The sequence below is a fragment of the Bacteroides sp. 1001136B_160425_E2 genome, assembly GCF_015559655.1.
GTDB classification, from domain to species: Bacteria; Bacteroidota; Bacteroidia; order Bacteroidales; family Bacteroidaceae; genus Bacteroides; species Bacteroides luhongzhouii.
In genome coordinates this window covers 314,519-372,189 of the sequence record NZ_JADMQH010000002.1, presented here as the reverse complement: position 1 = coordinate 372,189, position 57,671 = coordinate 314,519, and the positions used below count along the sequence as shown (strand labels likewise).

At 44.5% G+C, this 57,671-nt stretch carries 38 protein-coding genes (2 of these 38 running past the window's edge); 27 read left to right on the top strand and 11 right to left on the bottom strand.

Going from position 1 to position 57,671, the window contains the following annotated elements:
• The 6 genes from I2I04_RS03315 to I2I04_RS03290 all read left to right on the top strand — a co-directional run.
• On the top strand, nt 1-944 hold the end of the coding sequence (locus I2I04_RS03315) for a glycoside hydrolase family 127 protein (protein WP_195654284.1). 1,459 nt of this gene lie to the left of the window's left edge; only the last 944 of its 2,403 coding nucleotides appear in the window; its start codon lies off the left edge, out of view; it ends in the stop codon at nt 942-944.
• Between the two features lie 64 nt (nt 945-1,008).
• Nucleotides 1,009-2,553 carry an alpha-N-arabinofuranosidase gene (locus I2I04_RS03310; RefSeq protein WP_143257388.1) on the top strand — a complete coding sequence of 515 codons (1,545 nt, stop codon included), beginning with the start codon at nt 1,009-1,011 and terminating at the stop codon, nt 2,551-2,553.
• Between the two features lie 142 nt (nt 2,554-2,695).
• The gene (locus I2I04_RS03305; protein WP_195654283.1) at nt 2,696-4,705 is read left to right on the top strand and encodes a transketolase family protein; all 2,010 of its coding nucleotides are present in this window, start codon (nt 2,696-2,698) and stop codon (nt 4,703-4,705) included.
• Complete coding sequence (gene rpiB, locus I2I04_RS03300) at nt 4,705-5,139, top strand: ribose 5-phosphate isomerase B (protein ID WP_004297448.1); 435 nt, start codon at nt 4,705-4,707, stop codon at nt 5,137-5,139. The genes I2I04_RS03305 and rpiB overlap by 1 nt, the downstream gene beginning before the upstream one ends.
• 150 nt (nt 5,140-5,289) lie before the next feature.
• The gene (locus I2I04_RS03295) at nt 5,290-6,300 is read left to right on the top strand and encodes a uroporphyrinogen decarboxylase family protein (protein WP_195654282.1); all 1,011 of its coding nucleotides are present in this window, start codon (nt 5,290-5,292) and stop codon (nt 6,298-6,300) included.
• The gene (locus I2I04_RS03290) at nt 6,293-6,970 is read left to right on the top strand and encodes a vitamin B12 dependent-methionine synthase activation domain-containing protein (RefSeq protein WP_143257385.1); all 678 of its coding nucleotides are present in this window, start codon (nt 6,293-6,295) and stop codon (nt 6,968-6,970) included. The genes I2I04_RS03295 and I2I04_RS03290 overlap by 8 nt, the downstream gene beginning before the upstream one ends.
• Nucleotides 6,971-7,051: 81 nt before the next feature.
• Here I2I04_RS03290 and I2I04_RS03285 read toward each other — a convergent pair whose 3' ends face one another.
• The 5 genes from I2I04_RS03285 to I2I04_RS03265 all read right to left on the bottom strand — a co-directional run bounded on the left by I2I04_RS03285 (nt 7,052) and on the right by I2I04_RS03265 (nt 15,455).
• Complete coding sequence (locus I2I04_RS03285; protein WP_195654281.1) at nt 7,052-8,623, bottom strand: sodium:solute symporter; 1,572 nt, start codon at nt 8,621-8,623, stop codon at nt 7,052-7,054.
• A 46-nt stretch (nt 8,624-8,669) separates the two neighbouring features.
• Nucleotides 8,670-10,478: a corrinoid protein gene (locus tag I2I04_RS03280; protein WP_143257383.1), complete on the bottom strand. Its 1,809-nt coding sequence runs from the start codon at nt 10,476-10,478 to the stop codon at nt 8,670-8,672.
• A gap of 145 nt (nt 10,479-10,623) precedes the next feature.
• Nucleotides 10,624-12,870 carry an alpha-xylosidase gene (locus tag I2I04_RS03275; RefSeq protein WP_195654280.1) on the bottom strand — a complete coding sequence of 749 codons (2,247 nt, stop codon included), beginning with the start codon at nt 12,868-12,870 and terminating at the stop codon, nt 10,624-10,626.
• Nucleotides 12,871-13,004: 134 nt separating this feature from the next.
• Entirely contained in the window at nt 13,005-14,864 is a 1,860-nt protein-coding gene (locus I2I04_RS03270) for a right-handed parallel beta-helix repeat-containing protein (RefSeq protein ID WP_195654279.1), read from the bottom strand.
• 111 nt (nt 14,865-14,975) lie between these two features.
• Nucleotides 14,976-15,455 (bottom strand): DUF456 domain-containing protein, encoded by a 480-nt coding sequence (locus I2I04_RS03265; RefSeq protein ID WP_195654278.1) that lies wholly within the window; start codon nt 15,453-15,455, stop codon nt 14,976-14,978.
• A 248-nt stretch (nt 15,456-15,703) separates the two neighbouring features.
• On the opposite strand from I2I04_RS03265, the gene I2I04_RS03260 reads away from it, so the two are divergent.
• The 3 genes from I2I04_RS03260 to I2I04_RS23385 all read left to right on the top strand — a co-directional run bounded on the left by I2I04_RS03260 (nt 15,704) and on the right by I2I04_RS23385 (nt 18,357).
• The gene (locus tag I2I04_RS03260; protein ID WP_410489756.1) at nt 15,704-17,461 is read left to right on the top strand and encodes an AAA family ATPase; all 1,758 of its coding nucleotides are present in this window, start codon (nt 15,704-15,706) and stop codon (nt 17,459-17,461) included.
• Nucleotides 17,462-17,632: 171 nt separating this feature from the next.
• Nucleotides 17,633-18,070 (top strand): DUF6078 family protein, encoded by a 438-nt coding sequence (locus I2I04_RS03255; RefSeq protein ID WP_143257380.1) that lies wholly within the window; start codon nt 17,633-17,635, stop codon nt 18,068-18,070.
• A 161-nt stretch (nt 18,071-18,231) separates the two neighbouring features.
• Nucleotides 18,232-18,357: a hypothetical protein gene (locus I2I04_RS23385; protein ID WP_255435829.1), complete on the top strand. Its 126-nt coding sequence runs from the start codon at nt 18,232-18,234 to the stop codon at nt 18,355-18,357.
• A gap of 126 nt (nt 18,358-18,483) precedes the next feature.
• Here the strand turns inward: I2I04_RS23385 and I2I04_RS23470 are convergent, their stop codons facing one another.
• The 6 genes from I2I04_RS23470 to I2I04_RS03225 all read right to left on the bottom strand — a co-directional run bounded on the left by I2I04_RS23470 (nt 18,484) and on the right by I2I04_RS03225 (nt 31,654).
• Complete coding sequence (locus I2I04_RS23470) at nt 18,484-22,854, bottom strand: GH92 family glycosyl hydrolase (RefSeq protein WP_195654276.1); 4,371 nt, start codon at nt 22,852-22,854, stop codon at nt 18,484-18,486.
• A gap of 110 nt (nt 22,855-22,964) precedes the next feature.
• On the bottom strand, nt 22,965-24,665 hold the full coding sequence (locus tag I2I04_RS03245) for a DUF4979 domain-containing protein (RefSeq protein ID WP_195654275.1): 1,701 nt from the start codon (nt 24,663-24,665) through the stop codon (nt 22,965-22,967).
• A 31-nt stretch (nt 24,666-24,696) separates the two neighbouring features.
• The gene (locus tag I2I04_RS03240) at nt 24,697-26,511 is read right to left on the bottom strand and encodes a RagB/SusD family nutrient uptake outer membrane protein (protein ID WP_195654274.1); all 1,815 of its coding nucleotides are present in this window, start codon (nt 26,509-26,511) and stop codon (nt 24,697-24,699) included.
• A gap of 12 nt (nt 26,512-26,523) precedes the next feature.
• Entirely contained in the window at nt 26,524-29,850 is a 3,327-nt protein-coding gene (locus tag I2I04_RS03235) for a TonB-dependent receptor (protein ID WP_195654273.1), read from the bottom strand.
• 158 nt (nt 29,851-30,008) lie between these two features.
• Entirely contained in the window at nt 30,009-30,980 is a 972-nt protein-coding gene (locus I2I04_RS03230; protein ID WP_143257375.1) for a FecR family protein, read from the bottom strand.
• A gap of 125 nt (nt 30,981-31,105) precedes the next feature.
• Nucleotides 31,106-31,654 carry an RNA polymerase sigma-70 factor gene (locus tag I2I04_RS03225; RefSeq protein WP_143257374.1) on the bottom strand — a complete coding sequence of 183 codons (549 nt, stop codon included), beginning with the start codon at nt 31,652-31,654 and terminating at the stop codon, nt 31,106-31,108.
• A 253-nt stretch (nt 31,655-31,907) separates the two neighbouring features.
• Here I2I04_RS03225 and I2I04_RS03220 point away from each other — a divergent pair, with 253 nt between their 5' ends.
• The 18 genes from I2I04_RS03220 to I2I04_RS03135 all read left to right on the top strand — a co-directional run.
• Complete coding sequence (locus tag I2I04_RS03220) at nt 31,908-32,189, top strand: tetratricopeptide repeat protein (protein WP_008021855.1); 282 nt, start codon at nt 31,908-31,910, stop codon at nt 32,187-32,189.
• Between the two features lie 54 nt (nt 32,190-32,243).
• The gene (locus tag I2I04_RS03215; protein WP_004297419.1) at nt 32,244-32,471 is read left to right on the top strand and encodes a ferredoxin family protein; all 228 of its coding nucleotides are present in this window, start codon (nt 32,244-32,246) and stop codon (nt 32,469-32,471) included.
• 11 nt (nt 32,472-32,482) lie between these two features.
• The gene (locus I2I04_RS03210) at nt 32,483-33,562 is read left to right on the top strand and encodes a 3-methyl-2-oxobutanoate dehydrogenase subunit VorB (protein WP_143257373.1); all 1,080 of its coding nucleotides are present in this window, start codon (nt 32,483-32,485) and stop codon (nt 33,560-33,562) included.
• Between the two features lie 103 nt (nt 33,563-33,665).
• Entirely contained in the window at nt 33,666-33,839 is a 174-nt protein-coding gene (locus I2I04_RS03205) for a hypothetical protein (protein WP_143257372.1), read from the top strand.
• Between the two features lie 12 nt (nt 33,840-33,851).
• A complete protein-coding gene (locus tag I2I04_RS03200; RefSeq protein ID WP_004297416.1) occupies nt 33,852-34,616 on the top strand; it encodes a thiamine pyrophosphate-dependent enzyme in 765 nt (254 codons plus the stop codon).
• Between the two features lie 20 nt (nt 34,617-34,636).
• The gene (locus I2I04_RS03195) at nt 34,637-35,179 is read left to right on the top strand and encodes a 2-oxoacid:acceptor oxidoreductase family protein (RefSeq protein ID WP_143257371.1); all 543 of its coding nucleotides are present in this window, start codon (nt 34,637-34,639) and stop codon (nt 35,177-35,179) included.
• A gap of 121 nt (nt 35,180-35,300) precedes the next feature.
• Entirely contained in the window at nt 35,301-37,352 is a 2,052-nt protein-coding gene (locus I2I04_RS03190) for a putative porin (RefSeq protein ID WP_143257370.1), read from the top strand.
• Between the two features lie 17 nt (nt 37,353-37,369).
• Nucleotides 37,370-38,209, top strand: coding sequence for a transporter substrate-binding domain-containing protein (locus I2I04_RS03185; RefSeq protein WP_195654272.1), 840 nt, complete (start codon nt 37,370-37,372; stop codon nt 38,207-38,209).
• Nucleotides 38,196-42,386 (top strand): hybrid sensor histidine kinase/response regulator transcription factor, encoded by a 4,191-nt coding sequence (locus I2I04_RS03180; protein WP_195654271.1) that lies wholly within the window; start codon nt 38,196-38,198, stop codon nt 42,384-42,386. Before I2I04_RS03185 ends, I2I04_RS03180 begins: the two co-directional genes overlap by 14 nt.
• Nucleotides 42,387-42,693: 307 nt before the next feature.
• A complete protein-coding gene (locus I2I04_RS03175; RefSeq protein WP_143257367.1) occupies nt 42,694-43,950 on the top strand; it encodes a glycoside hydrolase family 88 protein in 1,257 nt (418 codons plus the stop codon).
• A 21-nt stretch (nt 43,951-43,971) separates the two neighbouring features.
• Entirely contained in the window at nt 43,972-46,449 is a 2,478-nt protein-coding gene (locus I2I04_RS03170; protein WP_195654270.1) for a glycoside hydrolase family 2 TIM barrel-domain containing protein, read from the top strand.
• A complete protein-coding gene (locus I2I04_RS03165; RefSeq protein ID WP_195654269.1) occupies nt 46,446-47,618 on the top strand; it encodes an alginate lyase family protein in 1,173 nt (390 codons plus the stop codon). The genes I2I04_RS03170 and I2I04_RS03165 overlap by 4 nt, the downstream gene beginning before the upstream one ends.
• A 21-nt stretch (nt 47,619-47,639) precedes the next feature.
• A complete protein-coding gene (locus I2I04_RS03160) occupies nt 47,640-48,842 on the top strand; it encodes an alginate lyase family protein (RefSeq protein WP_143257364.1) in 1,203 nt (400 codons plus the stop codon).
• A gap of 23 nt (nt 48,843-48,865) precedes the next feature.
• Nucleotides 48,866-51,973 (top strand): SusC/RagA family TonB-linked outer membrane protein, encoded by a 3,108-nt coding sequence (locus I2I04_RS03155; RefSeq protein ID WP_143257363.1) that lies wholly within the window; start codon nt 48,866-48,868, stop codon nt 51,971-51,973.
• Between the two features lie 20 nt (nt 51,974-51,993).
• The gene (locus I2I04_RS03150) at nt 51,994-53,484 is read left to right on the top strand and encodes a RagB/SusD family nutrient uptake outer membrane protein (RefSeq protein ID WP_143257362.1); all 1,491 of its coding nucleotides are present in this window, start codon (nt 51,994-51,996) and stop codon (nt 53,482-53,484) included.
• Nucleotides 53,485-53,503: 19 nt separating this feature from the next.
• Nucleotides 53,504-55,075: an IPT/TIG domain-containing protein gene (locus I2I04_RS03145; RefSeq protein WP_195654268.1), complete on the top strand. Its 1,572-nt coding sequence runs from the start codon at nt 53,504-53,506 to the stop codon at nt 55,073-55,075.
• Between the two features lie 12 nt (nt 55,076-55,087).
• Complete coding sequence (locus I2I04_RS03140) at nt 55,088-56,554, top strand: IPT/TIG domain-containing protein (protein ID WP_195654267.1); 1,467 nt, start codon at nt 55,088-55,090, stop codon at nt 56,552-56,554.
• A gap of 430 nt (nt 56,555-56,984) precedes the next feature.
• Nucleotides 56,985-57,671, top strand: the 5' portion of a protein-coding gene (locus tag I2I04_RS03135; RefSeq protein WP_143257359.1) for a Gfo/Idh/MocA family protein. 300 nt of this gene lie beyond the right edge of the window; 687 of the gene's 987 nt are visible here — the first part of the coding sequence; its start codon is at nt 56,985-56,987; its stop codon lies off the right edge, out of view.

Below are 57,671 nucleotides of genomic sequence, written 5' to 3'. Positions count from 1 at the left end.
TTCCGGAATGGGCGAACCAATCCAAAGGATATAGCGTCAGCATCAATGGAAAAAGAAAAATATTCGTTATGGCAAAAGGTAACCAGTATCTTCCTCTCTCCCGCAAATGGAGAAAAGGAGATGTCATTACTTTCAACTTGCCGATGAAAGTCAGCGTGGAACAAATTCCCGACAAGAAAGATTATTATGCTTTCTTATATGGCCCGATCGTCCTTGCAGCTTCCACGAGCACAGAACATCTTGACGGTCTATATGCCGACGACAGCCGTGGCGGACATATCGCTCATGGCAAACAAATTCCTTTGCAAGAAGTTCCGATGCTGATAGGAAATCCCGATTCAATCTGCAAGTCTCTTCAGAAAGAACAGAATAGCCGGATTACTTTCAGCTATAACGGAGAGGTTTATCCTGCACAAGGCAAAGCATTGGAACTCGTTCCGTTCTTCCGCCTGCATAATTCCCGTTATGCCGTTTATTTCCGGCAGGCAAGTGAAGAGCAATTTAAAGCGATTCAGGAAGAGATGGCAACGGCTGAACGAAAAGCAACAGAATTGGCTAATCAAACCATTGACCTTATCTTCCCCGGCGAACAGCAGCCGGAGTCTGACCATGACATCCAGTATGAGCGGGCAGAAACAGGAACGAATAAAGACCGGCATTTCCGACGTGCCAAAGGTTGGTTCGGCTATCAGCTGAAAGTGAAAGAGGAAGCAAGCCGCCTCCAGATTACAGTACGGAAAGATGACCGTAACAAAGTGGCTATTCTTCTGAATGACGAAAAGTTGGCTGTTCATCCTACTATCAGTGAAGCGGATAAAGACGATTTCATAACCCTTTCTTATGTTCTGCCTCAAAAACTGAATACAGGTAGTTGTCCGATACGTTTTATCCCTGACGGAACGGAATGGACCTCTGCCATTTATGAAGTGCGTTTACTAAAATAAATGCCCCTCAAAGTAATCATCATCAAAATCAAACATCTATATAATCATTAAACAAATACCATTTATGAAAGCAAAACTATTAGTCAGCACGGCTTTTCTGGCAGCATCCGTATCTCTTTCTGCACAAAAGAGTGCTACCATAACCGTACATGCCGATCAAGGCAAAGAAATCATACCGAAGGAAATTTACGGCCAGTTTGCCGAACATCTGGGTTCATGTATCTACGGTGGTCTTTGGGTAGGCGAAAACTCGGATATTCCCAACATCAAGGGATATCGCACAGATGTATTCAATGCACTAAAAGACTTGTCCGTTCCCGTTCTTCGCTGGCCGGGCGGATGCTTTGCCGATGAATACCACTGGATGGACGGCATTGGTCCGAAAGAGAACCGTCCGAAGATGGTGAATAACAACTGGGGCGGAACCATTGAAGATAACAGTTTCGGAACACACGAGTTTTTGAATCTTTGCGAGATGCTGGGTTGCGAACCATACGTGAGCGGAAATGTAGGTAGCGGCACAGTGGAAGAGCTTGCCAAATGGGTAGAATATATAACTTCTGACGGAGACTCCCCTATGGCCAACCTTCGCCGTAAGAATGGTCGAGACAAAGCATGGAAACTGAAATATCTCGGTGTAGGAAATGAAAGCTGGGGATGCGGCGGCAGCATGCGTCCGGAATATTACGCAGACTTATATCGCCGTTATTCTACTTATTGCCGTAATTATGACGGCAACCGTTTGTTCAAGATTGCCAGTGGCGCAAGCGACTATGATTACAAATGGACAGATGTATTGATGAATCGTGTAGGACATCGGATGGACGGTCTTTCTCTGCACTATTATACCGTAACCGGATGGAGTGGCAGCAAAGGATCAGCCACTCAATTCAACAAGGATGATTATTACTGGACGATGGGCAAATGTCTGGAAGTGGAAGATGTACTAAAAAAACATTGTGCCATCATGGACAAATATGACAAGGACAAGAAAATCGCTCTCTTACTGGACGAATGGGGAACCTGGTGGGATGAGGAACCGGGAACCATCAAAGGACATCTGTATCAGCAGAACACATTGCGTGATGCTTTCGTGGCTTCTTTAAGTCTTGATGTATTCCACAAATATACCGACCGTCTGAAGATGGCAAATATCGCACAGATTGTCAATGTACTTCAATCGATGATCCTGACAAAAGACAAAGAAATGGTGTTGACTCCTACTTATTATGTCTTCAAAATGTATAAAGTACACCAGGATGCCACGTATCTTCCTATCGACCTGACCTGCGAAAAGATAAGTGTACGTGATAACCGCACGGTACCAATGGTGAGCGCCACAGCTTCCAAAAACAAAGATGGAGTGATTCACCTTTCTCTTTCCAATGTAGATACTGACGAAGCACAGGAAATCACCATCAATCTGGGTGATACGAAAGCAAAGAAAGCTGTCGGAGAGATTCTGACCTCTGCCAAACTGACCGATTACAATTCTTTTGAAAAACCTGATATTGTAAAACCGGCGCCTTTCAAAGAGGTAAAAATCAATAAAGGTACAATGAAGGTAAAACTTCCTGCTAAATCCATTGTTACTTTAGAGTTACAGTAGTTTTAGGACAATTACTTATTGTATCACAAACAAGAAGGCCGTAAAATTGTCGATAAAAAAGATAGCTCTTTTGGATTGTTAAATCCACATAAAGAGTTATCTTTGCGAACAATCTGACAGAAATCAATTAAATTTTAATGATATGAACGATAACAAACTTATGAATCGTGCAGCGGATAACATCCGTATTCTTGCTGCTTCAATGGTTGAGAAAGCCAATTCCGGTCACCCGGGTGGCGCCATGGGTGGTGCTGATTTTGTAAATGTACTCTTCTCTGAGTTTCTAGTATACGATCCTGAAAATCCCCGTTGGGAAGGACGTGACCGCTTTTTCCTCGACCCGGGCCACATGTCTCCGATGCTTTATTCTACGCTGGCATTGACAGGAAAATTCACTTTGGACGAACTGAAAGAATTCCGTCAATGGGGAAGCCCTACTCCGGGACATCCTGAAGTGGACATCATGCGTGGCATCGAAAATACTTCCGGTCCGCTGGGACAAGGACACACTTTTGCGGTAGGTGCTGCTATCGCTGCCAAATTCTTGAAAGCCCGTTTTGACGAGGTGATGAACCAGACCATTTACGCATACATCTCTGACGGTGGTATTCAGGAAGAAATCTCTCAAGGTTCCGGACGTATTGCCGGTGCACTGGGATTGGACAACCTGATTATGTTCTATGACTCTAACGATATTCAGCTTTCTACAGAAACAAAAGATGTAACCGTCGAAGATACTGCCATGAAATATGAAGCATGGGGATGGAACGTACTTAGTATCAACGGTAATGATCCTGACGAAATCCGTACGGCAATCAAAGAAGCACAAGCTGAAAAAGAACGTCCGACACTGATTATCGGTAAAACCGTAATGGGTAAAGGTGCACGCAAGGCAGACGGCAGCAGCTATGAAGCTAACTGCGCTACACACGGTGCTCCTCTCGGTGGCGACGCTTATGTAAATACAATCAAGAATCTGGGTGGTGATCCTACTAACCCGTTCGTTATATTCCCGGAAGTAGCCGAACTGTATGCAAAAAGAGCAGAAGAACTGAAAAAGATCGTTGCTGAAAAGTATGCAAAGAAAGCTGCATGGGCGAAAGCAAACCCGGAACTGGCTGCAAAACTGGAACTCTTCTTCTCGGGCAAAGCTCCGAAAGTGGACTGGGCTGCTATCGAACAGAAAGCAGGTAGCGCTACTCGTGCTGCATCTGCAACCGTATTGGGCGCACTTGCTACACAGGTAGAAAATATGATCGTTGCTTCGGCCGACCTTTCTAACTCTGACAAGACTGACGGTTTCCTGAAAAAGACTCATTCTTTCAAGAAAGGTGATTTCAGCGGAGCATTCTTCCAGGCAGGTGTATCTGAATTGTCAATGGCTTGTATCTGTATCGGTATGTCTTTACACGGTGGTGTGATCGCAGCTTGCGGTACATTCTTCGTATTCTCCGACTACATGAAACCTGCCGTACGCATGGCTGCTTTGATGGAACAACCGGTGAAATTCATCTGGACACACGACGCATTCCGCGTAGGTGAAGACGGTCCTACTCACGAACCGGTAGAACAGGAAGCTCAAATCCGCCTGATGGAAAAACTGAAAAACCACAAGGGACATAACTCTATGCTGGTACTTCGTCCGGCTGATGCAGAAGAGACAACCATCGCTTGGAAACTTGCTATGGAAAATATGTCTACTCCGACAGGATTGATCTTCTCCCGTCAGAATATTGCCAATTTACCGGCAGGAACAGACTATGAACAGGCAGCCAAGGGTGCTTATATCGTAGCAGGTTCCGACGAAAATCCGGATGTTATCCTGGTGGCTTCAGGTTCTGAAGTGGCTACATTGGTAGCCGGCACAGAGTTACTTCGCAAAGATGGCGTGAAAGTACGCATTGTATCCGCTCCGTCTGAAGGTCTGTTCCGCAACCAACCGAAAGAATATCAGGAAGCTATTCTTCCGGCAGATGCGAAGATTTTCGGTATGACTGCCGGTCTGCCTGTCACTCTTCAAGGTCTGGTAGGTTGCCACGGTAAAGTTTGGGGATTGGAATCTTTCGGTTTCTCCGCTCCTTATAAAGTATTGGACGAGAAACTCGGATTTACTGCCGAGAACGTATATAACCAAGTAAAAGCAATGCTCTAATGAAAACAATCGGATTAGCATGCGACCATGCCGGTTTTGAACTGAAAGAATATGTTCGCGGCTGGCTGGAAGCAAAAGGCTGGGCTTACAAGGATTTCGGAACGAACTCTACCGCAAGCGTAGACTATCCGGATTATGCTCATCCGCTGGCTCTTGCAGTGGAATCGGGAGAATGTTATCCCGGTATCGCTATCTGCGGCAGTGGAAACGGAATCAATATGACGCTGAACAAGCACCAAGGGGTACGTGCTGCTCTCTGCTGGAATGCAGAAATCGCACACCTGGCTCGTCAGCACAATGACGCCAATGTACTGGTTATGCCGGGACGCTTCATCAGCACTGAAGAAGCGGATATGATTTTGACAGAGTTTTTCTCTACCAAATTTGACGGCGGCCGTCATCAGAACCGTATTGATAAGATTCCGGTAAAATAAAGCTTGAAGATAAATCAAATAGGTGTAAAGCTGTTCTTCTTTTTGAAGGGCAGCTTTATTTTTATATTAGTATAAGATTTTATCATATACGAGATTACAAAAGAAGGGCAACTTCGTCTTTATTACAAGACGATATTAAAAACTGAAATTATGGGTAAACTGAATATGAAAGAATGGATCAGCCAAACGATCCAACGTAAGGAAACGATTGCAATTCCGATCATGACACATCCGGGTATCGAAATTATCGGGAAAACGGTGCATGATGCGGTAACAAACGGACAGGTTCATTATGAGGCTATCAAAGCTCTTTGTGACAAGTATCCGGCTGCGGCAGCAACCGTTATCATGGATCTGACGGTAGAAGCGGAAGCTTTCGGGGCAGAGATTATCTTTCCGGGAAATGAGGTGCCCAGTGTTTCCGGCCGTTTGCTGACGGATGAAGCTGCTATTGAAAAGCTGGAAGTTCCGGCATTGAATAAAGGAAGAATCCCAGAATATCTTAAAGCGAATATGCTGACAGCCAGAAATGTAACAGACTGTCCGGTTTTTGCCGGTTGCATCGGTCCTTACTCGCTGGCCGGACGTTTGTATGATATGTCGGAAATCATGATGCTGATTTATATTAATCCCGATGCAGCCAATACGTTATTAAGAAAATGCAGTGACTTCATCACCCGCTATTGCATGGCATTGAAAGCAACCGGTGTGAACGGTGTAATCATGGCTGAACCTGCTGCGGGATTGTTATCCAACGAAGATTGCCTGCAATATTCTTCTTTATTTGTGAAAGAAATAATAGAGAAGGTACAGGATGATCACTTTGCCGTAGTGCTTCATAATTGCGGAAACACAGGGAATTGCACACAAGCGATGGTTTATACCGGTGCAGCCGCTTATCATTTCGGGAATAAAATTAAGATGGAGGAAGCGTTGAAAGAGGTTCCGGCCGATGCACTGGCAATGGGAAATCTGGACCCGGTGAACCTTTTCAAGATGGCAGGTCCGGAGACTATGAAGGAAGCGGCTTTGCAACTATTGGAAGCTACCCGTGCATACCCGAATTTCGTATTGTCAAGTGGTTGTGATATTCCGCCACATACACCTTCTATTAATATAGACGCATTTTATACCGCATTGGAAGAGTTCAATAATGGTTGAACAGGAACTTACTTATCAGAAACTGCAAATCCCATCGTCTGAAATTTACGAGACGATGGGATATAAAGATTCTATGCCGGATGGAATGGTCATAGAAGAAATAAATATGTTACTTGACCGTATCACTCCCCTTCTTCGTCCCCGTTTTTTCTTTTTCATCACTGACGGACTGCTTGACACTGAAAAAGCAACACTGGCTGTAAAAGATACGATTCTCTCAATCGGTAAAACTATTGCCCGCCAACTACGGGGTTCGGAAACCTTTGCCTTTTTTACCGCAACTGCCGGAGTCGAATTTGAGGAGTTTCAACATCTGCTTCAGCAAGAGAACGACATGGTGAAAGTATATATAGCAGACTCATTGGGGAGCATCATTGCAGAGAAGGCTGCTGATTGCATGGAAGAGGAGTTGGCTGCATTTATCGAAAAGAGAGGTTGGAAGCACACTAACAGATACAGCCCTGGTTATTGCGGATGGCACGTATCGGAACAACAAAAACTATTCTCCTTATTTCCGGTCGCTTCACCCTGTGGTATTCAGTTGACAGATTCCAGCCTGATGATTCCCATCAAATCTGTAAGTGGTATTATTGGAGTGGGTTCACATGTCCGTAAGCTGGAATATACTTGCGGGCTGTGTACGTACGAAAATTGTTTTCGTAGAAAATAGTTTCACCACAGAGGACACAGAGTCTTTTATTATTAGATAATAATCTCTGTGTCCTCTGCATCCTCTGTAGTGAATAAAAAACTAGTGGCCATTGAAGAAGATGTAAAGCCCGATCATGGTCACAATAAGTAATCCCCATAGGATAAGAACAATTCGCGCAGGTTTGTCCTCTATCTTTTCCATATTCAAGGTTCCCAATTGCGGAGACTTATCCCACAAGCTAACTACTATCATACCTATTCCGATGATAACGAATAAGTAGAAGGAAAGCAGCATAAAATGAGGCCAAGTATCATATTGTTCTGCCGGAAACACCCATAAATACAAGATTCCTACTCCGATACTGAACACTGTTCCCAATGTCAGAGCCATATTAGCTGCCAGAGTAGTAGTGCGTTTCCAGAACACGCCAAAGAGGAATACGGCTGCCATTGGAGGAGCTATAAATCCCAGTACAGACTGGAAAACATTAAATAGATTCAGTCCCTTGATACTGTCGATCGCTATGGTTATTATCACAGAAATCAGTGCACCGACTACCGTAACCACTTGTCCCACTCTGATAATCTCTCTTTGTTTTGCCTGCGGTCGGATTTTCTTCACATAGATATCCATCGTGAATACCGTACTTAATGCATTCAATGCAGAACCGACAGTACTTACCAATGCTGCTGTCAATACAGCCAATACCAAGCCGACCATTCCTGTCGGGAACAGATGAGTCACCATTGTCATGTAAGCCTCATCGGGATTCTCCAATTGTGGGAATAAAGCGAGGCAGATAATGCCGGGAAGAATGTAAAGAGGTACATCCAAGATTTTCAGCCATCCGGTAAAGTTAGTTCCCATCTGTCCCTCTTTCAGATTCCTGGCAGCAAGAACCGGTTGCACCATCGACTGATCCGTACACCAAAACCAAACTCCCATAATAGGATAACCCAGGATAATAGGTAGCCAAGGAAAAGCCGGGTCATCATTTGGATGGAAAAGATTCCAGTAATCCGCCGGAACGGCGTCCACCAGTGCTCCTACACCACCCACTTGATAGATTCCCATGATAGCCAGTGTGGCTGATACTACAATCAACAGTATCATTTGATATACATTCGTGTAGGCCACAGCTTTCAGTCCGCCGAGCATCGTGAAGAAAGCGGAGATGACAAGTAACAGCAATGCCGATTGCCACATAGGAATATCGAAGACCTGACGGATCAGGACTCCACCGGCAAATAAGGTCAATGCAAGCCATGAAATAAGAATGGTAATAATGGTATACCAGGCAAGGATGTTACGGGTAGATTGCCCGAAACGTTTTCCCATAAATTCGGGCAATGTCGTGATGCGACTACCCAAATATCGGGGAGCAAAGACAAAAGCAAGCAGACATATAAAGACAAATGCATACCAAGCATAATTCCCCGAAACAATACCGGTAGTAAATCCGGCACTTGCGGAAGCAATCAACATGGAAGGTCCGACATTCGTCCCCCACATGGAAAAGCCGATATGATACCATCTCAACGAATTCTCCGCAAGGAAAAGACTACTCCCCTTTTTTCGTTTTGAACTTGCCCATATACCAATAGCTATCAAAATCAGGAAGTAGGCAATCAGAATACTCCAATCTAATGTCTCTAAGAATTTCACATGCATAATTCAAGTATTAAATAAGTAACGTAAGTTTAAATCTAATTTCCTTTTAGGCGCGGATTACACGGATCAGTTCTTTGGCAACTGCCACGGCTGTATTCGCATTGTCACTATATCCGTCCGCGCCGATTTCGTCAGCAAAACCCTGACTGACGGGTGCTCCGCCAATCATCACTTTCACCTGATTACGAATACCGGCCTCTTCCAATGCCTGGATAACCTCTTTCATATACATCATGGTAGTAGTCAGCAATGCGCTCATGCACAAGATGTCAGCATGGTTTTCCTTCACAGCTTCCACAAACTTGTCACAAGTCACATCAATACCAATATTAATGACTTCAAAGCCGCAACCCTCCAGCATGGAAGCCACCAGGTTTTTACCAATATCATGGAGATCACCTTTCACTGTACCGATGACAATCTTACCGATTGTAGTGGAAGCACTTCCTGCCAATAAAGGTTTCAGTAGTTCCAAAGCCCCTTTCATGGCACGTCCTGCCATCAACAGTTGAGGAACAAAAGCTTTTCCATCCTGGAAACGTTGTCCCACTTCACCCATTGCTTTAATCATATAATTATTGATAATCATTTGGGGAGCTACTCCTTCTGCAATGGCTTGCCGGGTGATTTCAACCGCAGGTTCCAGTTTCCCGGCAACAATGGCTTCATACAGAGGTTGCAGTTTATCCTCTTCCTCGTGTTGTTCTTCCCGTATACAAATACGTTCCTGTCCGGTAGCTGCCAAGTCTGCATCCTGTTGATGTTCATTGGTATTTACAGAGGTAGAAGAGCCGGTATATTCTTCGACAATCCGCATAGCCTGTTCCACTTCCTTTTCGTTATGGAAATCCATTTCCAAATGTACACCGTCCGCGCCGATATGATCCAATAGAGGTTTTAGTTCGTCTAATGTCACCCAGCAAGCCATCACGCTCTTTCCGCCTGCAAGAATCTTCTTATACAAATCGTACCATTTGGGAGATCCGCCCTGTGGTTCACCCACTCCGGGAGTCCATTGAATCGCATTCAATTCTTCAATTTCAAGCAAGGCAGGCAGGTGATGCATGGCTCCCACTCCATCCAGATGATAAAGGGTATAATCAATCTTCTGACATTGTTCACGAATAAAAGGTTGCACAAACCGACGATAATCATCCTGACTAATCATGGTCGAAATATCACTTTGCAGTTTACTCATCTTTCCGGGAGCCCAGGACGAGAAATAACAGAAAGCCATCTCGTCGCCTTCACGGATGATGTCGTATAGTTCATCAAATACTTTGAAGTAGATGTCATTGATTTGCTGCATCTGTTGTTCCAGGATTTCGGGCTGCATCACTGTGTCCAGTAATACCCTATCCGTTCCTTTCAGTGCGGCCAGAACATCCAGTCCTTCCATCAGGTCGGGCATACCGACAAAGTAGTGTCCGTTGGCTTTCGCTTTGCAGGCTTTCAAGAGTTCTTTATGAAGAATCCAGTTCGGGTGTTCGGGGTTAAAGACTATTTCATCGGTGAAATCCGGGTTGGGATGAATCCAGATGGTATCTTCCCCGCCTTCAAACACTCCGCCTAAGATGGCGGCTAGAGAACCGGGACCCAGTTGGGTATTCGCAACCGGAAGAATATCCGCTTTCAGACTACTGTGCGCTACGTACCAGTCCAGATATTCAGCTCTCCATTGAGGGTCGAACCATTTTTGCGACAAATCTTTTGCCGGCGCGGGAGGTACTATCTCTGCATGTGGTTGCACTCCTTCCTGGAAGTGTTCCCACATATTGAGAATGATTCCTTTATGGTTCCACCAATTTATATAACGTTGTTTTGTTTCTTCTAAATTACTCTTCCATGTTTTCATACTCTGCCATTTTTTATTTATTCTACTCAAGTTTCGGAAGTAATTTATTAGGTTGAAAGCCTCTTGGTATATAGCGTAAGGTATTACCCTACGCTATATTATGTAAGCCTTTCAGGCTACTTACAAAACTTAAGTTATTTCTATTTTATCTATTCCAAAATCCTTTATAATCATTATCTATGCGTAGAGCTATGCTCTTGCTTAAATCCATTTCATCCGTACAGTCCACGTCTTCCGGATAGATGGGTATCACGGCATTTTCACGCACATATACGGGCATTTCTTCCAATGGAACATATACGTCTTTCAACCAGCGTGCTCCTTCCAGACGTTCTCCCGTAAAGAAGTTCACCCATTTTCCTTCGGGAAGATAGATATCCCGACGGTTCTCGCTGTTCATCACCGGAGCTACCAGGAAATCATTGCCGAAATAGTATTCATCATCCACATGCCAACAAAGTTTATCTTCCGGATGATGCAGAATGAGTGCCTGCAAGAGCGGATAGCCGCTTTCTATGGCTAGTTTACTTTGTTCTATGATGTATGGAATGAGCGAATAACGCAATTTCCACCACTTTTTCACCAACGGAGCTATGGCCGGATAGTGCCAGGGTTCACGCTTGTTGGTTCCATGATAACGGATATGCGATGTGAATACGCCGAATTGGGTCCAGCGCATGTACACATCATCTGCTACTACCGAGTTCATAAAATTGGGCAATGTATGGAAGCCGGGAACATCATGGCTCCAAAAAGCAAATCCCGACAGGCCGAAATGCAGACCGCCTTTCAGAGAACCTGCCATTCCATCCCAAGAACTGCATGAATCGCCTCCCCAATGCAAAGGATAACGCTGGCATCCCGCCCATGCGGAACGTGCCCAGACAATGCCGTCACCTGTCACTTCTTTCGTAATTTCGTAAGCGGCCTTTTGATAAAGCAAGGCATACAGGTTATTCAACAATTCCGGTTTCATGCCTTTATAGAGGGCATCCATGTGGATGTTTTCACCGAAATCGGTTTTGATACAGGTTACTCCCATATCCAGGAGTTGTTTCAATAGTCCTTTGTACCATTCGGTTGCTTTCGGATAAGTAAAGTCGATTGTTCCGGCATAATCCAGGGCGGAGAAGTTGGAACCATCGGTCGCTTGTTGTTTGGTCAATGGGGCTATATAATCATTGGCTCTGGCTTCATTAATCTGCTCTGCATTTTCTGCAACGTATGGAAGTTGCCATAAAGAAACACGATAGCCGTTCTTTTTCAACCGCCCGATGAATCCTTTCGGATCGGGGAACCGCTCTTCATTGAATTTCCATTCGCAGAGCCAATCGGTACGGAACCAGCCCGTATCCAGATGAATTACATCACAGGGATAGTGTTCGGCACGCATGCGGTCGCATATTTCGTCTACTTCATCGGCACTGAAATAAGTCATACGGCTCATCCAAACGCCAAAACTCCAAAGAGGCGGCATAGACGGATAGCCGGTCAGGTCACGATAGCCACGAAGAATATCTCCCATCGTATCACCGCCTATCACAAATACATCCAACAATGCCTGGTCGCTTAGAAACTGGACGGAACGGGTGGAATGTCCGGCCAGCGAAAGCTTGCTATGAGCACATGTATGGTAGAATGTTCCATACATTCGGCTGGATAGATAGAAGGGGATATTTTTGTAGGTACGCCGGTTATTGACTCCTTGTCCGTCCTGGTTTTTCAGGAAGAAAGTCTGTCCGCTTAAGTCCATTTTAAAGAAACGCTCTCCGGTTCCGGCAAAACATTCATCGGGCTTACATTCAAAAGAAAGTGTTGCACGTTCTTTCCGACCGTCGCGTTTGCAAAAGGCAACAGGTAGCGCATCGTAACGGGGAGGCGAAAAATGGTCGTAGGCTGACAAGCGGATTTCACGTTTTCCGTCAGGGTATAAAGTGATGTCAAGCGTTTCTTGAGGGTCGGGAAGCAATTCGCTCCATCGGTCTAATAGAGGCTCTTCCATATTGATAACGGCACGCTTCGTTCCGTCTTCTGTCGAAAGAATCCATTTCCCTTTTTGTTCTTTTATAAACAGGGGCACTTTCTGAATCCGGTCACTGAATTGCAGCATTTCCGACTCATCTGTCAGTACATAATTGCCGAAGCCAAGAAACAGGCGGGTGATGCCGATGTTATACTGACGGATGATTAACGTATATTCCTCCTGGGGAACATCGGTATCCGCCATCATATCGTTAGCCAGCTTTTGCTTCTGAAAGGGAACTGTTACGTAAATATCTCCTTCCTTTTCATAAACAGCCGTTGGCTTGTATGCTTTCCAAAGCGACTCATTCCTTGATAACTCGGTATCGAAATCAAGGAAATCAAATAAGTGGTAGTTCGTTGGTTTCATCTATTTTATTGATTAAATATCGTTTATTGATTACTATAATTATCATATTAGTCGGCATGATTACCATACTAGTTTAGTTCTAATGATTATTACACTAGTTTATTGACTGCTATGCCAGTTCACTGTGTTTTGTTTCAATCTTGCTTTATTCTTCCGGCTTTGTACTTAATACTGTCCGCCACTTGAGGCCCGTTATTCTTCCACACGTTCTTTTTCCCGGGGCGGTTCGAATCAAAACGTTCAGAGGGACACCAGTTGTTCTCCATTGTATATCCGTCCGTAGCTTCATCCAGATAGATATAAAAAGCCCGGTCATTCGTAGCGTAGGGGGCTTCGATTAAATGTTCGATCCGGTTATTTCGCATGACGGAACCCGGTTGGTTGGAAAGAGTATACAGACCGCCTGCATCGTATAGCCGACGGGCAAAGTGATGTACATAGTTTGCTTCTATCCGGTTGTTGCACATTCCGCTCTCCAGCGAGGTCCATCCCCAGCCTACACAAATCCCTGAATAGTTCAGATGGCAGACTTCATTATGAGAAATATCCATGTTTCTGACATATCCGGCGCCGATACCTACACATCCCCAGTCTTCATTAGTCACATTACTTATGAAATTGTTTCTGATAATAATATGAGAACATAATTCCCGTACGTCAGCAGGAATAAAAGGAATGTGCGTCTCAAATCCTCCGTCCGGAAATGCGCCGACCAGTAAAGCCGTTCCTCCAATATCCGTAAATTGACAATCTTCGACGCTCGATGCAGTAACGGCCCATTCATAATCCAGTCCGGTGGACGATAAATGACGGAACGTGCAATGTTTGAAATCAATATGTTCGGCACCTCTTACACGTATCGCCGTTTCGGGACGGGTGATCCAGGCTTGATTCTCCAGTTCCGCTTTTTCCGGAAGCCCCGGTTCTTGTAGTTTATAGGCATCCAATAAAGGAAATCCCCCTTGCAAGGTGACGTGTCCCTGATAAGAAGGACGCATCCAGGAGGTATGCTCAAAAGTAATTCCGTCAAATTGTATATGCTCTACCGGACGGGACAATGTACCGTCTATGGTCACTAAAGTTTCCAAGGCAGGGATAATCACTTCAGCTGTTTCCATATTTTCGTCTGCCTGCGGATAGTAGTAAATCGTGCCGGAAGGATATTCCTGAAACCATTCACCGGGTTGGTCCAGCAATTCCAGTGCATTGGTCAGGCAGAAGGAAGAATTGCCTTTCTCTCCTCCGATGACGGGTTGCGGCCAGGGATGCGCAAACTCCAGGTGACTTTCGGGTTCATGGAAGCGAACTACAGCTTGTCCATCTTTCGCGTCTATACTTTTCACACGCAAAATAGCAATCGCCCAACGTTGATGAACAATCATTTCTAGTTGACCGGCACTTTGAAGTCTTTTCGGATTTACACTTTGAGAAACGGGAATTGTAATTGTTTGCTCTTCCGGATTGAAGTCAATCATTCGTTCCCATCCTCCGTCAGGAAATTGAGCAGCTCTTTGAACTTTATGACCATTCACCCACATTTGTCGGGTTTCGACTCTTCTATTTCCTATTAGGGGAGCCTCTGCCGACCATATCTTCTGCCTTAGCTTTTCAGGAATTGCCGGATGATTACATCCACGCTTCCATCCCGTAACAGCAACTCCACCACTAATCACAGGATGAGCACCATCTACTGCACAAATCACCGTTGGAGAATCGGGCGTCCCACTATCTTCCGGACGAAGAAACAGAGAATTACGCTGAGCATAAACACCCTCTTCCAAACGAATATAAATTCCTCCGGCTACTTCCGGCCGATTCAGTCTACGCCATTCACGAGCCTGTTTGATTGCCCGGTTTAATGTATTAAACGGGGCTTCCTTTGTCCCGGGATTCTTATCATTCCCCTGCAGGGATACATAAATTTCTCCCGCAAAAAGCAAGGGAAACCACCCCAAGAAGATGATAAAAGAAAGATAAGTAAAAGTCTTTTTCATGGTACTACCTCAATGTGCTACTTCAATAAAGACGAACACACATCGATTTAGTACTCTATGTAAAGGCAATAGATAGGTTATTCTTACGAATGTTTTACAACATCAAATAGGTTACCGAATAAGACCTATGATAAATTGATAGCAAAAATAACCGCAGACAACGAACTTCAGTAAAGTTCCGAATATAAATCCGAGTAAAGAGCCCACACCTGATTTGAGTGCCTGCGAGAACTCTTTATTTCCTAATAGTTCACCAATCACCGCCCCTAGAAACGGACCAAGAATAATACCCCAAGGCAAGAAAAGAAGACCGACAAGAGTTCCTACAATACATCCCCAATTCCCCCATTTACTACCGCCACTATATTTACTTCCCAGCATCGGAGTGAAATAATCCAATACCTGCAAAACAGCTACAATCAATAGCCATACGATTAATTGTATCGTAGAATATTGTACCTTATCCGTGAAGTGCAGAATGACCAACCCCACATAAGCAATAGGCGGACCGGGAAGAAACGGCAGAATACAACCTGCTAACCCGGCTATCATACAAAGGGCACTAATTACGATCAAAATAATGTCCAACATAATCTGTTTTTTTAGTTCTGCACAAAAATACAGTATCTTCCAGTAAATACAAGCTAACCCCGAGAATTATTTCCGCCCCTTCACTGCTGTTTCAGAATAGCTTTGTCAGGGCTGCAGTTCTTTGTGTGAATGAGTTTTTCCAATACTTTTTTGAGGATGCCTCGTACCCAAAAGAACTTTTACTATCTTTGTGTCGTTAACGCTAAAGAAGCAAGTTGTTAAATAAGAAATCAGCAGGAGGACATGAAATGGATCCAATGGAATATATAGTACCCAACAGAAAGCGTTTGCCTTACGGTATGATGAACTTCGCAGTCATCCGCCGCGAAGATTATTATTATGTAGACAAAACCCGCTTCATTCCTATGATAGAGCAGGCAGACCGGTTCTTCTTCTTCATCCGTCCCCGCCGCTTCGGCAAAAGCCTCACGCTGAACGTACTGCAACACTACTACGATGTGCGTACCCGCGATAAGTTCGACGACTTATTCGGCGACCTCTACATCGGGAAGCATCCCACAGCAAACCGCAACAGCTACCTGGTGCTTTACCTCAACTTTTCAGGCATCACCAGCGAACTGAACGATTATCGAAAAGGACTGGATGCACATTGCCAAATCCGTTTCGACTTCTTCTGTGAAGTCTATTCCGACCTCCTGCCACAAGGTATCAGAGAACGATTGGACGAAAAGGACGGGGCTGTCAACCAACTGGACTATTTGGTTTCGGAGTGCGAACGTGCCGGACAGAAAATGTATCTCTTCATCGACGAATACGACCACTTCACCAACGCCATCCTTTCCGATGCGGAAAGCTTGCACCGCTACACTGATGAAACGCATGGCGAAGGTTATCTGCGTGCTTTCTTCAATAAGGTGAAGGCAGGAACTTATTCCAGCATAGAGCGTTGTTTCATCACCGGCGTAAGCCCCGTAACGATGGATGACCTGACGAGTGGCTTCAACATCGGCACGAACTACTCACTTACCCCCCAATTTAACCAAATGATGGGGTTCACCGAAGAAGAAGTGCGCGAAATGCTGACTTATTATTCAACAAACAGCCCTTTCCGCCATACTGTTGACGAACTGATGGAAATAATGAAACCGTGGTACGACAATTATTGCTTCGCGCAGGATTGTTACGGTGAAACTACCATGTACAACTCCAACATGGTGCTCTACTTCGTGAAGAATTACATAGATAACGGCAAAGCACCACAAGAAATGATAGAAGATAATATACGTATCGACTATGAAAAGCTGCGTATGCTCATTCGAAAGGATAAGGAGTTTGCACACGATGCTTCCGTCATTCAGACTTTAGTGAGTCAAGGCTATATCACCGGTGAACTGAAGAAAGGTTTCCCTGCCGTCAACATCACCAGTCCGGACAATTTTATAAGCCTGCTCTACTATTTCGGAATGTTGACCATTAGCGGAATATATAAAGGAAAGACCAAACTGACCATTCCGAACCTGGTGGTTCAAGAGCAGCTCTACACTTATTTGCTGAATACCTACAACGACGCAGACTTGAATTTCAGCAGCTACGAAAAGAGCGAACTTTCAAGTCAGCTCGCCTATGATGGCAATTGGCAAGCCTATTTCGGCTACATTGCCGACTGCCTGAAACGTTATGCATCCCAGCGTGACAAGCAAAAGGGCGAATTCTTCGTTCACGGCTTCACCTTGGCCATGACCGCGCAAAACCGCTTCTACCGTCCTATCTCCGAGCAAGATACACAAGCGGGTTACGTCGATATTTTCCTTTGTCCCATGTTGGACATATATTCTGACATGAAGCACAGCTACATCGTTGAGTTGAAATACGCCAAATATCGCGATTCTGAAAACCGTGTGGAGGAATTGCGTCAGGAAGCCATCGCCCAAGCCAACCGCTATGCCGATACGGACACAGTGAAACAAGCTATTGGCTCCACGCAACTACACAAGATTGTAGTGGTATATAAAGGTATGGAAATGCGGGTATGCGAAGAGTTATAATGGACATTCTCTTCACCCTTCACTTTCCTTATATTATCCTATCTATAAGCAGTTTATAGGTGAAGGGGGGTTCCCTTCACCCATCCTTTCACGTTTTTTCTTTTTCAAATTGTACCTTTCCACAATAAAAGCACTACCTTTGTCAATCATGTATGTAATATACAATATAAAATGAACGACAATAAATTAAAAAACAAAACAGTCCCTTTCAACTACGCCCGCTGCTACAACGAGCAATGTCCGAAAAATAGCAATTGCCTGCGTCGGGTGGCTGCGCTTCTCACTACCACTGACACGTCCTACATCAGTATCGTAAACCCAATGTGTATTCCGGCCACCGGCATTGACTGTCCCCACTTCCAAAACGCAGAAAAGATACATGTGGCATGGGGTATCAGCCACCTGCTGGACAACGTACCTTATAAGGACGGAACAAACATCAAGCAACAACTGATCGGACATTTCGGAAAAACGCTTTACTATCGCTTTTATCGCGAAGAACGCTTCCTAAGCCCCGCAGATCAAAACTATATCCGCCAACTTTTTCGCCGGAAAGGTATCACCGAAGAACCGGTCTTTGACAGTTACACGGATGAGTATAATTGGTAAAGCTACGTTCTAACTAGTTTCCAGCCTACTGAAACTTTTTGTTTCAAGCGCTAGAAACCAAAAGTTTCATACGGTGAAACGATTCGTTTCACACCGAGAAACAAACAGTTTCACTACGGGAAACTATTCGTTTCAAGGTATGAAACAAAAAATGGAACTAGTTGAAAACAAAAGAAGCCCTGATGAAGAGGCAGGTGAAGCTTAGGCCTTCACCCGCTATCACCGATGAACAAAGCGATGCAGAAGATGTTAAAGAGGTGAAGGATATGTCTCATAAAGATATTTAGCTGCTAATTTCAATAAATAAACTATATTTGTAAAACGATGAGTATGTTCTATTGTACACATGAATATCATATACTCCCCATCATACATACGACCGATATATGTGCATGAGAGTTAATCAAAAACACTCAATATTTATCGGTCATCACAAAAACCAACTCCCCTCCCTTTATGATTTCCGAATGATGTATCCTGAAATTCTCAACGGGTTTGCCATTCCACGTTACCGACTTCACATACTTATTCTCATTCGACAATCCTTTTGCTTGCATCGTGAACGTTTTATCATTCGGTAATGAAATAGTAACTTCTTCCACCTGTGGTGCTCCCAATATATATTCTCCCCCAATCGGATTCACCGGATAGAACCCCATTGCAGAGAAGATATACCATGCTGACATTTGTCCGCAATCATCATTTCCGCACAATCCATCCGGTTTGGGGAGGTAAAAACGGTCAAAGATCTCACGAATGAGTTGCTGGGTTTTATAAGGTTGTCCGGCATAGTTATACAAATAAGCTACATGATGGCTGGGTTCATTGCCATGTGCATATTGTCCGATAAGTCCGGTCACGTCTTGTGTGAACCCTGTATTTTCTACGGATGATTCTAAAAAGAATAAAGAATCCAGTTTGTTAACGAACTTCTCTTTGCCTCCGAGTAAATCGATCAATCCTTCCACGTCATGTTGCACGTGCCAAGTATATTGCCAGGCGTTGCCTTCAGTATAGTCACCGCCAGAGGTCGCCGCATGAGATAATAGAAATGTATTAAAAGGTGTACGCCACTTTCCTTTCGAATCCTTTCCCCGCATCATAGTCGTAGAGGGATCCAGCAGATTCTTGTAGTAGGAAGCTCGGCGGGAGAAATAAGCATAATCTTTCTCTTTTCCTAAAGATTTCGCCATGCGGGCTACACAATAATCATCATAGGCGGACTCTAATGTACGAGAAACCGACTCTTTGGGGATGATGTCGAAAGGATAATATCCATAACGATCATAAACCTCCCAGTCCGAATGTTGATGGCTGACCGTAGAACTTCCACGGATAGCGGCATACGCCTCTTCCACATCAAATCCCCGGAAGCCTTTCAGATAGGCGTCCACGATGACAGGGATAGCATGATTGCCTATCATGCAATGTGCCTCTTTTCCCCACAATACCCAGATAGGAAGATAGCCCATCATGCGATAGTGTTCGAGCATACTCTGTATCATTCCGTCCACCCGCTCCGGGGAGAGAATGGTGTACAAGGGATGAGCTGCACGATAGGTGTCCCAAAGGGAAAGCGTGGAATAATAAGAGCCCGTCTTCGAGGTATACACTTTACCGTCAGCACCCCGATAACGTCCGTCTGTGTCCGCCATGTCGTTGGGCTGGATAAACAGGTGATAGAGCGAAGTATAGAAATTCTTTTTCTGTTCATCGCCACCTGTCACCTTTACCCGATCAAACAAGTTGTTCCATTGTTGACGGGCCTCCATACGAATCTTGTCGAAGTCCCATCCCGGATTCTCTTTCGCTAATGCCGCTTTTGCGCCTTCCGGGCAAACGGAAGAGAGCGCTATTTTCACTTGCAGCGTATCACCTTCAGCAAGGTCGAAATCAAGAATAAGCCGTTTCGCCTTCTCCTCTACTGCCGATGAAAGCACTTCACGTACAACATACGGCTTGTCAAAAGAGATCACATAATAGTATTGTCGCTTTACCCAATTTTCTACCACTTGATGACCTGTGATGGTATGATTGTCGGGCATATCCATTTCAGCGGACAAGATATGCGTCTTCAGCCGTTCTTTATCCCAAACGATCCCGCTTTGGAGGTCTACCAGTAAGCGGGCAGGAGCAGCGGAATGATAAACGTAACGATGAAAAGAGGTACGCTGTGTGGAGGTCAATTCCACATCCACAGAAGAATCCGTCAATCGGACGGCATAGTATCCGGGAGACGCCTTTTCAGATTTTTTATCAAACTTGCTTCTATAGACTCCGTCCTTCACTTCTCCACTGAAAGGCAATAGAAGAACGTCTCCTAGATCGGGACACCCCGTCCCACTCAAATGCGTCTGGGCGAAACCGATAAGTGAATCATCCGCAAAGTTATATCCGCTACAATATTTCCATTCGTCATTGCCCGTTTCAGGGCTTGCTTGAATGAAACCGAAAGGTATGCAAGCTCCGGGAAAGGTATGTCCGTTGTCGGAGGTACCAACGAATGGATCAGCATATCGAATATAATCATCATCCATGTCCGTCCGGAAGAACAATGTTCCATAGCCGGGACCATCACACCATTTGGAAGCTCCCTCTACTGACATCTTGGAGAGAACCCGGCGAGTATACGGCATATCCAATCCCTTGCGAGTGACGTAATGATTATATACGATCTCATAGATAGGCCGAAACACTCCCCGTAATTTGTCCGAGATAGTTTGCCAGTTACAATATCGGCCCGAAATATCAGTCCACGTAGTAAAGGGAACCGATTCTCCCAAGTTATATTTCGCTGTATATTCGTAACCGATTAACAGACGGTTGTCAAGAGCGGCGTACATCTTCTCATTCCCCTGGTTATAAGCGGTTTCGCAGACTTCCGCCAAATTACCCAAGCCGAACATCACGTGGTCTTGGTCGCGACCGCTCTCCTGACACTGTCCGTTCTCGCCAATATAATTCTTAATCGTTCCGTTGTCGTGCCCATTGTAATAGAAGTGAACAGCCTGATTGTAGAGAGCTTCATCTTCGAGAAAAATGCCGAAGGCCATGTATGCTTTGGTAGCAGCAGCCCCCCAGTTGCCGTTTGTATATGGTTTTGCCTTGAAGAAAGTGTCCAATACAGGAATGAATACCGTTCGCAACATCTTCTCCCAACCGGCAATCTCCGCCGGAGTGACTTTGGAATAAGTATGTTTAATTAGTTCTGCCGCGTTCGCCAACATACTGCCTTGTAGAGAAGCGCATAGTGGGTCGTCATTGTCATTCGGACCTATCAGTTTCAGCATGGCGCTATAAGCATTCAATATCTCTATCGACTTGCGGGCGTGGGCTTCATCTCCGGTGAGAGTCCACATCAAGGCATTGAGATAAGCTGCCTTATGATCGTCTTCGCTAGGGCGTTTGGTATGTTTGTTCACTCCCAAGCGAGCTATTACTTCAAAAGGGCCTTGCATCTGATAAGTGGACGAAGCACAAGAATCAGCTTCGAGCAATCGGTAAGAACTGTAAGCCGGCTCTATCCGATGATCTACGTAATATTTCATCCTCTCCAGACTCTCTTTCGTATGGAGAATACCCGGATGCATGAACTTGTTCGCTTCGGACAAAGATTGCCCGACACGTATCTTCTTCCATCTCATGAGCGCTTCAATGTAATAATAATCAGCATAGATAATAGAGGCATTTATCTCATCGTCGGCTGGATAGTGTCCGGTAGAGTGCAGCAAGAGAGCAGGATTCTTATCACGGCTCTGATACTTCTTCGTAGAAAGGTTGCGGAGTATCTTCTCCGCCAATTTATAATACTTGTCTGCCCGCTCCTTATCGTCTTCCAACGTCGACAGTTCCAACAAAGCTGAAGCGACAACAGCCGCTGCCGAAGCATCTCTGGGAGCAGTTGGGATATCGGGAGCATCGAAATCCCAATAAGGAATCAAGTCGGCAGGCAGGCGACGGATGTAAAGGTCTACCACTTTTTCGGCAAAGCGAAGATATTCTTTGTCACGTGTTTCACGATAGACCATCGTATATCCGTAGACAGCCCATGCCTGTCCGCGCGCCCACATCGAAGCATCACTATATCCTTGATGAGTGATTCTTTTGATGAGTTTTCCGGAAATGGTATCATAGATAGCTACATGGTAACAAGAACCGTCTGCACGGAAATGGTTAGCTTTCGTCACACGAGCATGAGACAAAGCGATATCATAGAGTCTCTTCCCTCCTCCATTCTTGGCAGCCCAGAAAAGAAGTTCCAGATTCATCATGTTGTCGATAATCGTGTTATGAGGCCAATTGCTTTCTTTCACTTTCCAAGGCCACGATAAGAGGGTACCTACACGGGGATTGTAAAGTTTCGCCAGTTCGTCCGCACTTTTCAGCAGGATATCTTTGTAGTAGTTATCTTTCGTAAGACGATAAGCATGACCGTAGCTACAAAACATTTGAAATCCCATATCGTGACTGGTAACTTTGCTCGACAGAGACTCCAGCAATTTCGTAAAATGAACAGCTTTTTCCTTTATTTCCGGCTCATGGCTGTATTCGTAATCATACCACAGAACTCCCGGAAAGAATCCGCTTGTCCAGTCGTGGGGAGTCACCATATCCCACGATGACTTACCGGCTTCAATGGCTCTCGGAAGTTTCGAAGAAGTTCCTACCGCTTTCAATGTTTTATATATCTGCCGATTACAATAAGCCAGTTCTTTTTCTTGAGCACCGGCTATACAGATAACGCATAAACTTATCCATAAAGAGAGTATTCTTTTCTTTATCATTTACCTATATTTTAATGGTGTGTATATAACAAGAGGGTGTATCGAAAGCCTACAGTAACTCAAGACACACCCTCCCTTTATCCTCTTTTTACCTTATAATTGGAAGGTGATTAGTTTTCTTCCAGATATTTAATCAGTTCCGCTTCGTTCCTAAAGGATTTCATCCATTTAACGGTATAAGGCGATACGCCGTCCGGATATTCTAGATCAGCAATCTTCAACTTGAGAGACATATTGAATGATTGATCCGTAGGTATCGGCTTACCTAACGTGTAACTTGCTCCCGTCACCAAATCCCAGTAATAAACGGTACCATACTCCTTCTCAACGGTAGAATAAGTGCCATGTCCGTGCTGGTTACCTTTATCATTTATTAAAGATCCATATTCGGGAGAGTCAAACGTTATCGCTTTCTTCGCCGGAAGACCTTCTATAACTACCGCTACAATAGGGTAATTACCTACGTGGAAGGTTGACTTTCTCTCTATATCACCTCGGTATTTCCCATTACCTTGTAAAGAAGGCGTCACAACCAAATTATCTCCGTCTACTGCAGTTGTTGCGTTAGCCGTAGCGATCTTCCATTCGTTTCCTTTCGCATCAATAGCTCCTTCGCTCGGTGGCATACCCGATTCCGTACGGAATAGTAGTGTGCCATATCCCGGATGGTCACACCACATAGCATCCCCTTCCGGAGAGATTCTCGAGATAACCTGCTGCGTATATGGCATTTCCAGCCCTTTGCGAGTTACGTAATGATTGTAAGCAATCTCAAATACCGGTCGGAATTTTCCTCTATCGTCATCAGAGATATTATTCCATCTCACTCCCGTCACATCCGTGAAAGGTTCAAAAGGCACATCATGTCCGAGATTATACTTAGCTGTATACTCATACCCTTTCATAAGTCTGTTTTCCGATGCGCTCCAAAGCGTCTCGTTGCCCTGATTATAAGCGATTTCGCAGGCTTCTGCCAGATGTCCTATCCCCAGCATCGTGTGGTTCTGATCACGTCCGCTTTCCTGACACTGTCCACTCTCCATAATATAGTTCGTCAAACTTCCGTTGTCGTGCCCCTCATAGAAAAACGTCACCGCTTCGTTATAGAAACTTTCGTCATCCAAAAAGATACCGAACGCCATAAAAGCCTTGATAGCAGCGGTTCCCCAGTTGCCGTTCGCATAAGGAGATTTGGCAAAGAAGTTTCTCAATACCGGAATAAATACGTTGCGGAACATATTCTCCCAAGATTTGACATCCGTATCCGATACCGAAGGATAAGTATGTCTCATCAGTTCAGCGGCATTAGCAAGAAGAAATCCCTGCAAAGCAGCACACAGGGGAGCGTCATTATCACTCATATCTATCTCACGCAATGTGCCGGCATAAGCGTTCAATATCTCAATCGACTTTTGGGCGTGCGCCGGATTCTGGGTAATACACCACATGATAGCGTTCAGATAAGCAGCTTCGTGATCTTCTTCGCTCGGAGTCTTGGTCGACGAAGTGTTCTGTCCGAAACGTGAAATAACCGTAAAAGGACCTTGAATCTTATAAGAAGATAAAGACAAAGGACTCTGCTGCAACAGTCTGTAACAATCTATAGCAGGAGAAACATTACCATTCACAAAGTTCTGCATTCGGGTAATGGAAGCTGTCGTGTGTAGAATACCGGGATGAACGAACTCCATAGAAGGCCCCACTTCAGTATAGTTGGGATTCGGATTGGGCGGCGGAGGCGTATTATCTTCCTGACACGAAACAAACGTAAACAACAAGCATAATATCGGTAGTATATATTTCATTTTCATATGAATATCATTTTAAAGGTTCAACATTCGATTACCAACCCGGATTGTTACCCAATTCGTGACCATTGGACAAAGAGTTCAGCCACTGCAAAGGAATCGGACGCAATTTAAACTTACTCTCAAATGACTCTTGTGTCAAAGTAGTCTTAATTGTCCCACCATAAATATTGGATACATCCCAGTTATACTTCAATACACGTTCAGCCAATTTGCCGGTGCGTTGCAAGTCATTCCAACGTGATCCTTCACCAAGGAGTTCTTTGGCCCTTTCATCCAAAATATTATCTATCGTGACATTGGAATAACGAGAAAGCCCACTCTGCGGAGAATGTTTTTCAGCACGGGAAACAACGTAGTTAATATATTTTTCGGCGTTGGGCTGGTCGTTATTCATCACTGCCGCTTCCGCCGCAATCAGACAAGTTTCCGCCAAACGGAAGAGATAGATATCACGCGTTCCCGAACCGGATTCGTCTTCTCTATACTCCGCATTTCCATCTTTGAACTTCCAGATAGGAAGACAGGTACGAGAAGTTGCGTTCGTTGTCTGATAAGCGTGTTTGTAGTAATCATCATTCGCCCAATTTGTATCATCCCCCATCGGGTAGTTGAATACTTTGTATCTCACTGCATTCTTGTCCGTTTCAGCCCAATACTTATATTCAGGATCGGTAGGTACGGGGAAATAGATAATCTTATCGCCTTTGGCGAACACTCCATCTACAGGAGTAGTACACTGAAACCAGTTCTTGCCTGCATCCTTTCCATCTGTGGAACTGCTCGCATTACCATTCAAAGGACTCATAAAGGTCACAGAAGGACGTCTGTCTTTCTGCCAGTCATACATCATATAAGCAAATTTAGTAGGAATCGCCTCCACGTGCATACTCGCATTACCATAATAACTGTCTTTGCCCAATCCCAGCCATCCGCCAATAGCATAAGGCATCATATACCATTGATTCCAAATATTGGTGTTGTAGTTAGCTCCGTCAGCAAAACCAATAGGGAAAATAATTTCATCGTTTATCTCATTCGACTGACGATGTACCATCGCATAGTCGTCCAGCAACTTATGTCCGGAATTAAGATACACATCTTCAGCATCCTTGAATGCGTTTTCAAAATCTTTCGGATCGGCATACTCTTCATAACCACGTGTCAGATAAGCCAACGCACGGATATGCTTCGCAGCGGCTTTGGACATGCGTCCGTAATTGGAACCCATTTGACGCCAAGGAAGAACACTAATAGCTTCTTCCAAATCTGTAAAAATCTGCTGGTAGAAAGCGGAGCCATTCGAATACTCGACAGTATAGCTCGGCTCTTTAGACTCGTTAATTTTCAACGGTCCCTGTCCCCAGTTCCTCACAATCTCAAACAAATACCAGGCTCTCAACGCTTTGGCTTCAGCCACAAGCTGCGCCAACGCACTGGGTTCTATTCCATCAGGGTCGTCTGTCTTCAAAATGACACTTTTCGAACGATCGATAGCAGCATTTACATTATTCAACGCATTGAAATAAGAGCTCCACATCGCATAAATCGTACCGTTATTTGACTGATAGGTAGTGGTATACTGATTCATTGCCGCTACTTCCGTCGGATAATTCTGTGTGAAGATATCCGTACCTTGTTGTGTAAATATCTGATAAGTAGTAGTATTATAGATATTTTTCAAGTTTGAATAGCAACCTACAATCAGACTCTCATATCCACCCTTTGTCTGATAGTATTTGTCCGCTGACTGACTGGAATGGTTCACTTCGTCCAGAAAATCAGAACAAGCAGTCATTCCAAAAGTGAATAACAGAAGCGTATACTTCAAATATCTTTTGTTTATCATAGATCTGTTTTTTTAAAATGAAATATTAACACCAAGTAAAGCATTCATAGTCATACCGTCCGTATCTCCGATGTTGGTAAGATCGGGCTGTTCGGGGTCGAGACCTCTGAACTTCGTAAGAATGAAAGGATTCTGTACAGTCACATAAATGCGGGCGTTATCCAATCCCCATTTTGACATCAGTCTCTTGTTCAAAGTATATCCCAGCGTGATATAGGAAACTTTCAGAAAGTCTGTTCTTTCATAAGCGATATTACCTCTGGACCCCATCTGTGAGGGGCGTCCCATAGTATTCGAAGGATTCTCCGGCGTCCAGTAATTAGTTCGCAGATTGTTGAAGTTCTGGCTGTTCCATTCTAATGCGAAGTTCTCAAAGAATCGGTCGTACTGTGTAGCTCCCGCTTGGAAATACATGTGGAATGAAAAGTCGAAATCATAGATTTTGAACATATTTGTCATACCTCCTGTCCAGTCCGGTGTTCTCTTACCGTCGATGATATAGTCATCGTCCGTCAGCTTGCCGTCATTGTTATAGTCTTTAATCTTGAAGTTACCTGGTACACAACCGTATTTTGCAGCCTCTTCTTCTTCTCCCAACTGCCATACGCCAATTGTATTCTGAGTCCAGTTCGTATCTACCGGCTTACCTATGAAACGCTTGTCAGAATAGCGTCCTCTCATGCCTTTCAGATGAATGGAATAATTGCTAAGATCTTCTTCGTCAGCCAGACTTACGATTTCATTTTTGTTATAAGCCAGGTTGATGGTCGTATTCCAGGCAAAGTTCTTGGTTACGATATTCGCGGTATTCAATTGCAACTCAAATCCACTGTTTCTTACGGAACCTACATTCGAAGTAACCGATGAATAACCCAAATGAACAGGAATATTGCGTTTCATCAACAGGTCATTGGTAGTACGATTGTAGTACTCAATGTTACCCGAAATTCGTTGGTCTAAGAAACCGAAATCAAGACCTACGTTATATTCCGAGGTACGCTCCCAAGTCAGCATCGGATTGGCAATGTTGGCAGGAAGATTTCCTACGGAAGTAGATGTTCCGAACGGATAATATACAGACCCCGAAATGTTACCTTCGGATGCATAAGGAGACACGGAGTTGGTATTGCCCGCCTGACCATAACTGAAACGCAGTTTCAGGTTGGACAACCAATCCAGATTCTTGGCAAAGTCTTCTTCAGTGATTCTCCACGCAATAGCCGCGGAAGGGAAAAGCGCCCATTTATTTCCTTCGGACAAACGTGAAGAACCATCGTAACGCAAGCTGGCTGTAAGCAAGTATCTATCCATCAGCCCATAGTTAATTCTACCTACATAAGACATCATCGTCCACTGGCTGAAATTGGAGGTCAAGCTCTCGATAGCCCCTCCATTCAGGTTATACCAAAGTGAATTGAAAGACAAGTCCTTGCTTGCACCATACAATCTGTCGTACTGATACTTCTGAGCGGAGAACACTCCGGTCGCAGTAATAGAATGAACGGACTTCTTCCAAGTATAGTTCACAATGTTATCCCAAATCCAACTCAATGAATTATCTTTCGTCGCATTCGCCTTAGCACCTTTGGCAGTTCCCTGCTGTGCCTTTGTCCACACTCCTATATAATCCCCCATGGAAGTCTGTGTAAAATAGGGAGAAAATGAAGAAGTAAGCTCTAAATTTTCAATAGGTGTTATTTTAAGATAAATATTACTTTGCAGATTGAGGCTCTTCACTTGAGAACGCTGATTTTGAGAAGTAACCAACGGATTGAAAAGATTATTGCCGGAATATTTCCATATTTCTTCACCTGTCACCAAGCTATTCGGATGTTGAGTAGGACGCATACGGAACACATCACGCAACAAGTCCCAGTTACCTTTTTCACGAATACTGTGAACCGCATACATACTTCCTCCAAAAGAAACATGCTTATTAATAGTGATATCTATTACCGAACGCAAGTTGTAGCGTGTATATTCTTGCGGCTGAATCATACCATCTTCGAAATAATAGCCGCCAGAGAAACCGTATTTCACAGCTTCCGTACCACCAATTGCCGATAAGCTATGGTTTGTCATAAAAGCGGGACTGGACACAGCATCCAACCAATCGAAATATTTACCTTCTTTCACCGCCTGCAATTCGGACGGGTCGGTAAAAATTTGTTCGTCTCTCTTATAAATATAATTGGGAGCTCCGCCACGGGTAGCCTCTCTCGCCAACTGCACATATTCGTCACCGGACATCATGTCGGGCAAGTTTGTATAAGATCTCACACCAACATAACCGTTATAGGAAATTTTCGGCTTACCAGTCTGTCCTCTTTTGGTTGTTACGATGATTACACCGTTTGCACCACTGGAACCATAGATAGCTGTTGCCGAAGCATCCTTCAGAACATCAATCTTTTCAATATCGTCCGGATTGACGAAATCCAGATTACCGCCGGGAACTCCGTCAATGACAATCAAAGGAGACGAAGAGGCAGTGATAGAGTTGATACCACGAATCTTTATATCATACCCTCCACCCGGTTTGTTATTCGAACGTGTGATAGTCACACCGGACAACTCTCCTTGTAACGCACCTGCGGAGTTCGTTTTTCCACCTCTAAGCAGAGTTGTATTGGAGACAGAAGCGACAGAACCAGTCAGGTCGGACTTCTTCACAGAGCCGTAACCGACTACCACTACTTCGTTCAATGATTTCGCATCTTCACGCAATACAACATTCAGAAAGTTTTGAGCAGATATTTTTATTTTTTGTGTCGTATAACCAAGATATGAGATTTCAACCTCATCCCCAGCTACTACTTCCAATGAGAAATTACCGTTCATGTCCGTTATCACTCCGTTTTTTGTTCGGGGAACGATCACATTAGCCCCCACCACAGGAAGGTCTGCTTCATCTTTTACGATACCTGTTATCTTCTTTTCCGAACCGTTTGCGCGTCCGTCTTTGTTTGTAGAAGAGACGTTGGGCTTTTTAGCTAGAATAATATGACGTCCTTTAATGGTATATGACAAGTTGGTTTTACTTGCAACCGCATCCAGGACATCTTTCAAGGAACTGTTAGTTTGATTAATTGTGATTCGTTGTTGCTTGTTGATTTCGTCCGAATCATAGAAAAACAAATAGTTGGTCTGCTTTTCTACCATTCGTAACACAGTCTCAAGTTTTTCATTTTTTACTGATATCGATATTTTCTTTTCCTGCGCATACACGTTACCAACTATGCCCTGCAGAATAAATAACAACAAAACAGCAAAGGTTATTTTTGTATTTTTTATGCTTCTTTTTAGGGCAAACCCATAGACAATAGGCTGTTTATTCATACATTTGTAAGTTTTAAGATTAAATACTATTCCGTTCGAAGGAAGTTTAATTTAGGAGATGCGTGCATCTCTCGGAGAGAAGAGGATTCGCCAAAATCTTCTTCTCTTTTTTTAAGGCTAACTACTGTTCATAATAATGTTTTATTAGATTATACGGCTCAATTAATTGTCACTTGCCGATTATTAATACTGTATCGAATAGGGATTGAAATATTAATTATGTCCAAAATGTCTTTGATGCTTTGCCCCCGATAGAAAGTTCCGGTAAACCGGCGTTCTTTCAACTTATCAGACTGTATCCGGAAACTGACACCGTAAATATTTCCCAATCGGGCTAATATACCTTCCAAATTCTCTTCATGGAAATAGTAATAACCAGAAATCCATGAGGTGTAAAGAGCAGCATCTACCTGAGCCACTTTATAAGTACCTTTGTTTTTGTGATATATATATTGTTGATTCGGAGTTAAAACCGTCGAAGTGTTTGCCTTCTCACTAACCAAGCGAATGGAGCCCTCCAATAATGTGGTAGTTACCACGGAATCAGACGGATAAGCATCGACATTAAATTTCGTCCCTAAAGCTTCTATTTCCTGCCCGTTCACAACCACGATAAAAGGCTTGTCTTTCTGCTTAGCTACATTAAAGAAGGCTTCTCCTTCCAGATAAACAACACGCTTTTCCTTTCCATATTGCGGATCATAGCGGAAATTAGTCTGACTTCCCATACTGATTTCGGTGCCATCGGGCAAAACAACTTTATCGGCTACAATTCCATCGCCACCAACATATCGGGCAACAGATGCGGAAGAAGTATCACCCAATAACCAAAAGAGGACGGAAGTAAAAGCAACAGCTATCACCGCCACCGCTGCATAGGCCTGAACCTTCCGAAAGAGCGTGTATATTTTCCTGGAAGCCTGTTTCTTTTCCAGTAAACGCTGCCAACTCTTATCCATATCGATATCACTTCCTTTAGACAAGCAAGCGTCATAGACCATCTTTGCCTCAAAAAAGATATTTTTATTTTCAGGCGTTTCATTCACCCAATCATAAAACTGATTGATTTCTTTCTCATTCAATGAGCCTTTCAAAAATCCTATTATTAAATCTGAAGTCATGCTTTCCATATATAAATAGATACTATTTTCCTGTTTTTATATATGTAACGAGCAATCAGCTGGAATTACTCACCGGCTTCTTTATTTTTTTTATTTTATTTTCCGAGACTGCGAAGAGTAGAAATAAATCAGCACTAAACGAACATGAATAAATAGACGAAAGCAGTCTGAAGCTCTTTCCGTAAGAAAAGTAATGTTCTGTATAATTGGTTTTCCACTGTCCGGGTGGATAAGTTTAATCTCTCGGCAATTTCCGCTGCTTTAAGTCCTTCCATATAAGATAACAGGAAAATTTCACGTCTCTTTTCGGACAGTTCATTTATTTTTGCCATCACATGTGCCATTAAGTCTTTCCTCATAAACAATTCATCAGCACCGTCATAAAAACTCAACTCATCTAATTTGAGCTGGATAGCACGTTTGTCGGCAAACTCCTGTTCCAAACTAATACGACGCAAATGATCTATACAAGCATTTCGAACGGCAACAAACAATATATTTTTAACCTCTGAATCTGATAACAGGAATACTTGTTTATCCCATATTCTAAGAAATACATCATGAACAATATCTTCCGCAAAGAAAGGAGAAATAAACTTCCCGGCAAAACGCAACAACATAGGTGCATATTGCATATATAGTTTCTGATAATTGCTTATATCATTCACATGTTCATCTTTCATTTTAGTATTCTACAAGGCCAAAGTCTATTAATAATCCATTATCAGAGAAAACAGAATTCATCTTATTGTTGGCGACAAAAATAGATATATTCTCGTTATAAACAAAAAGATGGGAATCGTTTTTCCTTCACCTTGACTATATATTCATAGAATATGCAATAAACTCAAAACGTTGCAAATTTCCGTCCTCATTTGCCCTGTTTACATAAATAAAAACTATCTTTGCGTTTCAGAATCCCGAAAGACGAAAGAAATGGAGCAAATAGACAACCTAAAAGAGCTTATCAATCAGGGGGATGTGGACACAGCGATTAAGCAATTGGACCAGCTTCTCCAGGACAGTTCTGTCGAAAAAGAGAAAGATACTCTTTACTATTTACGGGGAAATGCCTACCGAAAAAAAGGAGATTGGAAGCGGGCACTGGACAACTACCAGTATGCCATCGAGCTCAATCCGGACAGCCCTGCCGTTCAGGCCAGGAAAATGGCAATTGATATCCTCAATTTCTACCACAAAGATATGTTCAATCAATAAAAGAGATGTATAATCAATAACCGTACTCAAAGATAACGTAATAAAATAAAGATTATGGCAAAAATCAAAGGAGCAATCGTAGTCGACACGGAGCGTTGCAAAGGATGCAACCTGTGTGTAGTGGCATGTCCGCTCGATGTAATCGCCCTCAATAAAGAGGTAAATATGAAAGGCTATAACTATGCCTGGCAAGTGAAGGAAGATACCTGTAACGGATGTAGCTCGTGTGCAACGGTTTGTCCGGACGGATGTATTTCAGTGTATAAAGTAAAAGTAGAATAAAAGAAAAGAATATGGCAGAAGAAGTTGTATTAATGAAAGGAAACGAAGCCATCGCCCACGCAGCTATCCGTTGCGGTGCCGACGGATACTTCGGTTATCCTATTACTCCCCAATCGGAAGTGTTGGAAACGCTTGCTGAACTGAAACCGTGGGAAACAACCGGCATGGTAGTACTCCAGGCGGAAAGTGAAGTGGCAGCTATCAATATGGTATATGGAGGTGCAGGTAGCGGAAAGAAGGTAATGACCTCATCTTCAAGTCCCGGTGTGAGCTTGAAACAGGAAGGTATCTCATACATCGCCGGTGCCGAACTTCCTTGTCTGATTGTGAATGTAATGCGTGGAGGTCCCGGACTGGGAACTATCCAACCTAGCCAGGCCGACTACTTCCAGACGGTAAAAGGCGGCGGTCATGGCGACTACAAACTGATTGCCCTTGCTCCGGCATCCGTACAGGAAATGGCAGATTTCGTAGCGTTAGGATTCGAACTGGCTTTCAAATACCGTAATCCGGCTATTATCCTTGCCGATGGTGTGATTGGACAGATGATGGAAAAGGTTGTTCTTCCTGCACAGAAGCCACGCCGCACGGAAGCAGAAGTGATCGAACAATGCCCATGGGCTGCTACCGGAAAGGCAAAAGACCGTAAACCGAATATTATCACTTCTCTCGAATTGAAACCGGAAGCAATGGAAATAAACAACCTCCGCTTCCAGAAGAAATACCGTGAAATTGAAGAAAACGAAGTACGTTTTGAGGAGATCAATTGCGAAGATGCAGAATATCTGATTATCGCATTCGGCTCAATGGCACGTATCGGTCAGAAAGCAATGGAGCTGGCTCGTGAAAAAGGTATCAAGGTAGGAATCCTTCGCCCGATTACATTATGGCCGTTCCCGACAAAAGCGATTGCTGCTTATGCCGATAAAGTAAAGGGTATGCTTGTTACCGAACTGAATGCCGGACAGATGATTGAAGATGTGCGCCTGGCTGTGAACGGTAAAATAAAGGTAGAACATTTCGGACGTCTCGGTGGCATTGTTCCCGATCCGGATGAGATTGTAACTGCTCTGGAAGAAAAAATAATGTAATTAGACGATTAGACAATTTACGATTTACGATTCAAGTAACGATGGTAAGTCGCAAAGCAATCTCAATCACAAATCGTAAATTTTAATAATAGTAAATAGAACGATGAATCCCGATAAAATAAGAAACATACTGAATATCCTCTTTATGATTCTGGCTGTTGCAGCCATCATCACCTATTTTGTGGCAAAAGAAGATTTCAAAGTATTTATCTACGTATGCGGCGCGGCAATCTTTGTCAAGCTGATGGAGTTTTTTATACGGTTCACCAACAGATAAGGAGATGAAGTTATGACTAAAGAAGAAATAATCAAACCCGAGAATCTGGTTTACAAAAAACCGACTCTGATGAACGATAACGCCATGCACTACTGCCCGGGTTGCAGTCACGGTGTGGTACACAAACTCATTGCCGAAGTCATTGAGGAAATGGGTATGGAAGATAAAACTGTAGGAATCTCTCCGGTGGGATGTGCAGTGTTTGCCTACAACTATCTCGATATTGACTGGCAGGAAGCAGCACACGGACGTGCGCCTGCTGTGGCAACTGCTGTTAAACGCCTGTGGCCGGACCGCCTCGTTTTCACTTATCAGGGCGACGGTGACTTGGCTTGTATCGGTACAGCCGAAACAATCCACGCTTTGAACCGTGGTGAGAATATCACGATTATCTTTATCAATAATGCGATCTACGGTATGACAGGTGGCCAGATGGCTCCAACTACACTGGTAGGCATGAAGAGCTCGACTTGTCCTTACGGACGTGATGTTGAACTTCACGGCTATCCATTGAAGATTACTGAAATCGCCGCTCAACTGGAAGGAACAGCTTACGTAACCCGTCAGTCCGTACAATCCGTACCGGCTATCCGTAAGGCTAAGAAGGCAATCCGCAAAGCTTTTGAGAACTCCATGAACGGTAAAGGTTCCAACCTGGTAGAAATCGTTTCCACTTGTAGTTCAGGCTGGAAGATGACTCCGGAGAAGGCTAACAAATGGATGGAAGAACACATGTTCCCATTCTATCCGCTGGGTGATTTAAAAGATAAAGAATAACGCTAAAAGTCAACAGAACAATGAAAGAAGAAATAATTATAGCAGGATTCGGTGGACAAGGCGTATTGTCTATGGGTAAGATTCTGGCATATTCCGGTTTGATGGAAGGCAAAGAAGTGACCTGGATGCCCGCTTATGGTCCCGAACAACGAGGTGGAACAGCCAACGTTACAGTTATTGTAAGCGATGAGAAAATATCCTCACCGATTCTTAGTAAATACGACGCTGCCATCATTCTGAATCAGCCTTCACTCGAAAAGTTTGAAAGCAAAGTGAAACCCGGCGGTATCCTGATTTATGACGGTTATGGAATTATCAATCCTCCTACCCGCAAGGATATCAAAGTGTATCGTATTGACGCAATGGATGCAGCCAACGAGATGAACAATGCCAAAGCATTCAACATGATCGTACTTGGCGGATTATTGAAGCTTCGTTCCATCGTAACGTTGGAGAATGTTATCAAAGGACTTAAGAAAACCCTACCGGAACGCCACCATCACTTGATTCCTATGAACGAGGAAGCTATCAAGAAAGGTATGGAGTTAATCCGTGAGGTTTAATTAACAGATAATGGACAATGGATAATTGATAATTATTAGCTACGTATAATACGTATGCAACATAATTTTCAATTATCCATTATCATTAAATCAATTAAAGTAAGTATCTTTGCCTCCAATTATGAGACGAATCTTACTATTATATATATTACTTTCCGTTATAGGTTTGACAACTGTTCATGCACAGTTCGATAATGGTCGCCAGAGAGTGGACGAAAACGGATACGACCAATATGGTAACCAGGTAGACCCTGCCATGATTCCGGACAGACTGGATAGTACAAATGTCGAAGTACAGGGATTACCTCCGAAGTTATATATGTGGCGTATTAAAAATCAGTTGGGCGACCGGACTATCATCCCGGCGGATACTGCTTATCACCACTTCCAAAACACCAATCTTACCGAAGGACTTACCGGACATTATAATTATCTGGCCAATATGGGTTCTCCCCGTATGTCACGCATCTTCTTTGAACGTCGTGATCCGGAACCTACTATCTTTATGGAGCCTTTCTCCAGTTTCTTTATTCGTCCCACGGAGTTCAATTTCACCAATAGTAACGTACCTTATACCAATCTGACGTATCATAAAGCTGGTAATAAAGTAAACGGAGAAGAACGCTTTAAGTCTTATTTCTCTGTCAATGTAAACAAGAAATTGGCTTTCGGTTTTAACATAGATTACTTGTACGGACGAGGATATTATAACAACCAAAATACGGCTTATTTCAACGCAGCAGCTTTTGCCAGCTATATCGGTGACCGCTATCAGATGCAGGCCATATACAGCAATAATTACCTCAAGACAAATGAAAACGGAGGTATTGAGGACGACCGGTACATCACTGCGCCTGAAGAGATGGCACAAGGCCAAAGGGAATATGAATCAACCAATATCCCGACCATACTAAGTGCCACAACCAACCGTAATCATGACTTTTATGTATTCCTGACCCAACGTTATAATTTGGGATTCAGTCGCGACATACCGCAAGCCGAAAATGACACGACGCCTAGCAAGCAGGAATTTGTGCCGGTCACTAGTTTCATACATACCATTCAGGTAGAGCGCGCGCGTCACAGCTTCAATTCTAATGACGACATGCGTGAGAAGAATTATTATCAGAATACTTATTTTGATACGGATAATCCCAATGTCAGAGACAGTACTACCTACGTCGGCATCAAGAATACCATAGGTATTGCGTTACTCGAAGGATTCAATAAATATGCCAAAGCCGGACTGACAGCATTCGCTTCCTATAAAATCAGCAAATACACACTAATGAATATGCTAGGAAATCCGCTGCCCGACAAATACAATGAAAATGAAATATTTGTTGGAGGCGAATTATCCAAACGTGAAGGAAATGTACTTCATTACCATGCCATTGGTGAAGTGGGACTTGCCGGAAAAGCAATCGGACAATTCAATGTGAAAGGAGACATTGACCTGAACTTCCCGTTGTGGAAAGATACTGTCAGCCTTATAGCTCGCGGTGAAGTCAGCAATACACTTGCGCCTTTCTATATGCGTCATTATCACTCCAAACATTTCATGTGGGACGATGATATGGACAAGGAATTCCGTACCCGCATTGAAGGAGAGTTAAGCATTGCACGTTGGAGAACACGTTTGAAAGCAGGAGTTGAAAACATAAAGAATTACACTTATTTCAATCAACAAGCAGTGCCGGAACAGAAAAGTGGAAGCATACAGGTTTTATCAGCAAGTCTTAATCAGGACTTCAAGCTGGGAATCTTCCATTTAGATAATGAAGTAACCTGGCAAAAGTCCAGCGACCAGACCGTATTGCCTTTGCCTGATCTCTCGCTGTATCACAATTTCTACATGCAGTTCAAGCTGGCAAAGAAAGTGCTTAGTGTACAATTGGGTGCCGACGTGCGTTATTTCAGTAAATACAATGCACCCGCTTATATGCCGGCTATCCAAAACTTCTATTTGCAACCGGAAAATGACCAGGTAGAGATAGGAGGTTATCCGATAGTGAATGTATACGCAAACTTACATCTAAAGCGTACACGTTTCTATGTAATGATGTATCACGTGAATCAAGGTATGAGCAGCCCGAATTACTTCCTGGCTCCTCACTATCCCATCAATCCGCGTGTACTGAAATTCGGTCTTTCATGGAATTTCTATGATTAACAAAATCTATACGGCTTATGGTAACACGCCCCAAATTGAGATTGTCCCGATATTTAGTGCCCGTAATCATTGTATTGGCAATCATCTTTTCTATCCGCCAATGCGGTAATCAGAAAAAGCCGTCAGGACACCCGCGTGATTATACAGCTATTGCCAAAGAAGGCATATTGCGTGTAGCGACTGAATATAACTCGATCAGTTTCTACGTAGACGGTGATACCGTTTCCGGTTTCCACTACGAACTGATACAGGCTTTTGCCCGCGACAAGGGATTGAAAACCGAAATAACACCCCTGATGAGTTTCGAAAAACGGCTGGAAGGATTAAGTGAAGGACGTTACGATGTAATTGCCTGCGGCATATTAGCTACCAGCGAGCTGAAAGACTCTCTGCTCCTCACCTCTCCCATCACGCTCAACAAACAAGTGCTCGTGCAACGGAAAGAAAACGGAGAAAACGACTCCCTCTACATCCGTAACCAACTGGACTTAGCCGGACGGACGCTTCACGTAGTAAAAGGCTCTCCCTCCATCCTGCGCATCCAAAACCTGGGAAATGAAATCGGAGATACCATTTATATCAAAGAAATAGATAAATACGGTTCCGAACAATTAATTTCAATGGTAGCTCATGGAGACATCGACTATGCCGTTTGTGACGAAAGCATCGCACGCGCGGCTGCCGATTCCATCCCGCAAATAGATATAAATACAGCGATCAGCTTTACACAATTCTACTCATGGGCAGTCAGCAAACAATCACCCGCTTTACTCGATAGTTTGAATACATGGCTGAATAAATTTCAAAAGGAAGAGAGATACCAAAAGATTTATAAAAAATACTATGATAAAGAATAACCTTATTACTTTACACATTAAAAGAAAACAACTACCTATTTTTTACCTATTTTTTTTCATCTTTCTATTGTCTTCCGGTAACTCCCGTTTATATGCAGAAGAAAACCGGGCATTCAACTTTTCAACTCTTAATCTGAACAACGGATTATCCCAGTTGTCCGTGCTCGACATTTGCCAGGATGACAAAGGATATATATGGTTTGCCACCCGTAACGGCCTCAACAAATATGACGGTGCACATTTCACCATCTACAAACACAGCAACCGGGATAACAATTCCTTGTCAGACAATCATATCACCAAATTACTTCCGGACAACGTACGCGGAGGGCTTTGGGTGGGTACCAATAACGGACTGAACTATCTTGATCCGAAAACAAACCTCATCACCAACTACCAACTGGCAGATTATCCGGAGCTTCCCAGCAATAGCATACTTTCTCTCTGTCTGGACAAATCCGGTAAGCTGTGGGTAGGAACACGCCTCGGACTCTGCTTTTGGCAACCGGAAAGCAAGACATTCAAGCCGGTAACATTGGACGGTCAACTGGACAAAGAATCTATTACTTCTTTATATATTGATAAACAGGAACGAATCTATATAGGTACACACGATAAAGGTCTATTGATTTGTGACAAGAACCTGAATGTCACCCAAAAGCTAACTAAAGAAAGCACTCCGGCTCTTTCCGATAACGCCATCAGTTGCATATTCGAAGACTCTCATCAGCAAATATGGATAGGCACGGATATGAAGGGGCTGAATAAATGGAACCCGGATAAACAGACAGTCTCTACCTTCTTCGAACACAACAGCGGATTGACAGATAATTATATCCGTTGTCTTCAGGAACAAAACCAACAACTGATTATCGGAACATTCGACGGTTTGAGTATTCTCAATCTGACGGATGACTCTATTACCAAATACAACAAGTTCGAAGCAAACCGGAATAATTTAAGCCATTTCTCGGTCCGCAGTTTATGCGTAGACCGTGCCGGAACATTATGGGTAGGCACCTACTCCGGTGGAGTCAATTACTACAATCCGCTCAACAACCGTTTCGTATTCTATCACCCTCTGGGGAACAGCGAACAGAAGCTATATAACATTTTCGGACCGATGGTATATAGTACAGGCTCTCTTTGGATCGCAACAGAAGGAGGAGGATTGCTACAATTCAACCCGGCTACCAAAGAATACACCAATTACCTACTGGAAGAACGTCCTGTTGGTATGCACAACAAGAATATCATCAAGTCATTGATGATAGAAGGAGAATCCATCTGGTGCGGCACGAACAATGGAGGGTTATACCGTTTCCATATTCCGACTAAACGCTTCTCGCTTATTCATCAGTTTAATGAAAAGAATCTGGGTATTTATACCATCTATCGAGACTCGAATGAAGACATTTGGCTAGGGAGTACTTCCCGTCAGGGACTAGTCAGAATTACCAAAGATAAAAAAATAACGCGCAAGTTCCCCATCGGAGAGAAAGGGGAAACAATCAGTTTCTCCAGCATCCGGGCATTTTTGCCTCTGCGCAAGAATGTATATCTGATCGGAACACGTTCATTCGGGCTCTATGAGTACGACGTAGAAAAAAAGACTCTCATACAATATTCGACAGAGGAGAAAGATCCATCCCGTCAACTGGAAAATAACTACATAACCAGTATTCTAAGAAAGAAGAACGGAGAAATATGGATCGGCACTTTTGGAGCAGGTATGTACCAATATCAGGAAGGTAAAGGGATCGTGCGTCATATCGGTACGGAGGAAGGACTGACTAACGAAGAGGTCTATACTTTAATAGAATACAACCAGAATATATGGGCTAGCATTGATAATGGCATTGCCGAAATCAACACTAAAACGGGACAAGTGCACGTTTATGACTGCTTCGCCGGCCTTGAAACGTTAGAATTTACTCCGCAAGGAGGCATTTGCCTCCCTAATGGAGAAGTTTATTTCAGTGGAAGTAATGGATTCCTGTCTTTTGCTCCCCGCTCGCTGATAAAAAACAATATGATGCCGCCGGTAGTACTCACCCAGTTGACCGTTAACAACAAAGTGATCCAACCGGGCGATCAGAGTCATTTGCTGGATGCCAATCCCGACGACACAGAAACCATCACTCTGGCATACAATCAAAATAATTTCTCCATTGCATACTGTGCGCTCAATTACATTCTGCATGAACAAAATCAGTATGCTTATAAATTAGTGGGACACGATGAAGACTGGAATCATGTGGGAACCCGTAAAGAAGCCTATTATACCAATATCGCTCCCGGCAAATACATCTTTCATGTCATTGCCTCCAACAACGACGATGTATGGAACACCCAAGGAAAAACGCTGGAAATCATCATTCTTTCTCCCTGTTGGAAAACCTCATGGGCTTATATGATCTATGCATTATTATTTATAGGAATCACCTACACCATCGGTTATTACATGTACAGCAAACATAAGCTGGAACTCAACCTGCGGATGCGCCAAATGGAAAAGCAACGGATGGAAGAGTTTCACCAAACCAAAATCCGGCTTTTTACCAACTTCTCACATGAATTGCGTACTCCGTTGACTCTAATCATCAGTCCTATTGACGAACTGGTGCGCCAGGCAGAAGTCCCGCATTTTATCAAAACTAAACTAGACTTAGTTTTGAAGAATGCCCGTCGTTTGCTCTTACTGGTCAATCAATTGATGGATTTACAAAAGAACCAAAGCGGCAGCCTCACACTAAGTTTAACCCATACGGATTTGAATGCATTCCTGCTTGAAATCTATTATACTTTCAAGCAAATAGCGGAAAGCAAGCAAATCACGTTCTTGTATGAAGCTCCGGAAGGAGAAATCCCGGCATGTTTTGACCAGAGTTTATTGGAAAAAGCAGTATTCAACCTACTTTCGAATGCGTTTAAATTCACGCCTCCGGGAGAAACAGTTACCCTGCGATTCATTGCAGCACTCAATAAAGAGAGCCTTCAACAACGGTTCGGGAAAAATATATCCACCGATCCGACTTTCGTCCTCTCCGACGATAGCAATAACTACTTCGTTATTCAGGTAGCCGACACGGGAAAAGGAATTCCGGAAACTGCCCGTACACATATTTTCGATCCGTTCTATCAAGTCAGCGCTCCTCAAACAGCCAATGATAATGTAAACGGAACAGGTATCGGGCTAAGTCTGACCCAATCCGTCGTACATTTGCATCAAGGTGCAATCAGCGTCGATTCCAACCAGCCGAAAGGAAGTATATTCACCATTATACTTCCAAATAACGAGCAACCAGAATCAATGGAAGAAAACGTGATAAACAATCTATCCGAAAACGAACGGGAAGAGCAAGAGGTTGTCAGCCAGTCAGAGGAATCTGCCGAAGAACTTCCTTACCTGGCAGGCAAAACAATCCTGCTTGTAGAAGACAATGAGGATATACGCAGTTATGTGAAAGAACATCTGCAGCGTCATTATCGGGTACTCGAGGCCGGAAACGGCGAAGAAGCCTTCCAGATTATATTGAAAGAATTTCCCGATTTAGTGGTTACGGATATAATGATGCCGGGAGTAGACGGACTGGAACTCTGCGCAATGATTAAAAATGATTTGCAGACAGGCCATATTCCGGTCATCCTGCTCACAGCCCGCACGATGGTGATGCACGTCAAAGAAGGGTTCCTTTCAGGAGCAGACGATTATGTAGTGAAACCTTTCAATATAGATGTGTTGCTGGTACGAATCTATAATCTGTTGTTACAGCGGGAAAAATTAAAATCCATGTACGGGAAAAACTTCTCACTGCAATCAATGGGCATCGAAACGACCTCTGCCGATGATAAATTCATGCAGAAGTTATTCGAGATCATCCAAGATCATTTGGATAACCCGGACTTAAAAGTGGATATGATATGTGATGAAATGGGATTCAGCCGGAGTAATTTCTACCGCAAGCTCAAGGCGGTAACAGATTTATCCCTGAACGACCTGATTCGCCATAAACGTCTGGAGGTAGCTGCGCAACTACTTAAAAAGGCGGACATGAATGTGACGGAAGTTTCAATCGCTACCGGTTTCAGTACCCTTGCTTATTTTACCAAATGTTTCAAATCAGCCTATGGAGTTTCGCCTACCGAATACGTAAAAGGACAACCGGAAGAATAGTTCTAAATTGGTTTTATAAATGAAAATTTTCAGGTACGGATTACACGGTTTTCTGAAATATGATTGCACAAAGCAACAGCGTAATCCGTGTAATCCGTGCCTAAATTAAAATGATCCTTTTAATTATGATGCAGTACTTATCACATAGTTTGCAAAATCATCCCAGATTATAAAAAACGTCCCAAGAGCGATATAGAAGCGATTGTTCCAATGAAATTGGGATGATTTTGCAAATTTACGGCACAGCTGGACAAGCCCTTTTTATTCCGTTTCCATACATTTGCAACATCGACTTAGAAATAATAATATGGAAACAAATATGAAACATTATCTTTTAGCACTTAGCATCGGGACAGCATTTTTAGTTGGCTGTCAGTCTCCCCAAAAGCAAAACCTGATTGATTCTAATTTTGCATTTGCCGAGCAACAACTCAAATATGCTTTTCCTAAAATAGATGAAGCACGCGCCAACGAATCACAGGAAAGCAAAGAAAAAAGAATCGCCAAACAATGGGGTGAACTGACTAATCCCCGTAATACAGAACCGGACGGTTCTCTGCGTCTCGTCCCTTCCAAAGACTGGACCAGCGGATTCTTTCCCGGTGAACTCTGGTATGTATATGAATATACGCACGATCCTTTCTGGAAAGAGAAAGCAGAGAAACATACAGAAATGCTGGAACGAGAAAAGAAGAACGGCACTACCCACGACATGGGATTCAAGATGTATTGTAGCTACGGCAATGGCTATCGTCTGACCGGTAATCCCACCTATAAAGATATACTGATCGAATCAGCACGTACGCTCATTACCCGCTACAAGCCGAACGTAGGTTGCATCCGTTCCTGGGATCACCATGCCGACCAATGGGAATGTCCCGTTATCATCGACAACATGCTGAATTTGGAATTACTATTCTGGGCTTCCCGCGAAACGAATGACTCCACCTTTTATAATATAGCAGTCAACCACGCACGTACAACCATGAAAAATCACTTCCGTGACGATTACAGTACGTACCACGTCGTAAACTATGATACAATCACCGGCAACCCCATCTGCAAGGTGACCCACCAGGGATACGCCGACTCATCGGCATGGGCACGCGGACAGGCATGGGCGCTGTATGGCTACACGATGTGTTACCGCGAAACCGGACTCCCTGAATTCCTGGAACAAGCGAAGCATATCGAAAGATATATCTTCACCCACCCCAATCTGCCGGAAGACCTGATACCTTACTGGGATTTCAACGCTCCGGAAATTCCGAATGAACCGCGGGATGCGTCCGCAGCCACCTGCATCGCTTCCGCACTCTATGAACTAAGTACCTACGTACCGGAACATAAAGACCTTTACAAAGAAGAAGCCGACCGGATTTTAGAGAACCTCACTGCCCACTACCGTGCGAAACCAAACGGCGACAACGGTTTTCTACTTCTCCACAGCACCGGCTCCAAACCTCATAACAGCGAAATTGATGTGCCCATCGTATATGCCGACTATTATTTCCTCGAAGCATTGATACGGAAAAACAAACTGGAAAAAGAACAGAAACTATAACGATCATCATCTATAAGAACCATGAAAAAGCTACTTATCTATATACTGACAGCCTTTACCGTACTAGCCCTTCCGGCAAGTGCCAAGATTCCCGCCAGCCAACGAATCCGGCTGACCGGCCAATGGGAATATCTAAAAGGTGACCTCGGAAGCATTTGGGAAGCCGTACGTGCAGCCGCCCCCGGTTCTTCGGAAGCTGTACCCATTTGGCAGCCAGTTACCCTGCCCCACTGTTTCAACGCGGAAGATGCCGTAGACCCGGACGTAAACTATTACCAGGGTCCCGGATGGTATCGCACCCTGCTCGATATTCAGAACCCGGCAACCAACGGCCGCACGATCCTCGAATTTGAAGGAGCCGGACAGAAAACAGAAGTATATATCTACACCCGCAAAGTCGGCAGCCACGTAGGAGGTTACGATGAATGGAGCGTAGACATCACAGAAGCAATCCGTGAAGCATTAGCCAATCCCGATTGCCGCAAGCGGTTCAACGGCAAAGTACCTTTGTCCATCCGTTGCGACAATTCAAGAGATACAGAAATGATTCCTTCGGATTTATCAGACTTCAACGTATACGGAGGACTTTACCGCTACGTAAACCTAATTTATCAGCCCGCCCTTTCTTTTGTAGGTTTTAAACTGGAAACCCCAGTGCAGAAGGACTTGAAGAGCGCAACACTGAAAGTGCAAGCCAACTTCTACAATCCGAATGACACCCGCCAAGCTACGGTTCGCTTCACTCTGAAAGACCCGAACGGAAAGAAAGTGGCCGAACAAACCACCACGGACATTCTACCATTGGGAGAAGTACATCTGTTTGACATCGCTATCAAGAATCCGATGCTTTGGAGCCCTGACCAGCCACAGCTATATACTTGTGAGTTTACCCTCCAAACAGCCGAAGGCGAACAAACAGTAACAGAACCCATCGGTTTCCGCCACTTCGAATTTGTAGACTACGGTCCTTTCAAGCTAAACGGAAAACGCCTGTTATTAAAAGGTACTCACCGCCACGAAGACCATGCAGGTGTAGGAGCCGCCATGACAGAAGAGCAAATGGTGACGGAAATGAAACTCATGAAAGAAATGGGGGTCAACTTCATCCGCCTGGGACATTACCAGCAATCAAACATCATCCTTCGCCTGTGTGACGAATTAGGTATCCTCGTGTGGGAAGAAATCCCCTGGTGCCGTGGCGGATTGGGTGGAGAAACTTATAAAATACAAGCCCGCCGGATGCTAACCAACATGATTACCCAACATCACAACCACCCTTCCGTTATTCTGTGGGGATTGGGTAATGAAAACGACTGGCCGAATGATTTCCCTACTTTCGAACAATCGCAGATACGTGCCTTTATGAAAGAGCTGAACGACCTGGCACACCGCCTGGACCCGTCACGCGTCACTTCCATCCGTCGCTGTGACTTCTGCAAAGATATTGTCGATGTATACTCTCCTTCCATCTGGGCAGGCTGGTATCGTGGCAAGTTTACCGACTACAAAAGCGTATCGGAAAAAGAGATGAAACAAGTGAAACACTTCCTACATGTAGAATGGGGAGGTGACTCTCACGCCAGACGCCACGCAGAAGATCCTTTCAAATCATTAGGTGGAATCCCTGCCGGAGTTGGTGCCGACGAACGGGCGGGAGATTTCTCTCTTGTGGGAGGAGATGCCCGTGCTTCCAGAGACGGAGACTGGTCGGAATCATACATCGTGAAACTGGTGGACTGGCATTTGAAAGAACAAGAAACCATGACTTGGCTTACGGGAACTGCCTACTGGCCTTTCAAAGATTTCTCCACTCCCCTACGACCGGAGAATCCTGTTCCCTACGTCAATCAAAAAGGAGTTATCGAACGGGATTTTGCCAAGAAAGAAGTGTTCTATGTGTTCCAGTCTTATTGGACGCAGAAGCCAATGATACACATTTACGGTCATACCTGGCCGACACGTTGGGGAGCAGCAAACGAACCGAAAGAAATATTGGTTTACTCCAACTGTCCGGCAGTAGAACTGTTTGTGAACGGAGTCAGTCAGGGTGTCAAGCAACGCAACAGTCAAGACTTTCCCGCAGCCGGACTGCATTGGAAATGTGTGTTGCGCGAAGGAGAGAACCAACTGAAAGCTGTTGCGGTAAAAAGCAAAGAAGCGATTTCCGACGAGATCACAGTTGCCTACCAAACCGCCCAATGGGGAGAACCGAAGCAACTGAAATTGACAAGTTATCCCGAAGGAGAAAACATCATCCGCGTAGAAGCCCAGCTGACAGACGACAAAGGAATTCCCTGCCTGGACGCAGCCAACCTGATTTCGTTTGAAGCTGCCGGAGACGGAGAACTTATCCAAAACCTGGGAACTTCAACCGGCTCACGCAAGGTACAGGCTTACAATGGAAAAGCCATGATACGGGTCAAAGTGACTGATACCTGTTACCTATCCGTTCAATCGGATGGAATCAAAACCGCTTATACTCAATTGAAAGCACAATGAGAAAACAGAACGTTTCAATAGGATTATTTATACTGCTCTTCAGCTTCACCACGGTGATGGCCGGGGAAAATGTGAAAGGTCAAGTACGCCAACTCCTGCAGACTGAAACCCTGAAACGGGCGGACGCTGCACTGGAGTCCGTACCGGTGACCGTCACAGCCACCCGTGCCGAAAGAAGCGCAGGAGGTATTCACGACTTCTATTCCGAAGGTGACTACTGGTGGGAGAATCCGCAAGACCCGGACGGTCCGTTTATCCGCCGTGACGGAGAAACCAATCCGGATAATTTCACCGCCCACCGTCATGCCATGATACGCTTCAGCCAGTTAGTCGGAGATCTGACTTCCGCTTGGATACTGACAGGAGACAAGAAATACACCGATGCTGCCATGCGCCATATCCGTGCCTGGTTTATCGATCAGAAAACGATGATGAATCCGAACTTGCTGTATGCACAAGCCATCAAAGGCATTGCAACCGGACGTGGGATAGGCATTATCGATACCATCCATCTGATTGAAGTGGCACAGTCACTCCGCCTGATGGAAGCGCAGGGAATCATCGAAGACAAAGAGCTGCAAACCATCCGCTTGTGGTTCTCCGATTACCTGACCTGGTTATCTACGCATCGTTACGGTATCAACGAGATGGAAGCCAAGAACAACCACGGCACTTGCTGGACTATGCAAGTGGCAGCATTTGCCTCGTTCACGCAAAATGAAGAAATGCTCCGTTTCTGCCGCGAGCGTTACCGGAGCGTGTTACTACCCAACCAAATGGCTGCCGACGGCAGTTTCCCTTTGGAGTTGGAACGCACCAAACCGTATGGTTATTCTCTTTTCAACCTTGACGCAATGACTACCCTCTGCCATTTGCTGACAACTCCCGAAGAGAATTTATGGGACTATACCACCACAGACGGACGGAACATTGAAAAAGGAATCTCCTGGCTGTTTCCCTTCGTCAAAGACAAAGGTTCGTGGCAACGTCAACCGGACATTATGTTTTGGGAAGAATGGCCGGTGGCACACCCGTTCTTACTATTCGGTAGTCTTCATCATTACCGGAAAGAGTATTTTCAGACATGGAAACAATTGGAACATTTCCCCACCAACGAGGAAGTGATACGCAACCTTCCCATCCGTCATCCTTTATTATGGTTAAACTAATTTGCTAAAAATAGAATCATTATGAGAAACCTGTTATTGAGTGCTTTTGCACTGGTTTGCCTGCTTCCAATGAACGCACAAACCGTCAACACCCGCATCTATCCTGCTGAAAAGCTGGCTAAAGTGAAGGCTAAAGCCGATACTCCTACATACGCCCCGGCTATCAAAACGTTAATGAAAGAGGCCGACAAAGCCATGAACCTGACTCCTCCTTCGGTGATGGATAAAAGTATGACAGCCTCCAGCGGAGACAAACACGATTACATGAGTATGGGACCTTACTGGTGGCCCGATCCTTCCAAACCGGACGGCTTGCCTTATATCCGCAAAGACGGGCAACGCAATCCCGAACTGTCCAAGTTAGACCGTGACCGGTTGGGAAACATGGCAAAAGCCGTTACCACACTGGGAATTGCTTACTATTTCTCGGGCAACGAGCAATATGCAAAGAAAGCAACCGACTTTCTGAAAGTATGGTTCCTGGACGCCAAAACAAAAATGAATCCGAACCTGAATTACGGTCAGACCATTCCCGGCCGCAGAGATGGCCTGGGACGCGGAACAGGTATGATTGATACTTACTGCTTCGTAGAAATGCTGGATGCGCTTACCCTGCTGGATAGCTCGAAAGCCATGACACCCGCCATCAAAAAAGGAATGAAAGAATGGTTCACGCAGTTTGTAGAGTGGATACAGACAAGCCCTGTCGCCGCCGAAGAAAATGCCGCCAAGAACAATCATGGCCTGGCTTATGACGTGCAACTGACAGCGTACGCCCTGTATATCGGCAACAAAGAATTGGCAATCCAGATTCTAAAAGAATTCCCGGCAAAGCGTCTGTTTTCTCAAATTGAACCGGACGGCAAACAACCGCTGGAATTGGAACGCACAACTGCTTTCGGTTATACCCTCTTCAACCTGACGCACATGCTGGATATGTCTTTCATTGGCGCAACGGAAGGTATAGATATCTATAACGCCGCCAGCGAAGACGGACGTTCCATCACTGCCGCACTGAAATTTACCATTCCCTATATCGGCAAGCCGCAGAGCGAATGGCCTTACCAGCAAATCAAAGAATGGGACAAGAAACAGGATGAAGCCTGCTGGGTGCTCCGCAAAGCCTCTTTCTTCGACCCGAAAGCCGGATATGAAGCGATCGGTGCCAAATATCGCACCACTTCTGCTTCCAGCCGTCTGAATTTAATGTATAGTTTAGAATAATCCTTTATTTAAATCCTAATATCATGAGGAACAAATCGTTTTATTACCCTTTAATGATAGCAATGTTGTTATTGTTATGTACCCCGTTCGTAACGGTTGTCTACGCGCAATCATTTACTGTCACCGGTACAGTCGCCGATAGTCAAGGCGGTGTTCCCGGAGTAAATGTGAAGGTGAAAGGAAGTACCACCGGTACTATCACCGATATGGACGGCAAATTTACATTGAATGTCCCCTCTTCCAAATCTGTCCTTGTCATCTCCTACATCGGATATACGACGCAGGAAATACCCGTCAATAATCAGAAGATGCTGAATATCAACTTAAAAGAAGATACGAAAGTGTTGGATGAAGTAGTGGTGGTAGGTTATGGCGTGCAGAAGAAATCCCACCTGACCGGGTCTGTATCCAAGATGGACGTCAACAACCTGACAGATATTCCCGTGACACAAGTAGACCAACTGCTGCAAGGAAAGATTGCCGGTGTTAATATTCAGAACTCCACTTCCGAGGCCGGAGCTGCTCCGCAAATCCGTGTACGTGGTATGGGTTCTATCAGTGCCGACAGTTCTCCTCTGATTGTCATCGACGGTTACCCTGTTCCCGAAGGACTCTCTACACTCGATATGGCGGATATTGCTTCTATCGAAGTATTGAAAGATGCCGCTTCCGCCGCTATCTACGGTTCACGTGCAGCGAATGGCGTCATTTTGGTAACGACCAAAGAAGGAAACGCCAGCAAAGCGAAATACAGTGTGAAAGCCTCTACCGGATTAAAGTGGGCGTATAAACTGCATCCGATCATGAGTTCGAAAGACTATTATAACATGATGGGCTATGAAGCCGCCTTGCAAAACAAATCCATAGCAGCCAACGACGAAGCCTTCGGACTTATCAATAATTATACCGACTGGCAACGGGAAGGATTGCAGGACACTCCGCAGATTCATCAGGTACAACTCTCCGTATCGGGCGGCAAAAAAGACATTACGTATTACATCTCCGGCAACTATGCACAGGAAGACGGTATTATGATTAACAGCAACTACAAACGTTTGAACCTTCGTTCGCGCATCAATGCGAAGTTGTCCAAACGGGTAGATCTTAGCCTGAACATAGCTCCGTCCTACACCAAAACGGAAACACCGTCAACCAACTTCATCGATTTCTACCGTACACCGTCTTTCATGCCGGTACGTCATACGGAAGAAACGGCAGCCCTCACAGGAAAAGCCATCGGTTCGTGGGCACGCGGTAGCGACTTCAGTAACATCATGTACACACGTGAAGACGGTACGCAAGTGAAAGCCAGTCCGTTCAATACCAGCAACAACAATCCGAAGTCATTGATGGATACCGAAGAACGCTTCAAGGAAGACTATAACCTGCAAGCCAATTCCTCTATCAATGTACAAATCATGAAAGGGTTGACTTTCACCACTTCCAACGGTTTCTACATTAAATATCGTCAGAACAACGAATACCGTAACTACGAATCCCGCAAAGACGAAGAGTCGGCTATGGGTACTTACAAAAACCGTCTCTATGTCGACTTGTTGAGTGAAAACACACTGAACTACATCGGCAAGAAAGGTAAGCATGATTATGCAGCCTTATTGGGTTACACCGCACAGACTACCTCGGAAACGACAGCCAGCATCGTAGGTCTGGGCTTCCCTACCGATTATGTGCATACGCTCAATGCGGCCACTTCTTTCGACGTCAGCCAAACGAACACCATTAAGTTCCGTACCGCTATGATGTCTGCCCTTGCACGTGTCAATTACAGCTATGCTGACAAATATCTTGTTTCCGCCAGTCTGCGTACGGACGGTAGTTCTCTTTTTGCCGACGGTAAACAGTGGGGTTGGTTCCCTTCCGTATCACTCGGATGGCGTGCTTCGGAAGAAGCCTTCCTGAAAGGCGTAAGCTGGCTGAATATGCTGAAGCTGCGTGCCAGCTTTGGTGTGACGGGTAACAATAATATTCCTGCCAACTCTTATTACAATCTGCTTTACGCCAGCAACTATGCGTTGGGTAGCGGAACAGGCGCACTGATCCCCGGACTGGGTAAGACTACCTCTACCAAAGGTAACCATGACATCACTTGGGAACAGACGTACGAATACAACGCCGGTATCGACTTCAGCGCACTGGACAACCGTATCAGCCTGACTCTGGAAGGTTACTATTCCATCACCAAACAATTGCTGTTCAAACAACCGGTCGTTTCTTTCATGGGTTACAGTGATTACTGGAACAATATCGGACGTATCCGCAACAGTGGTATTGAAATCGAGTTGAACACGCACAACATTCGCACCAAGAACTTCGAATGGACTACTTCGTTCAATCTCTCGTCCAACTTCAACAAGCTGCTCGAACTGTCCGGCGAAGAGAGACTGATCTCTACCGGCGAACGTAATGAAACATACTTGGCACAAGTAGGACACCGCGCCATCTCATTCTTCGGTTACAAAACCGACGGTGTTTATCTCAACCAGGCGGATCTCGACGCTTCCCCACACTTGGCAAGTGCCACACCGGGCAGTCTCAAGATTGTAGACATCAATGATGACGGCGTTATCAACGACAAAGACCGTACCGTCATCGGTAATCCGTTCCCGAAAGCAACCTGGGGTATTTCAAATACTTTCAGATGGAAAGGATTCGATCTTTACTTCCTCATTCAAGGGGTAAGCGGACTGGATGTATTCAATGGTGACGGCTACTACACCGAATCCAAGAAGTTCAACCGCAATTATGTGAAAGACCGTTGGATCAGCGCCGAATATCCGGGTGACGGACGTACTCCTACTGTCGGTTCGGCAGGTATTTCATGGGAGTTCACCGACTATATGATTGAAGACGGTTCATTCGTGGCCCTGCGTGATGTAGTTCTCGGTTATACCTTCGACAAGAAGAAGTTGAAAAAGGCAGGACTCAATTCACTCCGCCTTTATGCTTCCGGTCAGAACCTGCTCTACTTCTGGGGAAAAAGCTACCGGGGAATCAATCCCGAAGCCCGTGTAACTACAGGCTCCTACTCTTCCCCATTGGTCAACGGATACCAGCGTGGAGGATTCCCGATACAGTCTACCGTCAATATCGGATTCGAACTTAACTTCTAATCACCTTAAAACGTACAGTAATGAAACTAAAACATATATTTACCGCCAGTCTGTCCGCTTGTGTATTGGGTCTTTCTTCCTGCGACCTCAACATTACACCGGACTCCTATATCCCCGACGGTTCATTCTACAAGAATGAAGCCGAAATGAATACTGCCGTCATCGGTTGCTACGGAGGAATGCAGGCTCCATTGAATATCGAATGGACACTGACCGAACTGCGTGCCGACAATACGCGTATGAACAGCAACAGTTCGACCAACGATGCGTTCCTGCAACAACAGGCGCTGGACCTCGGTACCATGGATGCCAGCAATGCCAACATACGTACTTACTGGGAAGCCACTTACAGCAATATCAACAGTTGCAATAACGTATTGGCTCCCGAGAATCTGGCTGTCGTAACCAACGAGAAGAAACGGGCACAATTTGAAGGAGAAGTACGTTTCATCCGTGCATACCATTACTTCAACCTCGTACGTCTTTTCGGCCCTACCTTCATTGTTACGGAGGAATTGAGTGTGGCCGAAGCCATGAAAAAAGATCGTAGCAGCGTGGAAGCGACTTACAAGCAGATTATCGACGACCTTCAAAGATCCGTTGACAACTTGGAAGGAATTACATACAACATAGCAGACTTGGGACGGGTGACGCAGGCAGCGGCTCAATCCCTGCTGGCCAAAGTTTACCTGACTCTTGGGAAATATACGGAAGCCAAGAGCTTGCTCAAAGCTGTGGTGGATGTAAAAGGAGATCAGTTGACGGTTAGTTATTCCGATGTATTCGATATTTCCAAAGAAATGAACGATGAGATTATCTTTGCCATCCGCTATAAATCCGGTAGTCTGGGTATCGGCTCGCCTTTTGCCAATACTTTTGCTCCTACCAAGAGCGGCGCCAATGTAGTGACGGGTGACGGTGACGGACGTAACTATCCGACAACAGAAGTTCTCGGAATTTATCCGGAAGGTGATTTGCGTAAGGAGGCCAGCGTGACCGACCATTATATCGATCCGAGCAAGAAAGACCCGGTGGTCATTTCAGATCAATCGGCTTATATCAAGAAGTTCGTTTCTCCCGTGAGCGTACGTTATGATGGAGAAAACGACTGGCCTGTCATTCGTCATGCCGATGTGCTGCTTATGTATGCCGAAGTGTTGAACGAAACAGATGGCCCCGCCACCGGACTTCCTTATCTCAACGAAGTGCGCCGCCGTGCCGGACTGGCTGCCATAGCTGCTTCTGAAGTGCCTGTGAGATATGCTTTCCGCGAAAAACTGGAAAAAGAACGCCGTCTGGAACTGGCATTCGAGAACCAACGTTGGTTCGACCTCCTGCGTTGGGGCAAAGCAGTGGAAGTAGTCAACAAGCAAATCACCGAAACGGAAGGTTTCTATGACAAATATGCTTTCACTGTGAATAAGATTGCCGACTGGCAACTACTGCTTCCTATCCCGCAAAGCGTGATAGACAATAATCCGAGCGTAGTTACCCAGAATCCCAATTACTAATCTTTAAAACGAAAACAGCATGAAAAATAAACTTCATTACTTCATCCTCCTTTTCGTACTTGCGGCACTGACGGGCTGCAACGAAAAGTTGAGTATTGAAACTGAAATACAAGGTGCACCGGAAATCAGTGAGTTTACCCCAACCAGCGGAAAAGCCGGTACGGAGATTACGGTGAAAGGTAGTAATCTGCGCGATATCGTTTCTGCAACCATCGGTGGTGTAGAAAGCCAGATACTTTATAAACTGTCACAACAGGAAATCGTGATTGTTGTGCCACGTGAAGGAACAAAAAGCGGAAAAATCGTGCTTGCCACTTCCCGCAAGGACGATGCCGGCGAAAGCACCCGCACAGAAAGTGCGCAATCATTCTCCGTCACCTATCCTACTCCACATGTGACTGACTTCCCGAAAGGTGGAAGAGTAGGAAACAACGTCGAGATTTTGGGAGCTGACCTTGACATTATCTCAAAGGTCTTTATGGGCGACGAAGAGGGAGAGATCATTTATCAGAGTGAAAAAGAGATCGCGGTAAAAGTGCCGTTTATTATTGATGACGAGGCAACTGTATCATTAAAGTATACCAACCAGACAGGAGGCGAATCTGAAATTAAAGGAGAGTCCGGTGACTTTATTGTAGAAAAGGATGAACCGGAAATAGAGAAGATAGATCAGGAAAGTCTAATGGAAAGAAGCCTGCTCACATTGGGCGGCAAAAACCTCAACCTGATTGAGTATATCTATTTCGGAGAAGAAAAGTATGCACCGGTCAGCCAGGATGGAAGTACCATTGTTTTCAGAGTACCCACTTTGCCGGAGACACGCACCGTGAAGATTAAAGTGACCTATTATAGAGAAACGAAGGAAATTATCTTATCCGACGCTTGCGAGGTGATTCGCATGAAGAACTTGTTCAGTGCCAATCAGGCAATAGGAACGCGTAACAGCAAGTATGGTTATGGCAGTATGCTCAACGGTAATTCTGCGGACGGCAATCCGATATGCACTCCTTGTGTACTGAAAGAGGAAGAGAATTTTGATAAGATAGACTTCGCCGGATATGTGAACAGCGGACTCGACTTTGCACTCAATTCACCGGATGCGATACTTAATCCTGATCCGGCCAACACCAAAAACAACTTGAAGAATTACTGGTGCGGAACAGCGGCTGTGCCTAATGCGGAGAACTTCACGATATTTGCTCCTTTCACGGCAGTGCAAACAAGGTTCTATGTTCTGAATCCTACCACTCATGCCGCGCTTATCGAACAAATCAGAGCAGGCAGAGATCAACTGGAAATCACTCCGTCACTCTTTACCAGTCTGAATATAACCAAGAGTTCTGCACGTACGCGCAAGCCGAATGACAAAGACTCGTCGGGTAAGCCCAAAGAACCGGAAGGTTTCGTAAGCGAACAGGTATTTGATAAAGGCAGTGTAGTCGTATTCTACAATAACCACAAGGATAAATATGGTATTCTTGATATTCTGGATGTATTCGTAGATTACAGTCAGACCAACAACATCAATAACGGCGACAAGAATAATCAAGGTATCGCCTACATTACATTCGATGTTTACTATCAACGCTAAAAAAGAAAGAACATGAAAAAAAGAAATTATACATTAACCATCGCATTGACGGCAGCCTTGTGCTGCCTGATATGCCTGCTGAACGGATGCACCCGCGATAATGATATTAATATTCCGCAAACGTCTGTCAACACCATGGAGGCAACAACCGTGCAACCGGGAGAAACCATCACTCTGACGGGTGACAATATGCATCTCATATCTAAAGTTTACTTTGGTGATGTTACTACGTTAGATATCAAAACGCCGCAGGCAGATCGTGACCATCAATCGCTCACGGTTTACGTACCTACGGAAGTGTTCGAAGAGACAAATGTTATTTCTCTCGCTGTGCTTTACAACTCCGTTCATCGTCTCGTTGTATGTGAGGAACTGACTGTTTATATTGCTCCTGTCATCCCTACCACTTCCACGACCTTATCAGGTGAGGTAAAACCAGGAGATGTAATCACTATCACAGGAACGAACCTGAATATCATCAAGGCTATTCAAGCCAATGGAGAGTCTGTTACGATTGACAATAAGAAGGCTACCAAAATCACTTTCAAAGCACCGGAAGTAGATGCCGATACCGAATTTACGATCACGCTTGTGTATGATAATTCGCTTGGAAACGATCAGACATTGATAGTGCCGGGCAAATTTACGGTGAAAGAAGTTGTTCCCGGTGGTAGTGTGGCAAGTGACAGCCGGGAAGTGGAAACGGGAAAAGATGTCACGATTGAAGGGACTAACCTGAATGTAGTCAGCACGGTTCGCCTGACAAAAGCAGGAGGTGTCTCGTCCGACATAGTCATAACCAATCCCGGAGCGACAGGTTTTACCTTCAAAGCACCGGAAGTGGATGCCGACACCGAATTTACAGTGACTCTGATTTATGGTAAAAGCGATAAGGAGACAGCCTCTATTGGTACGGTGAAAGTGAAGAAAGCCACGGTAGTACTTACTTATCTTTATTGGGAGAATATAACATTAGGAGCTCCGGCCACTGAATGTGCTCTTTTCGACGCTTCTGCAGGACGCACAATCACACCTTGCGACTTGTTTGATAATCAAGCAAATGTAGACTTTGCCATGGATGCTACTAGCAGCGCAGCAGCACGCCTGCTCAATCCGGCCAACATCAACGATAATTTCATGAAGGCACAAATATGTGGTGATTCACCCCTATCCAGTGATGGCAAGGATTATTCCACTGTACGCACTTCGCTGAAAACTCAATTCAAGTTACTGGATTCAAAAAAGGAAACTGAAAACACGTTGATTCAGAAAGTATTGAATGGCGAAATTACAGATATAAAGAAAGATATTGGCAGCCTCAATCCTTCAACGAGCACTCCTACTGTAACCGAAAATGATGTTCTTGTCTTTAAAAACACGAACAAAAATAAAATGGGTATTATAAGGATAAAGAGTATTACTCTTGGAGAAAAGAAGGAGCTCAATACTATCACAATGGATGTGTATTACGAGAAATAAACTCCCAAAGACTTGACTTTCGCTTTCGAATGTCGTATCTTTACAGAGTTAATGATAAAGTAGTTTCAATTAAACTGCACACAAAGGAGGGAGTCGCAATTCCCTCCTTTCTTTTTATCCATCCGGAGAAAACCTCTCCCCGCCCCGGCTTTCTTTTCGCTTTGCCTGGTGGTTACGGCTCTTCAGCCGGAGGATCAGCAGTGTTCACCTTGCTTCTTACCGAAATGAAGTATATATCCGCCTCAAACAGACGTTATGTTTGCCTGAAACAGAGCCTCTGTTCCGGTAAAACGGAGCTTCTATTGAAACAAAGCATAATGTCTGTTTTCCCACTGTCCCTGCTAAGTTAATAATCAATAAAGTTGCTCTTGACAAAAAATAGCTTTATCTTTGGGGGTTGTTAGAACAGACACAATAGGTATATTATATTATGAATGAAAAGATTATCAAATGGGGTTTCATTGGCTGCGGAGAAGTAACTAAAACGAAAAGCGGTCCCGCTTTCCAGAAAGTAGAACATTCGGAAGTCGTAGCCGTGATGAGTCGTGACGGCGCGAAAGCGAAAGCGTATGCCAAAGAGAGAGGAATCAAAAAATGGTATGACGATGCACAGGAGTTGATAGATGATCCGGAAGTAAACGCTGTCTATATCGCCACTCCTCCTTCTTCACACGCTACGTATGCCATTATGTCCATGAAAGCGGGCAAACCGGCCTATATTGAGAAGCCAATGGCGGTGACGTATGAAGAATGTACCCGAATCAACCGCATATCCAATGAAACGGGAGTTCCCTGTTTCGTAGCATACTATCGCCGTTATCTTCCCTATTTCCAGAAAGTAAAAGAATTAGTAGAGAACGGGACGATCGGCAACGTTATCAATGTACAGATTCGTTTTGCCCAGCCACCACGCGATCTGGATTACAATCGCGATAATCTTCCCTGGCGTGTGCAGGCTGACATTGCCGGAGGTGGCTACTTCTACGACCTTGCTCCGCATCAGATTGATTTGTTGCAGGATATGTTCGGTTGCATCCTCGAAGCAAGCGGTTACAAGAGTAATCGCGGCGGACTTTATCCTGCCGAAGATACATTAAGCGCCTGTTTCCAATTTGAC

Excerpts from the sequence above, each read along its gene's own strand:
- I2I04_RS03310 (WP_143257388.1), top strand. The coding sequence starts at position 1,009 with ATGAAAGCAAAACTATTAGTCAGCACGGCTTTTCTGGCAGCATCCGTA.
- I2I04_RS03305 (WP_195654283.1), top strand. The coding sequence starts at position 2,696 with ATGAACGATAACAAACTTATGAATCGTGCAGCGGATAACATCCGTATT.
- rpiB (WP_004297448.1), top strand. The coding sequence starts at position 4,705 with ATGAAAACAATCGGATTAGCATGCGACCATGCCGGTTTTGAACTGAAA.
- I2I04_RS03295 (WP_195654282.1), top strand. The coding sequence starts at position 5,290 with ATGGGTAAACTGAATATGAAAGAATGGATCAGCCAAACGATCCAACGT.
- I2I04_RS03290 (WP_143257385.1), top strand. The coding sequence starts at position 6,293 with ATGGTTGAACAGGAACTTACTTATCAGAAACTGCAAATCCCATCGTCT.
- I2I04_RS03285 (WP_195654281.1), bottom strand. The coding sequence starts at position 8,623 with ATGCATGTGAAATTCTTAGAGACATTAGATTGGAGTATTCTGATTGCC.
- I2I04_RS03280 (WP_143257383.1), bottom strand. The coding sequence starts at position 10,478 with ATGAAAACATGGAAGAGTAATTTAGAAGAAACAAAACAACGTTATATA.
- I2I04_RS03275 (WP_195654280.1), bottom strand. The coding sequence starts at position 12,870 with ATGAAACCAACGAACTACCACTTATTTGATTTCCTTGATTTCGATACC.
- I2I04_RS03270 (WP_195654279.1), bottom strand. The coding sequence starts at position 14,864 with ATGAAAAAGACTTTTACTTATCTTTCTTTTATCATCTTCTTGGGGTGG.
- I2I04_RS03265 (WP_195654278.1), bottom strand. The coding sequence starts at position 15,455 with ATGTTGGACATTATTTTGATCGTAATTAGTGCCCTTTGTATGATAGCC.
- I2I04_RS03260 (WP_410489756.1), top strand. The coding sequence starts at position 15,704 with ATGGATCCAATGGAATATATAGTACCCAACAGAAAGCGTTTGCCTTAC.
- I2I04_RS03255 (WP_143257380.1), top strand. The coding sequence starts at position 17,633 with ATGAACGACAATAAATTAAAAAACAAAACAGTCCCTTTCAACTACGCC.
- I2I04_RS23470 (WP_195654276.1), bottom strand. The coding sequence starts at position 22,854 with ATGATAAAGAAAAGAATACTCTCTTTATGGATAAGTTTATGCGTTATC.
- I2I04_RS03245 (WP_195654275.1), bottom strand. The coding sequence starts at position 24,665 with ATGAAAATGAAATATATACTACCGATATTATGCTTGTTGTTTACGTTT.
- I2I04_RS03240 (WP_195654274.1), bottom strand. The coding sequence starts at position 26,511 with ATGATAAACAAAAGATATTTGAAGTATACGCTTCTGTTATTCACTTTT.
- I2I04_RS03235 (WP_195654273.1), bottom strand. The coding sequence starts at position 29,850 with ATGAATAAACAGCCTATTGTCTATGGGTTTGCCCTAAAAAGAAGCATA.
- I2I04_RS03230 (WP_143257375.1), bottom strand. The coding sequence starts at position 30,980 with ATGGAAAGCATGACTTCAGATTTAATAATAGGATTTTTGAAAGGCTCA.
- I2I04_RS03225 (WP_143257374.1), bottom strand. The coding sequence starts at position 31,654 with ATGAAAGATGAACATGTGAATGATATAAGCAATTATCAGAAACTATAT.
- I2I04_RS03220 (WP_008021855.1), top strand. The coding sequence starts at position 31,908 with ATGGAGCAAATAGACAACCTAAAAGAGCTTATCAATCAGGGGGATGTG.
- I2I04_RS03215 (WP_004297419.1), top strand. The coding sequence starts at position 32,244 with ATGGCAAAAATCAAAGGAGCAATCGTAGTCGACACGGAGCGTTGCAAA.
- I2I04_RS03210 (WP_143257373.1), top strand. The coding sequence starts at position 32,483 with ATGGCAGAAGAAGTTGTATTAATGAAAGGAAACGAAGCCATCGCCCAC.
- I2I04_RS03205 (WP_143257372.1), top strand. The coding sequence starts at position 33,666 with ATGAATCCCGATAAAATAAGAAACATACTGAATATCCTCTTTATGATT.
- I2I04_RS03200 (WP_004297416.1), top strand. The coding sequence starts at position 33,852 with ATGACTAAAGAAGAAATAATCAAACCCGAGAATCTGGTTTACAAAAAA.
- I2I04_RS03195 (WP_143257371.1), top strand. The coding sequence starts at position 34,637 with ATGAAAGAAGAAATAATTATAGCAGGATTCGGTGGACAAGGCGTATTG.
- I2I04_RS03190 (WP_143257370.1), top strand. The coding sequence starts at position 35,301 with ATGAGACGAATCTTACTATTATATATATTACTTTCCGTTATAGGTTTG.
- I2I04_RS03185 (WP_195654272.1), top strand. The coding sequence starts at position 37,370 with ATGGTAACACGCCCCAAATTGAGATTGTCCCGATATTTAGTGCCCGTA.
- I2I04_RS03180 (WP_195654271.1), top strand. The coding sequence starts at position 38,196 with ATGATAAAGAATAACCTTATTACTTTACACATTAAAAGAAAACAACTA.
- I2I04_RS03175 (WP_143257367.1), top strand. The coding sequence starts at position 42,694 with ATGGAAACAAATATGAAACATTATCTTTTAGCACTTAGCATCGGGACA.
- I2I04_RS03170 (WP_195654270.1), top strand. The coding sequence starts at position 43,972 with ATGAAAAAGCTACTTATCTATATACTGACAGCCTTTACCGTACTAGCC.
- I2I04_RS03165 (WP_195654269.1), top strand. The coding sequence starts at position 46,446 with ATGAGAAAACAGAACGTTTCAATAGGATTATTTATACTGCTCTTCAGC.
- I2I04_RS03160 (WP_143257364.1), top strand. The coding sequence starts at position 47,640 with ATGAGAAACCTGTTATTGAGTGCTTTTGCACTGGTTTGCCTGCTTCCA.
- I2I04_RS03155 (WP_143257363.1), top strand. The coding sequence starts at position 48,866 with ATGAGGAACAAATCGTTTTATTACCCTTTAATGATAGCAATGTTGTTA.
- I2I04_RS03150 (WP_143257362.1), top strand. The coding sequence starts at position 51,994 with ATGAAACTAAAACATATATTTACCGCCAGTCTGTCCGCTTGTGTATTG.
- I2I04_RS03145 (WP_195654268.1), top strand. The coding sequence starts at position 53,504 with ATGAAAAATAAACTTCATTACTTCATCCTCCTTTTCGTACTTGCGGCA.
- I2I04_RS03140 (WP_195654267.1), top strand. The coding sequence starts at position 55,088 with ATGAAAAAAAGAAATTATACATTAACCATCGCATTGACGGCAGCCTTG.